Origin of the sequence: Butyrivibrio proteoclasticus B316 (assembly GCF_000145035.1) — a bacterium.
Classification (GTDB): Bacteria; Bacillota; Clostridia; order Lachnospirales; family Lachnospiraceae; genus Butyrivibrio; species Butyrivibrio proteoclasticus.
This window is the reverse complement of sequence record NC_014387.1, coordinates 1770687-1828357: the sequence shown is the minus strand read 5'-3', so window position 1 is coordinate 1828357 and position 57671 is coordinate 1770687. Positions and strand designations below refer to the sequence as shown.

The following is a 57671-nucleotide window of genomic DNA, read 5'->3' as shown; positions in this document are numbered from 1 at the left end:
GACTGATGAAGATGACAGCTATAGACATATTTTGGAAGAAAGAGTAAAAACAGAGGGAGTTCATGCTCTTCACGAGGAATTAAGGGCGGTTGACCCTGTTTCTGCTGATATGATCCATGAGAATAATTCAAAGAGAGTGATAAGAGCTTTGGAGTATTTTCATAAGACAGGAAGACCTATTTCAGAGCATAATGAGGAGCAGCACCAGCGCCTATCACCATACGATTTTAGATATTTTGTATTGACAGATGAGAGAAAAACGCTATACTCACGCATAGACAAAAGAGTAGATCAGATGATCGAAGATGGTCTTGTCGATGAGGTCAAATCACTTGAAAAGTACAATATTCCAAGAGCTGCTACTTCCATGCAGAGTCTTGGATACAGGGAAATATTGGGCTATCTGGACGGCGAATATGATCTTGAAAGAGCTATATATCTGATCAAGCTTAATACAAGGCATTTTGCAAAGAGACAGCTCACCTGGTTCAGACGAGAAAAAGATGTTATTTGGATCGACAAGAATGAGTTTGATCACAACGATGAATTAATTTTGAAAGAGATGATTAGGATTTATGAAGAAGGAAATGTATAAGGCAATTGGAATATCTGACGCTGTATTTGAGTATGGCGAGAGGATTCTTTCTGGTCTTGAAGAGAGATTTAAAAAGATTGATGAAAATGCTGAGTATAATCAGCTTAAGGTTTTGAAGGCAATGCAGGATAACAAGGTCAGTGAGGCATGCCTTCTTGGAACAACAGGATATGGATATAACGATATAGGTAGAGAGAAACTTGAGGCTGTATACGCTTCAGTTTTCCATACAGAGGATGCACTTGTGAGACCGCAGATCACATGTGGGACTCATGCGCTCGCTCTTGCACTGATGAGTAACCTTCGCCCGGGAGATATGCTTTTTTCACCGGTTGGAAAACCTTATGATACCCTTGAAGAGGTCATCGGTATCAGACCTTCAAAGGGTTCACTTGCTGAATATGGTGTCAGCTATACTCAGGTAGATCTTCTTGAGGATGGATCTTTTGATTTTGATAATATCAGAAAGACTTTACTTGAGAACTCTAATATCAAGCTTTGTACTATACAGAGATCTAAAGGATACCAGACAAGACCAACTCTTTCTGTAGTCAGAATCGGAGAGCTCATCTCTTTTATTAAATCAGTTAAAAAAGACGTCATATGTATGGTAGACAATTGCTATGGCGAATTTGTTGATATTAAAGAGCCGTCAGATGTTGGAGCCGACATGGTTGTTGGTTCACTTATCAAAAATCCGGGTGGCGGACTTGCTCCTATCGGCGGATATATTGCAGGAACAAAAGAATGTGTAGAAAATGCTGCATTCAGGCTTACTTCTCCAGGACTTGGAAAGGAAGTCGGAGCTTCACTTGGAATTCTCCCACAGTTTTATCAGGGATTTTTCCTCGCTCCTACAGTTACAGCATCGGCCCTTAAAGGAGCTATTTTTGCTGCAAATATCTATGAGAAGCTTGGCTTTGATGTTTGTCCTAATGCAACTGAAGACAGACATGATATTATTCAGGCTGTGACTTTTGGAAGAGCAGATGGCGTTATTGCTTTTTGTCAGGGCGTTCAGGCCGCTGCTCCTGTTGATTCCTTTGTTTCACCTGAACCTTGGGATATGCCTGGATATGATGCACAGGTTATTATGGCTGCCGGAGCTTTTGTATCAGGTTCTTCTATCGAGCTGTCAGCCGATGGACCTATTAAGGAGCCATATTCGGTATTTTTCCAGGGAGGTCTTACATGGCCTCATGCTAAACTCGGTATTCTCAAGACTCTTCAGAGTCTGGTTGATGCAGGAATAGTGTCAGAATCTTGTTTAAACTGATATTAGTATGTTAAAATATAAAGTGGTCTTTTTCTGATTGTCTGGAGTATTATATCGGAAGGAGATCAATGAGATCATTTAATGCATTACTTACAGAGAGTTCTGCGAACAGGGAATGTTTTCCCTATGAGAGGTTTCTGGCTTATGGGCCTGAAAGCCTTACTGATACAGAGCTTCTGGCTATTATTATCAGAACCGGCAGCAATTGTAATTCACCGGTAGATATAGCCGGGCAGATAATGGACTTGGGAATAGGCAAGGAGAAGGGCCTTAACTCCTTATTTTCCCTGACACTGGATGAACTTATGAGCATCCATGGTATTGGGCAGATCAAGGCAGTCAAGCTTAAATGTATAGCAGAAATTGCCAAGAGGATGTCTTCACAGACAAGAGGTGAGCTTTTAAATTGCAACAATCCTTCTGATGTGGCAGATTATTTTATGGAGAAACTAAGACATGAAGAGCAGGAGAAAACGATTCTTTTATGTCTTGATAATAAGCTTAATCTTATTGAGGAATGTCTATTATCGATAGGAACCGTTAATTCTGCAAGTTTATCGCCTAGAGATGTATTTATGCGTGCACTTAAGTGTGGGGCATCAAATATAATTCTTTTACACAATCATCCTACTGGAGATCCGTCTCCAAGCAAGGCTGATGTTATAGTAACCAACAAGATCAGTGAATCGGGTATTATGCTTGATATCAGATTACAAGATCATATCATAATAGGAGACAGGTCATATTGCAGTCTTAGGGAAAAAGACTTGCTATGGCAATAAGGAGGACGTTTTGGGTAATATTTTTGGAATCGATCTTGGTACCAGCAACATCAAGATTTACAACAGAGATGAGGATTCTCTTACAGTTGAGAAGAATATGATTGCTATTGAGAATAAGACTAATGTCTTTGCATATGGCAATTCAGCTTATGAAATGTATGAGAAGGCTCCTGATAAGATTAAGATTTCTTATCCTCTTAACAGTGGAGTAATTGCTGATATTGAACATATGGAGACACTTGTAAGACTCTTTTTGACAGATCAGATGAAGGGCTCTGTTAAGCCTTGTGAGGTTTATATTGCTGTTCCTAAGGATGTTACAGAAGTTGAGAGAAGAGCTTTCCATGATCTTATCAATGATGCCGGAATTAAGGCCAAGAAGATCATGATGGTCAAGAAGCCACTTGCAGACGGACTTGGAATGAATGTTGATGTTATGAATTCTCAGGGTGTTCTTGTTGTTAATGTTGGTTATGATACAACTGAGATTTCTATCTTGTCTCTTCGTGGAATAGTTGTCAGCAAGCTCATCAAGGTTGGTGGCAAAAAGTTTGACGAATCTATCAGAAACGTGATACGTAAGGAATTCGGCCTTCTTATTGGTGAGAAGACTTCAGAAGCTGTTAAGATTTCTCTTAAGGATCTTGAAAAAGAGGGCAAGGATGCTGTTGTGTACGGAAGAGATATCGTAACAGGACTTCCTGTTGAGCGTAAGATTCCTACAGATCTTCTTAATCAGGCTCTTATCGAGAACTTTGATGCTATTTTGGATAACATTAAAGCTGCGCTTGAGAAGACCCCGCCGGAACTTGCTGCTGATATTTTCAAGCATGGATTATATCTTACAGGTGGCGCTTCACAGGTTTGCCATCTCGCACAGAGACTTAGTAATGGTGTCGGACTTAACGTTAATATTGCTGAAAATCCAGTAGGATCAGGAGCACTTGGTCTTGCCAAGATCATTAAGGAAGACCAGTATAAAGCTCTTGCATATGGTATTGAAGAGGATAAATAATGAGTCCCATTGTCAAGAGAAGAGGAGAAGCGTTTACATTACCAAGTAAATATCTCCTCTTTATTTTAACTATATTGTGTACAGGTATGATCATCATCACCTTTAACACTAATCTTTTTACAGGCCCGCTTAATTCTTTTGCAGGCATTTTTGTTGTGCCATTTCAAAAAGGGATAACTACAGTCGGAACATATCTTCGTAATACTACAGATAAACTTTCGTCAATAACACAGCTTCTTGATGAAAATGAGAAGCTCAAAAACCAGATTGATGAACTTACAATTGCAAATACTACTCTTGAACAGGAAAAATACGAGCTCATTGAACTGCGCAACATGTATCAGCTTGATGATCCATATGAAAAATATGAGAAGATAGGCGCCCGTATCATCGCCAAGGATGCTGGCAACTGGTATCATTCTTTTGTAATTGACAAAGGTTCTGATGATGGTCTGGCTATTGATATGAATGTTATTGCCAATGGAGCTTTGGTAGGCCGCATAATTGACGTTGGTCCCGATTGGGCCAAGGTTCAGTCTATTATTGCTGATAATGCTTCTGTAAGTGGCATGGTTTTATCTTCATCAGATAATCTGATCGTATCAGGCGACCTTGAATTATACAGGCAGGGACTTATAAGGTTTTCCAAGCTTGTTGACGATGTAGACAAGGTCAGCATTGGAGATAAGATTGTAACTTCTAATATTAGTGATAAATATCTTCCTGGTATTTTGGTAGGGTATATATCAACTATAGATGATGACTCCAATAATCTTACTAAATCAGGTACTATGACACCTGCAGTAGATTTTGAGCATCTGAATATTGTTCTTGTTCTTCTCGAACTCAAGAAAAATGTAACGAATTAAGGATTATTAAATGAATATAAGGCGTTTTTTAACCAACTTTATATTGGTGCTTGTATCATTTATATTACAGACTACTGTTTTTCGGGCTCTGGATTTTGGAGATACTGCGCCAAATCTTTTAATGATTGTTGTAGCAGCCTCAGGCTTTATAAAAGGAGACAAATCCGGCCTTATCATGGGCTTTTTTAGCGGACTTTTGGTTGATATTTTCTTTGGTACTTACTTAGGCTTTTTTGCCCTTATCTATATGTATCTGGGATTTATTGTCGGTAAGTTTCATGAAGTATTTTTCTCTCAGAATATAGTCATTCCTATCGTTTTCATTACAGTAGCGGACTTTTTGTTTGGGTTTATATGCTATGTACTTATGTTCCTGTTTAGAACTAAATTTGATATTGGCTATTACATGCTGAATGTTATCTTACCTGAAATGGTATATACAGCAATTATAGCTATTTTCTTTTACCCATTTATTCTGTATCTGAACAACAGAATTGATGAAAGAGAGCAAAGGAGCGCCAAGAAATTTGTTTAATGAGATTAAAGAAGCTGTAATTAAGTTCATAACTTCAAGAGCAGTCATAATCTGTGGTGTTCTGATCTGTCTGGCTTCTATTATGGTTTACAGGCTTTTTTCTTTGCAGATCATTAATGGAGAGTATTATCTTGACACATTTAAACTCAGGATTAAGAAAGAAAAAAGTATTGCTGCTACCAGAGGAAATATATATGACAGAAATGGCAAGCTTCTTGCTTATAATGAGCTAGCAAACTCAGTTACCATAGAAGACGTTTATAAATCAGGCAGAGGTAAAAATAAGTCTATCAACACAACTCTTAACAGACTTATTGATATTATTGAAGATAATGGAGACTCTGTTGATCAGGACTTCAAAATAGTTCTTAATGAAAATAATGCTTATGAATATACTGTTGAAGGAAATGCTCTTTTAAGGTTCCTTGCAGATGTTTATGGCAGATCAAGCGTAAATGACCTCAAATACGAAGAAAAGACCAAGACAGCAACGGAAGTTGTAGATGATATGTGCAAGAGCTTTGGCATCGGGGATTATGAGGATCCGGATGATTCATCAACGTTTGTACCAAGAATGAACTATTCAAATGACAGGGCTCTTAAGGTACTTAATATCAGATACAACATGAGTACTAACAGTTATCAAAAATATATTGATACTACTGTAGCTTCTGATGTCAGCGATCAGACAGTTGCAGATGTAATGGAGAATGCTGATACACTCGACGGAGTTTCAATTGAAGAGAACACAGCTCGTAAATATGTTGATTCTGTATATTTTTCTCAGATTCTTGGTTATACAGGTAAAGTATCTGAGGATGAACTTTATGAACTTCAGCAGATTGACAGTAATTATGGAATAAATGACACTGTTGGTAAATCAGGTATTGAACAGGCTATGGAGAGCGTTCTTCAGGGAACAAAAGGTTCAGAGACCGTTTATGTTGATAATACCGGTCAGGTAATTGAAACCAGTAATTATGTCGATTCTGTAGCCGGAAATGATGTTTATCTTACTATTGACAAGGACCTGACAGAGGCCTGCTATAACATTATTGAGCAGTCCCTTGCCGGAATTCTTGTTTCTAAGATACAGAATATTAAAACGTATACATTTACTGAGACATCCAGCTCCAGTAATATTGTTATTCCAATTTACGATGTATATTATGCTGTTTTTGATAACAATATAGTTGATGTTAACCATTTTTCTGCGGATGATGCCGGTACTAATGAGAAAGCAGTATACAATTCGTTTATTTCCAAAAATGAATCTGTTATAGCTGAAATTAGGGCTGAGCTTGGTGAAAAGAAAACAAGCTATGACAAATTATCCAAGGAATACCAGTGGTATATGAGCCATATTGCAGCCAATCTCTACAACGCTGGAATTCTTGATTCATCCAAGGTTGACAGAGAAGATGCTACATACATAGCCTGGACAAATGACGAAACTATTTCACTGGCAGAGTATCTGAAATATGCAATTGCTATGAACTGGATTGATGTATCCAAGTTAAGTATTGATAATCAGTACGCTGATTCTGAAGAAATATTTAATCAGATAACTGAGTATATTGTTTCTTCTTTAGCCGATGATGCTGAGTTTAAGACAAGGCTTTACAAATATCTTTTACTGGATGGATATATATCAGGTTCACAGGTTTGCGATATTCTGATTGAACAGAATGCAATTCATGTTGACGAGGAAGAGCTTGAATTATGGCAAAGAGGTGGAGAGTCAGCTTATGCGTTTATGATAAATCGTATATCAAATCTTGACATTACACCTGCGCAGCTTGCACTTGACCCTTGTACCGGATCTATGGTCATTACGGACGTTAACACCGGAGATATACTTGCTCTTGTATCATATCCCGGATATGACAATAATATGATGGCTAATGGTGTAGATGCCGAGTATTATGCTAAACTTCGTCAGGATAATTCAAATCCGCTTTATAATTATGCTACGCAGCAGAAAACCGCTCCGGGATCTACATTTAAGATGGTTTCTTCTACGGCGGGCCTGATGGAAGGCGTTATAACTACGGATTCAGTAATTTATTGCGGTGGTATTTTTGATAAGACTGATAATCCTCCCAGATGTTGGATTTACCCAAGAGGACATGGAGGACTTAATGTTACCGGAGGAATCAGAAATTCCTGTAACTGTTTCTTTTACGAAGTGGGTTACAGACTAGGAATAGATGGTGAAAGCTATTCTCCTGATATTGGTCTTGAGAAACTAGCTAAATATGCTGATTTATATGGACTTTCTGAAAAATCAGGTATTGAAATTGCTGAATCTGAGCCTCAGGTTTCAGACATGGATGCTGTAAGATCTGCTATTGGACAGGGTACCAACTCATATACTACAGTTGGTCTTGCCAGGTATGTTACAACTGTTGCTAACAGCGGAACATGCTATAACCTGACTCTTATTGATAAAACCACTGATTCAAATGGCAACCTTCTTGAAGAATATTCTGCTCAGGTCAGAAATATTATTGATATGCCTCAGTCTTATTGGAATGCTATACATACCGGAATGAGACAGGTGGTTCAGGACAAGGCTTATTATTCTAATCTTGGTGTTGCTGTAGCTGGTAAGACCGGAACAGCTCAGGAATCCAAGAGTAAGCCAAACCATTCTCTTTTTGTATGTTATGCGCCTTATGAGAGGCCAGAGATTGCAATTGCTACCAGAATTGCTAATGGTTATACATCAAGTTATGCTGCTCAGATCACTAAAGATGCGCTTTCTTACTACTTTGAGCTTAGAGATGAGGATGAAATCATATCCGGAACAGCTCAGACTCTTCAGGATGGTGCAACTAATGCTGATTAAAGAGTTTGGAGAAATATTTAGATGATAAAAAAATATAAGATCATAGATTACGATTTCGCCCTTGTGATCATGGTCATGGCTCTTACAACAATAGGAATAATGGCTATTAATTCAGCAGATCCTTCTTCAAGGAACAAACAGATTGCCGGTTTTGCACTTGGAGTAGTAATGATGGTATTTATCTCGCTTCTTGATTACCTTCTGCTGGTTAAGCTTTATATCCTGTTTTATATAGGCAATGCTGTTTTGCTTGCGCTTGTTTTATCCCCCCTTGGTAGCAGCACAAATGGAGCTCAGAGATGGATCAATCTCTTTGGTATCACTTTTCAGCCTTCAGAGGCAGCTAAAATATTATTGATTTTATTTTATGCTCAGTTTATTATGAAATATAAGGACCGAATCAAATCCTTTGGTTTTGTTCTTATATGTCTTGCGCTTCTTGCATTGCCGCTAGCGCTGATTGCGATGCAGCCAGACCTATCAACCTGTATCATGGTTATGATGATTTTTTCTTCAATAATGTTTGTTGCAGGTATTAGCTGGAAGATTGTCGTTGCTGTTCTTTCAATAGCGATTCCATCCGCTTTGTTTGTTATTTATAATGCAGTACAGGGTGAGAGCAGTATTCTTCATGAGTACCAGCAGAGACGAATCCTTGCCTGGCTTCATCCGGAAGATTATGCCAATTCTGATGCTTATCAGACGCTTAATTCTATGATGGCAATTGGGTCCGGACAGTTATATGGCAAGGGATATAATACAAACGAGATCAGTTCAGTATTAAACGGAGGATTCATTTCCGAATCGCCTACAGACTTTATTTTTACAGTAATTGGTGAGGAATTTGGATTTGTCGGAGCGTGTATTGTTATAGTACTCATACTGGCAATTTCTATAGAGTGTTTTATGATCTCCATGAGAGCCAGAAACAGGGCCGGAGAGATTATTGCCGCAGGTGTTGGAGCCTGGATTGGTTTTCAAGGCTTTATCAATATCGGAGTTGCTACCGGAGTTATTCCTAATACCGGTATTCCGCTTCCGTTTGTAAGTTATGGTTTGACTTCACTTCTTAGTTCCTATATGGGAATAGGTTTTGTATTAAATGTAAGACTACAGAGTAACAAGTACTATTTGGGGAGGGTATAAGTTAGATGAATATAGCACTTATAGCACATGACGCCAAGAAGAAACTTATGCAGAATTTCTGTATAGCATACAGAGGAATCCTTAGTAAAAATGATTTATATGCCACAGGTACTACCGGCAGACTTATTGAGGAAGTTACAAATCTTTCTGTTCACAAATATCTGGCCGGACATCTTGGTGGCGCACAGCAGCTTGGAGCTGCAATTGAACACAATGAAATTGACCTTGTGATATTTTTGAGAGATCCTCTCACTGTTAAATCTCATGAGCCTGATGTTAATAATGTTATGACATTATGTGATATGCATAATATACCTGTAGCAACGAATCTTGCTTCAGCAGAATTATTGATCAAATCACTTGACAGAGGGGACCTTGAGTGGCGTGAAATGTACAAATAAAGCTATTGGAGTAATAGCTTCTCTATTAATTGTAATTTTAAATATAACGGGATGTGCGGGTGCTTCAACAGCAGCCGGATATTCCGTTAATTCTTTTTTATCTGATGACCAGATATCCATGAACTATCCTACTTATGCTTCAGATCTGTGTGTAGTTAATTCTGATATAGGAAACGATAATTCATCTATAACAGATTCTGTTAGCGCAGGACTTTTTGACTTGACTAACAGGGAAACTCTTTTTGCACAAAATGTTAATGATAGAGTAATGCCTGCAAGTCTTACCAAGGTTATGACTGCATATGTTGCTCTCAAGTATGGCAGTTTGGAACAAGTTCTTGTTGCAGGCTCAGATGTTTATGTCAATGAAAGCGGTGCTCAGAAGATTGGGCTTAAGGAAGGGGATAGAATGACTCTGGACCAGGCCTTGCATATTCTTTTGATATATTCGGCTAATGACGTAGCTAATCTTATCGCATCTAATATCAGTGGATCTATTGAGGAGTTTGTTAATACGATGAACGCTGAGGCATATGCTATAGGTGCAACTAAGACACATTTTGAAAATCCAAATGGCCTTACCAGTGATGAACACTATGTTACTGCCTATGATATGTATCTGATATTTAATGCTGCTATGCAATATGATACATTCAGTGAGATCATCAATATGAACAGCTATACAACATCCTATATCGACGCAACAGGAGCATCCAAGGATGTAGATATTTCCAATACTAATGGCTTTTTGACAGGTGCTAAACCGGTTCCTTCAGGCGTTACAGTTATTGGTGGTAAAACAGGTACTACTCAGGCTGCAGGCCATTGCCTTATTCTGCTTGCAAGAGATACAGCAGGAAATCCTTACATTGCAGTAATCATGCGTGATACAGACAGCGGTACACTTTATAATGATATGGCACAATTGTTGAATGAAATCGTTAATTAAGGTTGTCTTTTAATAACCAATAACATATAATTAATATATCAATAAATTCTTGCTTGCAGGAGGGTATGCCAATGGTTCAGTTAATTGTTGGGAAAAAGGGTAAAGGAAAGACCAAATGCTTATTGGATAAGGTTAATACTGAGGTTAAGAACGTTCTTGGTAGTATAGCCTTTCTTGATAAGAACACCAAGCACATGTATGAGCTTAATAACAAGATTCGTTTAATTGTTGTATCAGATTTTATGATCTCAAATGCCGATGAATTCATAGGCTTCGTAAGTGGTATTATTTCTCAAGACCATGATCTCCAGCAGATGTATTTTGATAGTTTCCTTAAGATTTCTTGCCTTGAAGGTAAGGATATTACTGAGACTATTGATAAACTTGATAAGCTTTCCGAGAAGTTTAATATTGATTTTGTACTCAGCCTTTCAATGGATGAGGCAGAGGTTCCAGAAGCCGTTAAATCAAAGATTGTTATTTCTCTTTGATAGTATTTTTGAATTGAGTATTGCGATAAGCCGCGGAAATCCGCGGCTTATCTTTTGCATGAGTTATCTTTTAAAATAAATTTTGCAATAAAAGGTTGGGGGAAGATGGCACAGGAGAAATATCCAAAAGTAACTAAATATCCCAAGAATCTGAATAATATAAATATTGGTGTTGTTTTCTTTGCTGTCATTGGCATTTACATCATTATCAGTGTTATTTCTTATTTCAGAAAAGAACATATTGTTGGTTATGAGGTTCAGGAAGGTTCTCTTTCTACCAATAATATTTACGAGGCAATAGCATTAAGAGATGAAGAAATAGTTGAGAGCGATACTGCTGGATATGTTAATTATTTTGCTGCAGAAGGGGGCAGAGTCGCTGTTGGAAACCTTGTTTATACAGTGGACGAATCTGGGCAGCTTCTCGAATTTCTCAAGTCTCAAGGTTCGGATGAAGTTTTTTTGAGTGATGAAGATCTGAGTGAATTGCGTTCTCAGATTGTTGACTTTAGTTCTTCTTTTGATGAGCATGATTTTTATACTGTCTATGATTTTAAAGTCGGCCTGGACGGTACTGTTCAGAAATTATCAAATAATTCTATTTTAAATAATATCAGTACTCTGAATTCCGGTAATTCTGCTTTGCAGTCTATTAATTACAAGTATGCGGGAGATACTGGAATTGTTATATATTCTACGGACGGATATGAGAGTCTTACACCTTCTGATCTTAAGGCAGAAATGTTTGATAGCAGTTCTTATTCTAAGAATCAGCTGATCAATAATGCTTTGGTTAAAGCCGGGGATCCTGTTTATAAGCTTTGTACAAATGAGGAATGGTCAATAGTTATCAGAGAAGATGATCCTGATAAAGTTCAGGAAATGGTTGACAGCGGGTATATAAAAGTCAGATTTCTCAAAAACCAGAATGAATCCTGGGGTAAGGTTTCTACAGTTAGTAATCCTGAAGGCGATACCTTTGTTGTTCTTACTTTTACCAATTCTATGATTACATTTTGCAGGGACAGAATTCTTAGCGTTGAACTGATTTCAGAAGATGAAAAAGGGCTAAAGATTCCAAACTCTGCTGTTTCAAATAAGAGTTTTTACCTAATACCTAAGGCTTATGTTATCAAGAATAATGATAATACAAGCGGAGTTTTACGTAACAAATTTGATGAACAGGGAAATGAGACATCTGAGTTTGTAAATATCACGATTTATAACGAAAATGATACGGAGTATTATGTAGATATGGATGAGCTTAGGTCAGGAGATACACTGATCATGCCTGATTCCAATGAAAGATTCGCTGTTGGCAAGCAGGATACGCTTGTAGGTGTTTATAATATCAATAAAGGTTATCCTGATTTTAGACAGATTCGAATATTGTATCAGAATGACGAATACTCTATTGTTAAGTCTAATACGATGTATGGGTTAAGTGTTTATGATTATATCGTTCTGGATGTAAATGCAGTAGATAATGCAGGAGAAGCTGATAGTCAATAAATTTGACATTTTATGTAATATTAAGTTAAAATAATAGTTGGTTTTTTGTTGGGAAAATTAGTCACGAGGAGTATATTAGTATGAGCGTAATGGATAAGTTTTTAAAGGCAATTCAGCTTAATGGGGATGATGATAGTGGTTACTATGACGACTACGATGATAGCTATGATAATGCCACTTCCAAGATAGAGTCTATTAACAGTTCTGCTCCAATCGGAAAAGACGATCCTAGTATAGAAATACCGGAAGAGAAGACCAAGAAGCTTTCTCCTAAGGTTATTCCTGCAAGATCCAAGAAATCAATGAGTTCAGCAGGTATGGAGGTTTGTGTTATCAAACCTACTTCAGTTGAGGATGGCAGAGAGATTACAGATACTTTGCTCGCTAATCGTACAGTAGTTCTTAATCTCGAAGGATTAGACGTAGACATTGCACAGAGGATCATTGACTTCACATCAGGCTCTACATATGCTATTTCAGGTAATCTTCAGAAGATTTCAAGATACATTTTTATAATTACTCCGGCTTCTGTTGATATTTCCGGTGATTTCCAGTCAATGCTCAATGGTGCATTTGGCGGTGGAGTTTCTGATGGGCCTCAGCAGATAAACTGATATTATCATGAATATTAGGCTGTTGACTTAAAGTAAATGGTCAACAGCCTCTTTTGTATTACAGCGCTGTCACTATGAGCTTTGTCAGGTGGGATGGCTGTGATTATATTATTTATATAGATTACGGAGACATTTATTGTGAGTGGATTATTGACAATTAATTATGATAAAAAACCTTGTTACAACATAGTTTTTGATACTTCTTTTGATGGGCTTTCAGATTCTGTAGCGGAGCTTGGTTTTAATGGCAGAAAGATAGCAGTTATTACAGATAGTAATGTTAAACCTCTCTATGGGGATGAGGTTGTAAGTATATTAAAGAGCGTTTCTGATAAGGTGTTTATATATGAAATACCTGCAGGAGAGAATAACAAGAACCTAAGTGAGATAAACAAAATATATAGTTTTCTTATTAAAAATCATTTTGACAGACACGACCTTTTGGTAGCGCTTGGAGGCGGAGTAGTTGGTGATATGACTGGTTTTACAGCTGCTACATATCTTAGAGGTATCTCTTTTATCCAGATACCTACTACACTTTTAGCTCAAACTGACAGCAGCATTGGTGGGAAAACCGGAGTTGACTTTGATGGTTACAAGAATATGATTGGTGCTTTCCATATGCCAAGTCTTGTTTATACCAATATTTCTACGCTTAATACATTAAGTGACAGACAATTTGCTTCAGGATTTGCTGAGGTTATGAAACACGGTCTTATCAAGGATCAGAATTTTTATACATGGCTTATTGAGAATATGTATGAGATCAGCGATAAGGATCAGGATGTAACTCTTGAGATGATAAGACGCAGCTGTGAGATCAAAAAGGCTGTTGTAGAAAAAGATCCTACTGAAAAAGGCGGCAGAGCTCTATTAAACTTTGGTCATACAATTGGACATGCCATTGAAAAAGCCAAGAATTTCGAACTTTTACATGGTGAATGTGTGGCTCTTGGTTGTGTTGCTGCTGCATTTATGTCCTGGAAAAAAGAGTTGATTTCTATGGAAGAATATTATGAAATCAGGGATATGTTTGTTCCATTTAATCTTCCTATATCCATTGAGGACATAGATCCTGAAGAGGTTATCAGGTTAACTAAGTCTGATAAGAAGTCTGACAGTAATAAAATTAGATTTATTCTCTTAAAGGGCATAGGAAAAGCTTTCATCACCACCGACATTACAGATGAAGATATGAAAAAGGCTCTTGATGAGATTATCTATATTGAGAATAATGATTAAGTAAAGGATATATTTGATGAATAAGATTTCAAAAAAGAAAAAGATTTTTTTGGCAGTTGATGCATTTTTGATACTTTTACTGGTTTTCCTTGACCAGTTTACCAAGCACCTGGCAGTAGTTCATTTACAGGATAAACCTGCATATAAAATTATTAGTGGTGTTCTTGAGCTTAATTTTCTCAAGAATTCCGGAGCAGCTTTTGGCATGCTTCAGAATCAGAAAGTATTCTTTGTATTGGTTGCAATAATTATTCTTTTGATCATTGGCTATGTATTATTTAGACTACCTGATGATAAGAAATATAATATTCTGCATATTCTTCTTGTTTTCATTGCGAGTGGAGCTGCAGGAAACATGATAGACAGGATCAAAAATGATTATGTAGTAGATTTCATTTACTTCGTGCTTATCAATTTCCCGATTTTTAATGTTGCTGATATATATGTTACCGTGGCAACTTTTGTATTTGTCTTTTTATTCCTTTTTTATTATAAGGAAAGTGATTTTAATTTCTTGAGCTTTAAACAGCACAACAAATTTAGGGAATTTAAGTAATGGAATCAAAAAGTGAATTTTTTGAGTTTATCGTAACAGATGAATATGATGGAATGAGAATTGACAAGCTTATAAGCGAGTTGATTGATTCACTTTCCAGAACTTATATCAAGAAGCTTATTGATGATAAAAAAGTAAGCTGTAATGGTAAAGTAGTTAAGGCCAGCTTCCATGTGTCTGAAAATGACGAGATAGTAATGGAGATTCCCCCTATTGAGATACCACAGATACTTCCTCAGGATATCCCACTTGATATTATATACGAGGATAACGATGTGGTTGTTGTAAATAAGCCCAAGGATATGGTGGTTCATCCTGCTGCCGGTCATTACAAAGATACTTTGGTAAATGCCATTATGTATCATTGTAAAGATAATCTTTCAGGTATTAATGGCGTTATGAGACCCGGAATAGTACATAGAATTGATAAGGATACAACCGGGTCAGTAATTATTTGTAAAAATGATAATGCACATCAGTCTATTGCTGAGCAGCTCAAAGAGCATTCCATAAATAGGGTGTATCATGCTATATGCTATGGAGTGATAAAAGAGGATGAAGGAGATGTAACAGCTCCTATAGGCCGTAGTGTTAACGACAGGAAAAAGATGGCTGTAGTTCCAGGCGGCAAATATGCGTCGACGCACTACAGAGTTTTGAAACGCTTTCCTGAAGATGGATTCACATATATAGAATGTAAACTGCAGACCGGAAGAACCCATCAGATAAGAGTTCACATGTCCCACATTGGTCATCCACTTTTGGGAGATGAGGTGTATGCATCGGGCAGACATTCTAAGTTTAAGACAAATGGTCAATGCCTTCATGCCAAAACACTTGGTTTTATACATCCTGTAAGTGGTGAATATATTGAAACAGATGCTCCGCTTCCGGAATATTTTAATCATTTGCTCAATGTTCTTAAATAAGATAAAATAATATTAGAAAAAGCGTCTATTATTGCTTAAAAGGGGTGAGTGTATGAATACAATTATTACGATTGGAAGACAGTTTGGTTCCGGCGGAAGAGAAATAGGTGAATTACTTGCCAAGAATTATGGTATTAACTGTTATGATAAAGAACTTCTTAGTAGAGCTGCTAAAGAGAGTGGCTTTTGTGAAGAAATGATTCAGAATCATGACGAGAGACCAACTAATTCATTCTTGTATAATCTTGTAATGGATACATATTCTTTTGGATATAACGCTTCAAGTTTTGTAGATATGCCTATTAGTCATAAGGTATTTCTTGCACAATTTGATACGATCAAAAAGATTGCTGAGGAAGGCCCGTGTGTTATAGTCGGACGTTGTGCTGATTATGCTCTTAGTGATTTTGACAATGTTCTAAACATTTTCATTCACGCTGATGAGGAGAGCAAGATCAAACGAATCAAGGAACGTTTTGCTGATGTCAAGACTGATGATCAGGCTAGAGATATGATGAATAAGAAGGATAAACAGCGTCAGAGCTATTACAATTATTATTCTTCCAAGAAGTGGGGCAGAGCTGATAGCTATGATCTCTCCATCAATTCGGGTATACTTGGAATTGATGGAACTGTTAAGTTCATTATGCAATATGTTGAGGACTATGAACTCCTTAAAAAGTAATCAGGTATTGGAATATTGAAATTTTACTTCCAGATAAAATTATTTATCTGGAAGTTTTTTTCGTTAAGTATTAAATTTAATATTTATTTAATTGTTATTGCGTAACACGAATGATAGTGTGAAGTTAAGTATAAGGATACTCTTAATGGGTTACTTTGTATTTATATTCTTTTCACTACACGTAGAATGGATTCTACGCGACTAATTCAAGGAGGAAAATATGGCTAATAGTGTAAGTAGTAACATTGGCAATTATGTACGCGATGTAGGCAATTCTCGCGGCGCTATTGCCGGAAACAAAGTCAGAGGACCTTCTGGAAAGGAAACTAACGAAAAAAAGGCAACCGGGATTTCCAATTTATTTGGAGATAGTGCTAAAGTGGAGTTTTCTCCGGAAGTCGAAATGTTTGGCAAAGTTGTAGATCTTTTACAAAAGAAATATGACAATGCAGACGTATTTGTTGCAGGTCCGGGCGATGATCTGTCACAAATTGGAGGAGATCTTGAATACAGTATCATCCTTTCGGAAGATGAGATGAAACTACTTTCTTCAGATGCTCCCCAGGATAAGGAAGCAAAAGATAAACTCCTTGGCCAGATTGATGATGCAATGAGTAAAATTTCAGATCTGGGCAAGAAAATTGGTGAAAACACCAATGAAAAAGATGAGGTTTCTAATTTTGGAATCAGTCTTGACAAAAATGGTAAATTGAATTTCTTTGCTGACATAAATGGTAAATCCTACGCAGATACATCAATGGATGCATTGGTTAAAAGTTTGGTATCTGACAAAACAGCTCAGAATTAATTTCCACAATATTTTTATATTCGTATAAAATCCTGAAAGCGTAAAAACTTTCAGGATTTTTTTATAATTACATATTCTTATAAATGTTATCATAATATAGTGAAGTTTTATTTCGATGAGGAGGAATAATAATGAAAAATAATTTCTTTGCGAGGGTGAATGCTATTGTTCTTGCTTTATGTCTCGTTATTTCTGCCGTTTCCACGATTCAACTCCATTATGTTTATGCTAAGGAAAATGAAGAAATAACTAATGACGATGAGGATACTTCTTTTGACGACTACGACATAGAAATAATGTCTGAGCCAGAGAATGATAATTATGATGTTACCTTTACCTCTGGTGATGGAAACCAGGATTACAGCTCTGATAATGAGCCATCAAATGAGGAAATTCAATATGACCCATTTGATTACGATCTTACATGCTATACTCCCAATCTGAATTATGGCATAGTTTATCAGAATGATTACATTGATATTCAGAAGTTTAGTATTGTTAATACAGGTGAAACTCCATTTCCTATTACTTGGGATGAGTATGATCCTTCAACAGCTTTTGACCTTGAAGTTGCACCTGGGGCAAGTCTTGATACAAATCCGGGATCGCAGATTCCTTTTTATATTGTCGCAGATACCAGCCTCCCTGCAGGCGATTATTGTGCTTATTATGTATTTTACTCTGCCAATGATATAAGGCAGCACCATAGAGTGCAGGTTACTGTAACGATGACAATAAAAAAGAATGAGCCATATGTTGAATCTGTTGAGATTATACCGGCTACAGTTTCATTGCCATGCGGTAAGTCCTATCAGTTTTCTGCAAAAGTAAAGGGCGGTAATGGCTATAACCAAGGAGTAAGCTGGTCTGTTACAGGCAATAATACAACTAAAACAACAATTAATTCTGACGGCGTTTTATCAGTATCTGCTGATGAGACATCTACAACCCTTGCTGTTATTGCAACATCCAAACAAGATACAAGATTTTATGATAGCTCAATTGTAAATCTTCAGCCTGTAGATCATATTGTAAGTGTTTCTGCTGATCCTGTTGGTGGAGGCGCTGTGGCAGGCGGAGGTGCTGTAAGAAATGGCGGATCTGTACGTATCTCAGCTTCTCCAAATAATAATTTTTCATTTTCCGGCTGGTATGAAGGCAGCAATCTTATATCAACTGCCCCAGCTTTTGACCTTACAAATATTACATCAGACAGAAAAGTAGTTGCGAAATTTACAAGAACAACTTGTTATATCAAAACCAGTGTAAATACAACTGACGGAGGAACTATTACTGACAGCTGCGTGATTCAAAGTGGCGGAAATATAACCATCACAGCTAAAGCTAAAGAGGGCTATGCCTTTAAGGAATTTGTTGAAAACAATAAAACTCTAAGTACTTCGAATTCTATTCAGCTAAATAATGTTACATCGGACAGAAATATAACAGCTGTATTTACTAGAAATAAGTATAATGTTTATGTATCTGTAACACCGCAGGATACCGGAACTTATGAGGGCGCAGGTAAATATGATAAAGGCAAAAAGGTTGTAATCAAGCAAAGAGCCTATGATGGATATGAGTTCGCCGGTTGGATTGTAAATGGACAGGTTGTTTCTTATAACACAGAATATGTAATTGATAAAATTGAAAATGATTTAAATATTACTGCAAGCTTTAGGAAAAGAGAAGTAAAAACATATAAGGTTGTTTCAGGTATTACAAATGAGGGTGGTTCAATAGTACCAAGTGGAGAGTATACTGTTCAGGAAGGTGGAAGTATAACTTATCAGATAGTTCCAAGTGCTAATTATACAGTTAAAAACGTAACTGTTGATGGTAAAAACATTGGCCCAGCTGCCAGTTATACATTCAATCAGGTAGGAAAGGCACATACTATTACAGCAACTTTTGAGAAAGTTCAGGCTGCACCTCAAAAAAATTCCTCATCTACGGGGCAACAGGCTGTTGCTCCACAAAAAAAGGAAACGAAAAAGACAGAGTATTCTACAGAAACTGCAAATCAGGGAGCTGTACCTGAGCAAAACATTGTAAAAGAGGAAACAAAACAGGAAGAAGGAGAACTCGATGGTGAGGACTATATAGAAGATACCTTTGTTCCTCTTGATGATACTCCTGCTAATAATGCTAATAATGAGCTAGCTTCTAACAACAGCATCATGGCTAAATACGGACTTGATGATGCTACAGTCAGAAGGCTGATAAACGATAACGCTGAGATGGCTCTTTTGAAAGAGGCTTATGAAACTGGCGTGCTTCAGGTTACTGTTAATAATTCTTTTGCTGCGTATACACAGGAAACATCACAAGGTCTGTATTTTGATAATCCTTCACTTATTAACTTTGAAACTGTTGTATCAGCTACACTTACGGAAGACGAAAAAGTATCAGTTTTAAGCGGAAATCCAATTTTGTTTAATGTCAGCATTACAGATAATTCTGCCACAGTTGATGCAGCTACCAAAAAGTTGATGCAAACAAAGATAGGCTATAAACCGCTTTGCTATTTTGATTTCTTTATTATGAAGTCTGAAAACGGATCTAGTGAAGTACTCACCAAAACAGGAAGTGAACTTCTTGTAGTGTTGCCTATTCCAGATGCCTATAAAAAGTCGGGAAGAAATTATTGTGTATTAAGAAATCATAATGGCGTAGTTGATATATTAAGAGACCTTGATGATGACCCTGACACAGTTACTTTCAGAACAGATAAATTTTCTGAGTATTCTATAGCCTATGAAGCTGTAAATGTTAATAAACTTGTATTGCAACTGATCATTGTTATATTGATTGCACTTGTTCTTGCCCTTATTTGCTATATCAATTTGTGGCGTTATAGAAGAATGCATCGTAAAACTAATAGAAAATAATAGAAAAAACAAATGAGATAATAATAAAGCCTACAGAATAAGAAATACGAGATAATAAAAGCCCGGGAAAATCTTATGATAATAATTCAATAAGATTTCTCGGGCTTTTTGTTATAAATAATTAAATTGCTTTTTTCTCCTCTTCAACCTTGCGCTGAGCGGTAGAGAGCATGAGCTTGATACGGTTAAGCTGGTTAACTTCTGATGCACCTGGATCATAGTCAATAGCTACAATGTTACAACCTGGGTACATATGTCGCATCTGCTTGATTACACCCTTACCAACAACGTGATTAGGAAGACATCCAAATGGCTGTGTACAAACAATATTTGTAGCGCCTTCCTTGATCAGTTCAACCATTTCACCTGTAAGGAACCATCCTTCACCAGTCTGGTTGCCGATAGAAACGATAGGCTTAGCATATTCAACGAGCTTATAAATACTTGTTGGTGGATCAAAATGCTTACTTCTCTCAAAGGCCTTTGTTGCACCACCTCTAAGCTTTTCGATAGCCCAAATAGCAAGCTTCATAAGGTTTGCTGTTTTCTTGGATGTTCCAAGTTCCTGAGCTTTGTAAATCTGGTTGTAGAAGCAATAGAGCATGAAGTCTATAAGATCCGGAACAACAGCTTCTGCGCCTTCAGCTTCGAGAAGTTCTACAAGGTGGTTATTAGCAGCAGGAGCGAATTTTACAAGAATTTCGCCTACAACACCAACTCTTGGTTTAACTTCATCTGTAATCTCTATTCTGTCAAAGTCTTCGATTATCTGTCTGCATAATCTCTGGAACTTTATAAAACTCATATGTTTGCTTGTAACAAATTCTTTTACAACTGGAAGCCATTTTTCGTGGCAGGCATTTACAGAACCTTCAACCTTTTCGTAAGGACGCATTCTGTATACACATCTCATGAATATGTCGCCAAAAACAGCACCATAGGCAGCTCTCTCAAGCATTTCAAAATTGATGTGGAATCCTGGATTGGATTCAAGCTTTGAAAGGTTCAGAGAAACTACAGGAATCTGCTCCATACCGGCTTTTTTAAGAGCTCGTCTGATAAAGCCGACATAGTTTGTTGCTCTGCACCCACCACCAGTCTGAGACATGATTACAGCAGTTCTGTTGAGGTCATATTTACCGGAATGAAGTTCATCCATAATCTGACCAACAACCCAAAGTGAAGGGTAGCAGGCATCGTTATTAACATATTTAAGCCCCATATCTATAGCGTGTCTGTTATCATTCTGCATTACAACAAAGTTATAACCGCAAGCTGCAAAGGCTGGCTCTAAGATATCGAAATGGATAGGAGACATCTGTGGGCACAAAAGAGTGTAGTTTTTGCGCATGTCTTCTGTAAACAGAACTCTGTGATTAGCAGTTTCGCGAATGGTTCTCTGTTTGTTCTTTTGCTTACGTACGCGTATTGCAGCAAGAAGAGAACGCACTCTGATACGGGCACTTCCAAGGTTGTTTACTTCATCAATCTTAAGGCATGTATAAATCTTATCAGAACCTGAAAGAATATCATTGACCTGATCGGTTGTTACTGCATCCAGACCACACCCGAAGGAGTTAAGCTGAATAAGATCGATATCATCTCTTGTTCTGACAAAACTTGCAGCGGCGTAAAGTCTTGAATGATACATCCACTGGTCTGATACGATAAGAGGTCTCTCAGGATGACCTAAATGAGATACACTGTCTTCTGTAAGGACGGCAACACCATAGGAACATATCATATCAGGAATTCCATGGTTGATCTCCGGATCGATGTGATAAGGACGACCGGCAAGTACAATACCATGCTTACCGTTTTCTTCAATCCATTTAAGTGTTTCTTCACCCTTCTTCTGTACATCTTTTCTGGCTCTATCCATTTCTTCCCAGCCATCCTTTGCTGCAGCAATCAGCTCTTCAGCAGGAATCTCGCTGAACTCTTTAACAAGAGCAGTAGTGACTGTCTCAAGAGATGTAAATGCCATAAATGGATTCCTGAGCTTAACATCACCATTTGTGATTGCCTCAACATTGTTCTTGATATTCTCAGAATAAGAAGTGACAATAGGGCAGTTATAGTGGTTTGTAGCTCCTTCTACTTCTTCACGTTCATAGAAAAGGCCAGGGTAAAAGATAAAATCAACATTCTGCTTGATCAGCCATTCAACATGACCATGGCTGATCTTGGCAGGATAACACTCTGATTCACTAGGAATAGACTCAATACCGAGTTCATAAATCTGATGAGTTGAACGAGGGGAGAGTACTACTCTGTATCCAAGCTTGGTAAAGAAAGTAAACCAGAATGGATAGTTTTCATAGAAATTAAGAACTCTTGGTATACCTACAGTTCCTCTGGTTGCCTTATCAGCAGAGAGTGGCTCATAACCAAATATTCTTTTGTATTTGTAATCGAACAGGTTAGGGATTCCAGCAGCATTTTTAACTTTGCCGATTCCTCTTTCACATCTGTTACCTGAAATGTGCTGACGACCACCTGTAAATTTATTGATCGTAAGTCTGCAGTGGTTTGTACATCCCTGACAAGTTGTCATGCTGGTTGTATATTCCAGATTATTGATCTGATCGATTGACAGCATAGTTGTCTGGTATCCATCAGTCTCTGCATAACGGTCTCTTGCAATAAGAGCAGCTCCAAAAGCACCCATGATACCGGCGATATCAGGACGAATTGCCTGAGCTCCGGATATGATCTCAAATGCCCTAAGAACAGCATCATTGTAGAAAGTACCGCCCTGTACAACTATGTGATTACCAAGATCCTTGGCATCGGAAACCTTGATTACCTTGAAAAGAGCATTTTTGATAACAGAATAAGCAAGACCTGAAGAAATATCAGCTACATCAGCTCCTTCTTTTTGAGCTTGCTTAACTCTGGAGTTCATGAATACAGTGCATCTGGTTCCAAGATCTACAGGAGACTTGGCATAAAGAGCTACTTTAGCAAAGTCCTGAACACTGTAATCAAGGGATTTAGCAAAAGTTTCTATGAAAGAACCGCATCCTGATGAACATGCTTCATTGAGCTGAACAGAATCTACTGACTGGTTCTTGATATGAATACATTTCATGTCCTGACCGCCAATATCAAGGATACAATCGACTTCAGGATCAAAGAATGCAGCAGCATTGTAATGGGCAATTGTCTCAACTTCGCCGTCATCCAAAAGAAGGGCTGACTTAAGAAGAGCTTCTCCATAACCTGTTGAGCATGCACGTGCAATACGGACACCTTCAGGCATAAGCTTATAAATCTCCTGGATAGAAGATATAGCAGTTTTGAGTGGGCTTCCGTTATTGCTGGAATAGAATGAATACAGGAGATCACCGTCTTCGCTTATAAGCGCACATTTTGTAGTTGTAGAACCAGCATCGATTCCAAGGAAAGCCTTGCCCTTATAGGTATCAAGTTTTCTAGTCTTAACCTTGTACTGGTCCTGTCTGTTTCTGAATGCTTTGTATTCTTCTTCATTTTTGAAAAGAGGATCAAGTCTTGATACTTCTGCATCCATGACAATCTTATGAGAAAGCTTTCCAACCATTTCATCCATGGTATAGAATGTTTCCTCTTTAGCATTAAGAGCAGAACCTATAGCTGCAAAAAGATGTGAATTATCTGTATCTATAGTGTGTTCCTCATCAAGCTTAAGGGTTCTGATAAACGAAGCTTTAAGCTGATCAAGGAAGTGGAGAGGACCTCCAAGGAACGCAACATGTCCTCTGATTGGTTTACCACATGCAAGACCTGAAATAGTCTGATTAACAACAGCCTGGAAAATGGAAGCAGCAAGGTCTTCCTTGGTTGCTCCTTCATTGATAAGAGGCTGTATATCAGATTTGGCAAATACACCGCACCTGGCAGCTATTGTGTATAGTGAATTATAATTTCTGGCATATTCATTAAGACCTGATGCATCTGTCTGTAAAAGAGCAGCCATCTGATCGATAAATGAACCGGTACCTCCGGCACAGATACCATTCATACGCTGTTCCACGTTGCCACCTTCAAAATAAATGATCTTGGCATCTTCACCGCCAAGCTCAATGGCAACATCAGTTTTGGGAGCAAGTTCTTTGAGGGAAGTAGATACAGCGATTACTTCCTGAACAAAAGGAACTTCCAGATGCTTGGCAAGAGTCAGACCGCCTGAACCTGTTATAACAGGATGAAGAGTGACATTGCCGCTAACCTTGACTGCTTCCTGTAATAAGTCGGAAAGAGTTTCCTGTATATTGGCAAAATGTCTCTTGTAATCTGAAAAAACAATATTATGCTCAGAGTCCAGAAGTGCAATCTTGACCGTAGTGGAACCAATATCAATACCAAGTGTGTAATCTTTGGAAATCATTATTGAAAATCACCTCATGAATAACATTTTGACTGCCTTTCTTCTAAATTAATGTTGTAAAAGACAATCTATATGATTATAATGCAGAGGTGCACAAAAATCAATCGAAAATATATTGTGCAAAATTTAATTCTATTATGAATTGAAATAAAATTTTACACAAGATAATGTGCTTTTATGCTATCATATAGGTATATATGTTTTATGGGGTGGTTCTTTTATGATTAGGAAAACAAGGTTTTTATTTCTGTTCATATTTATATCTATAATTTCTGGTCTGATTTTTTCCTCACAAACAGTTTATGCAAATACTGCATCAGAACCTGAAAAAGTTCGAGTAGGTTATTATGAAAACGAAGTATTTGAAGATGGCGCTTCGGAAAACGCCGTCAAGAATGGCTATGCATATGAGTATTATCGTAAGCTCACTGAGTATACTGGATGGGAGTATGATTATGTCTACGGAAGTTTTGTTGAAGTTTACGACATGCTCTTAAAAGGTGAAGTTGATGTTGTAGCGGGACTAGCTTATACCGATGATCGACAGGGATTGATCCTTTATCCTGACAGACCAATGGGAGCTGAGAATTACAGTCTTGTTAAGCATGAGTCTGACAATAATATTACTACCATGATGACAACTCTAAATGGTAAAAAAATTGGTGTTCTTGATAGTGCTATTCTTGACGCCCTTCGTGAGTACCTTAGCACCAATCACGTAGAAGCTAATGTTATTGTATTTAATGACTATGAAGCTTTGTTTTCAGCTTTTGATAAAAAAGAAATAGACCTGATGGCTGCTGAAACAGATGGTACCTATGGAAGAAATCATGCTGAAATTCTTACAGCTTTTGGATCTTCAGATTACTATCTGTGTGTAAACAAAGACAGGCCGGATTTATTAAGTGAACTTAACGATGCACAGGAACAGCTCTATATTGAAGACCCTAATTATGTGAGCCTTCTCAGAGAGAAGTATTTTGCCATGAGCTTATCAAGCAGGGCGTTTACACAAAGAGAGAAAGAATGGCTCCGTAATAACCATGAACTCAGAATAGGGTATCTTAATAATTATCTTCCATACAGCAATACAAATAAAGATGGAAATGTTGAAGGTATAGTAACTGATATAGTTCCTGAAATTCTCAATACTTTGGGGATAAACAGTCTTAATGTCTCATATATAGGATTTGATAGTTATGACGATATGACTCTGGCGCTAACTGACAATAACATTGATGTTGCATTTCCTGTTGGTGGCGGGCTCTTTTATTCAGAGGAAGATGGATTGAATTTGTCCAATCCTGTGTCGTCTTCGATTACAAACCTTATATATAGTGGTAAATATGTTAGTTCTTCTAATACAGATTTTGCTGTCAATGAGAACAACAGAATGCAGTATTACTACATTAAGCTTCACTATCCTGATGCTACAGTGTCTTTTTACCCTTCAACTGAAGCGTGTCTTAACGCTGTTGCAACCGGAAATGCTAAATGTACTACACTTAACGGTCTTAGGACAAATGATATACTCAAAAACAGAGCATACAGAAATCTGTCTTTCAGGCAGCTCAGTTACAGTGATAACAGGTGCTTTGGTGTGCGAATAGGTAATGAGGGGCTTCTAAAGCTGTTTAATCGTGGCATTGATATTGTGGGCCAGGATTTTGCGACTAACCTTGCATACCAATATTCGGTCAAACTATATCATTACTCGGTAATAGACGGAATTGTTGATAATCTATGGATTATCACTATTATGGCCACTATTATTGTAATACTGTTACTGATCCTGTTCCTAAGAGATAAAAACAGAGCAGCTTTGACAATCAGAGAAAAAGAGGCTGCAAGAAGCGTTATGGAAGATGCTAATAATTCCAAAACACATTTCCTGACTAAACTATCTGAGGATATGCATAATTCAGTTGAGGGAATTGTTTCAAATGTAAATATGGCATATCAGCATGTTGAAGAAGAAAATGCAGTTGCTTTTCTTGGAAGAGTAAATAAATCCTGCGAGCATTTACTGTGGCTGATTGATGATATAAACGATCTTAGTAATGTTGAAAATGGACGATTTTTGGGGCATAACCAGAATGTAAATTTCAGACAGTTTATTAATGACCTTAAAAATTCATCAGATAAAAACATAAATGACACAATTAACAGGTATAATTTTAAGGGTAGCAGAGTCTTGATTGTTGACAGGCTCAAAGATATCCAGGTTTCTGCTGCCAAAATAATGAAGAGAGTAGGTTTCGAAGTTCAGATAGCAACCGATGGAACGGAGGCTGTTGATATAATAAATGCAGCTCCGGCCGGATATTTTGATTGCGTTTTGATTGATATTCAGGCACCTAATACTGAAGGCTATGAAGTGTGCAGACAGATCCGCAATCTTGATGAATCAGATAAGGCCAGCATTCCAATTGTTGCTGTAACAGCTGATGTCTTCAGAAATCTTAACGAGGTATCAATCTGATGAATAAGTTAATAAATGACCTTGAGAGAAGATTTGGAAAGTACGCTATTCCAAATCTTTCCATGTATATTGTTGCTCTTTATGCAATTGGTTATGTACTTGTTGGATTTGCTCCCTCAAGTATGAATCTTACATATTATCTTTCGCTTAATCCTGAGAGGATTCTTCATGGACAGGTGTGGAGACTTTTTTCATGGCTTATTATTCCACCGACAGCTGTTAGTTTTTTGGTTATAATCACACTTATTTTCTACTACTTTGTCGGTTCCAATATGGAACGTACCATAGGGACATTTAGATATAATCTGTTCATTTTTAGCGGATTTATATTGATGATCATAGGTGCTTTTCTTGCTTATGGTATTTATTATGTTATCGCGCCTGATGAGGTTGCGCGTATTATGGCTGTCACCTCATCCTATTTTAATGTTTATTATATCCAGCAGGTAGTATTTCTTGCCTTTGCGATTCTTTATCCTGATGTGCAGGTTTTACTAATGTTTATAATACCTATCAAGGTTAAGTACATGGGTATTGCATATGGTGTTCTGCTTGTCTGGGAAGGAATCTCAGGTCTTAGAATTGCTAATTTTGGTATTTTCTTTGCTATTGGATCACAGCTTCTTAATTTACTTCTTTTCTATTTACAGCTTGGTAAGTTGACAAGATTTAAACCCAAGGAAGTAAAGAGAAGAGCTGATTTTCAAAGGAATGCAAGGATGACTCCAAAAGGAGTTACAAGACATAAATGTGCTGTATGTGGCAGGACAGAGGAGACTAATCCGAATCTTGAGTTCAGATTCTGTTCTAAGTGTAATGGCAACTACGAGTACTGTCAGGATCACCTTTTTACGCATCAGCATGTTAAATAAAGGAGTATCATGGGAAATATAGACAATAAAGAAAAAGAGTTTGCGGAAATACTCAAACTTGTTACAAGAACTGCCAGAGAAAACAAGAATATGATCACCAGTGAAGAAGTCAGATCTGCTTTTTCAGAGCTTGACCTTGATGATAAGCAGTTTGAAATGGTGTTTGATTATTTGAAGGAACACAAGATTGGCCTTGATGAAGAAGCTGTTTTTACTGATGAAGAATTAACGGATGAAGAGACCAATTATCTTAATGATTATTTGGAAAGCCTCAAAGAACTTCCTGAATATACTGATGGAGAGAAAAGAGCTATAGAGATGTCTGCAATATCCGGTGATAAAGAGGCTCAGAGTAAGTTGATCGAATGTTTTTTGCCTCTTGTTGTTGATGTAGCCAGAATGTACACAGAACAGGGAGTATATCTTGAAGACTTAATAGGAGAGGGAAATTTTGCTCTTACTAAAGGCGTGACTATGCTCGATGCTGTTGGAGAACCCGAGGAAGTTGAAGGTTTTTTGTACAAGCTGATGCTTGATGCGATGGAAGCAGTTATTGAGAGCAATCTTGCAGAAGATGCAGGAGAACAGAAAGTGCTTAAGCTTGTTCAGGAAGTTGCTGACAAGGCAAGTGAACTGGCGCAGGATCTTAGGAGAAAGGTTACTGTCAAGGAACTAATGGATGAAACCGGATGGGACGAAGACAAAATCAGAAGTGCCATCAAATTTAGCGGTGACAACATTGAAGATCTTGAAAGTGGCGAAAAAAAGAAAACACAGAATGAATAATATAGTTAATGAAGACGATTTTAAGTATTACATGCAGGATATAGAAAGGTATTATTTTGGAGCTTGCTATAATTATAACGAGCTCTTAAATAATGAAATGGTCCCTTTCAAATTCAAAACAATCATAACCAAGTACATAAAAGATGATGTTGATTATGATACTACGCTTGAGAGCCACTTATTCTATCTGGATACTCAAAAATATGATTACAGGATATATAAGCAGCTAAAAGCCAGAATTCGCGTATCTCAGTATAAAAAGCCGGAGGATCATAGCAGGGGATTTAAAGAAAAGGTTTATACCATTGAACAATTATCCAAGATTTCTCCGGAAGAGAAGATAAGACTTGGAATTATTGTGAGAGAACTGATCATATCTAAACTCGCGCTGTTTGCATTTACAGTATGATTAGTAAATGCGGAACAAATTCTTGTTGAACAACAAAAAACCACCTGATTACTCAGGTGGTAATTTTTGACTTCAGTTTAAACTCAAGCTCTTTCTACTTTGTTTGATCTAAGGCAGCTTGAACAAACGTGCATTCTCTTAGTAGAGCCATTAACCTTACAAGCAACGTGCTGAACGTTTGACTTCCAAACTCTATTAGATCTTCTATGAGAATGGCTTACGTTGTTTCCGAAATGAACGCCCTTGCCACAAATATCACATTTAGCCATTTTGACACCTCCTTATAAGCCATGTAATGTTTAAATCTAATACGTGCGCTGTATCCGCAACATTGATATATTAGCAGAAAGTAAATATAATTGCAAGCAAATATTTCAAAAAATATGGTGGTTTTTTTATAAAACTGCTATTATAATACTATATGTATGCGAAAAAATGGCATTATTAAGGAGGAATTATATGAAGGCTTCTATAGTGAATACGCATATGGGAAATATTTCTATTGATAATGAAGTTATTGCCCAGTACGCAGGCGCTGTTGCCATGGAGTGCTTTGGCATCGTTGGAATGGCTAATGTTAATGTCAAGGATGGACTTGTCAGCCTGCTCAAGCTTGATTCTATGACAAGAGGTATAAATGTTACTCTTGACGAGAGTAATAAGCTTAAGCTTGACTTCCATGTTATAGTAGCTTATGGAGTTAGTATTTCTGCTGTATCAGAAAATCTTATCAGTACAGTTAAATATAAAGTAGAGGAATTTACGGGGCTTGAAATCGAGAAGATCAACATCTACATTGAAGGCGTCCGTGTAATAGACTAATTCGATTGCAAGTTCTAGGAGGATTTTTATTTTGAGTAACAATGCTATTGACGCTAAGATGCTGTCAAAAATGTTTTTGACCGGTGCCAAGAACCTTGAGGCTAAAAAGGAATGGATCAATGAACTTAATGTATTCCCTGTTCCTGATGGAGATACCGGTACAAATATGACAATGACCATAATGTCTGCAGCCAAGGAAGTTAGTAATCTTGGTGATGCTGCCAATATGGAGGCAATTTGTAAAGCTATTTCTTCCGGCTCACTTAGAGGAGCAAGAGGTAACTCCGGAGTTATCTTGTCTCAGCTTCTCCGTGGATTTACCAAGGTTGTCAAGGCTCATGACGAAGTTGATGTCAAAATCCTTGCTGATGCCTTTGATAAGGCAGTAGAGACTGCATACAAGGCTGTTATGAAACCCAAGGAAGGAACAATTCTTACAGTAGCTAAGGGCGCAGCTGAGAAGGCGCGTGAGCTTTCTTCTGAAGGTGTTCAGGATATAGAGAAGTTTGCATCAGAAGTTATTAAGTATGCAGATGAGGTTCTTTCCAAGACTCCTGATATGCTTCCTGTGCTTAAACAGGCTGGAGTTGTTGACTCAGGCGGCCAGGGACTTATGCAGGTTCTCAAGGGAGCACTTGATGGCTTCCTTGGCAAAGAGATAGATCTTTCTATTTCTGAGGAACAAGTAACACCAGGTGCAAGAACTAAGGCAGAAGCCAAAGAGGAAGATATCAAGTTCGGCTATTGCACAGAGTTTATTGTTCTTCTCAATAAGCCACTTAATGTTAAACAGGAAATCGATTTCAAGGGATTCCTTGAATCCATTGGTGATAGTATTGTTTTAGTAGCAGATGATGAAATCTGTAAGGTTCATGTTCATTCTAATGACCCTGGTCTTGCTATTCAGAGAGCGCTTATGTATGGCCAGCTTTCCAATATGAAGATTGACAACATGAGAATGGAACATAGAGAGAAGCTCTTCCATGAGAATAATGATGGTTCATGGGCAGAGATCAAAACAGAGATCAATGGCGCTGCAGAACTTACACCTACATATTCCAAGGACGACGATATTCCTCTTGGAAAAACAGTTGATTTAGCTGGCAAGAAAGCTGCTCCTGCAGAACCTCGCAAAGAGATTGGATTTGTAACTGTATGTGCAGGTTCAGGTCTTGCAGAGATCTTTAGAGGTCTTGGAGTAGATTATGTAATTGAAGGTGGCCAGACTATGAACCCTAGTACTGCAGATATCCTTGATGCAGTAGATAAGGTTAATGCCGATACAGTTATTGTTCTTCCTAATAATAAGAACATAATCCTTGCAGCTAATCAGGCAGCTATTATGTCTGAGGACAACACAGATGGCAAGAAGATTGTAGTAGTACCTTCCAAGACTGTTCCTCAGGGAATTACAGCAATTATCAATTATGTTCCTGAAACTCCTGTTGAGGAAGTAGTAGCATCTATGACAGAGTCACTTTCGACTGTTAATACCGGTGAAGTAACATATGCTGTCAGAGACACCAAGATTGATGATGTAGAGATCAAGCAGGGTGATTACATGGGAATCGGTGATGCTGGAATCCTTGCTGTTGGCGGAGAAATTGCTGACGTAACCTTTGATATGCTTGGTAAGATGATGAATGATGATCTTGAGCTTATCAGCATTTATTACGGAAGCGATGTTGATGAGAAGGATGCTGACGAGCTTAGGAACAGAGTAAGCGAGAAGTTCCCTCAGTGTGACGTAGAGCTTCAGTTTGGTGGTCAGCCAATTTATTATTATATTGTTTCAGCTGAATAAAATATGCGATAATAAAGTCGGGTCTAGTTTTAGGCCCGATTTTTTCTTTTTAAGACTTATTATACAAACGACATATTTTTAGGAGTACTTATTTTGGGAAGCAGAGAACTGGACGAAAATGTCATAAACTTAAAAGGTATCGGAGAGAAAACCGCCAAGTTATTTGAAAAATGTGGTGTCAGGACAGTTGGAGATCTTTTATCTTATTATCCAAGGTGCTATGACGGTTATGAGATACCTGTAAGAGCATCAGATGTAAGACCTGGCCAGATCAATTCTGTTAAGCTTACAATAATCGGAAGCATTATTAAACGAAGAGTCAGAAACCTGTCAATCATAGCTTTTGAAGCTGCAGACCAGACTGGCAAAATTAAGATGACGTATTTTAATGCTCCTTATCTTGCATCTTCTCTAAAAAGCGGTACTACTCATATTTTTAGAGGAATGGTCCAGAAAAAAGGATCTTTTTATACCATGGATCAGCCCAAGATGTATTCTCAGGAAGAATATGCTTCTCTTGTAGGCAGACTTATGCCAAGATATCCGCTAGTAAAAGGTCTTACTAATAATATAGTGATCAAAGCAGTTGAACAGGCTTTTTTAAATATTGGTAAGCTTGAGGAATTTGTGCCTCAAACAATACTTGATAGACTGTCTCTTATAGGTTATTCAGAAGCTGCAAGGAGTATTCATTTTCCGGAAAATGATAAAAAGCTTGAAGAAGCCAGAAGAAGACTTGCTTATGATGAGTTTCTTTTATTTGTTCTTAAACTACGCCTCCTTAAGATGACGCAGGAAGAAATATCCAATTCTTTTCCGATGGTTGAAGTATCTGAGACAAAAAGGCTGTTAGAGGTTTTGCCATATAAACTTACAAATGCTCAGTCCCTTGCTTGGAAAGATATTCAAAATGATCTGCAGGGGCCTTCTGTTATGAACAGGCTTATCCAGGGGGATGTTGGATCCGGCAAAACGGTTATTGCCATGCTGGCTCTTTTAACAACTGCTGCTAACGGGTACCAGGGGGCTCTTATGGCTCCTACAGAAGTACTGGCAGCGCAACATTTTGAGAATTTCAAGGAACTTATAGACAAATATAACATACAGCATTTGAAGCCAATTCTTTTAACAGGAGCTCTTTCTGCCAAAGACAAAAAGGAAGCTCAAAGGCTTATAAGTGAAGGCGAAGCAAATTGCATAATAGGAACAAATGCGCTTATACAGGAAAAAGTGAGCTATAAAAATCTGGCACTTGTCGTAACAGATGAGCAACACAGATTTGGAGTCAGACAAAGAGAAGCACTTGCAGGTAAAGGACTAAATACACACGTGCTTGCAATGAGTGCAACACCGATTCCAAGGACTCTTGCTATCATTTTGTACGGTGATCTTCACATTTCTGTGATAAATGAACTTCCTGGTGGAAGGCTGCCTATCAAGAATTGTGTTGTTGGAACCGAATACAGGCCTACTGCCTACAAGTTTATTAAGGATCAGGTTGAAGCGGGAAGACAAGCCTATGTAATCTGTCCGATGATAGAAGAAGGCGAAATGGATGGCGTTACAAATGTTGTTGACTATACAGAGACTCTTAGGCAGAATCTTCCACCTGATATTAGTGTTGCTATGCTTCATGGCAAGATGAAACCTGCACAGAAGGATGAAATCATGGAGGCTTTTGCCAGAAAAGATATAGATGTTCTTGTTTCAACTACTGTAATTGAAGTTGGAATAAATGTTCCAAATGCAACAGTGATGATGATTGAAAATGCTGAAAGGTTTGGCCTTTCACAGCTTCACCAGCTAAGAGGAAGAGTAGGCAGAGGTAAATATCAGTCATATTGTATCTTTTTGAATACTTCAGAAAGTGATGATGCCAAAAAGCGTCTTGATATTATGAATAAGACAAATGACGGATTCAAGATTGCAGAGGAGGATTTGAGGCAGCGAGGGCCGGGGGATCTGTTTGGCGTCAGACAAAGTGGAGACCTTAATTTCAGACTTGGCGATATTTATCATGATTCTGACCTGGTAAAAGAATCAGCAATGGATGCTGATAGAATTCTATCAGAAGATCCCGAACTATTATCTACACAATATAGTGTACTTAGAGATAAAATAGCCACAAAATCTGCAAATTTGGTTGACTTTGCAACTTTATAAAAGTAAGATATTTTTAGTTGATTATGAAAATAGGAGTAGTATCGGCAATTTGCCGGGACAGGGGATAACATGTCTAAGATAGCAGTAGTAACTGACAGTAATAGTGGTATCACGCAGTCTCAAGGACAGGAACTGGGTATTTTTGTAGTTCCTATGCCTTTTACAATCAATAACGAGGATTTTTTTGAAGATATTAATTTATCTCAGGAGCAGTTTTATGACAAATTGGCTGAGGATGCAGGCGTTTCTACAAGCCAGCCTTCACCTGATTCGCTTATGACACTTTGGGATAAGGTGCTTGAAGAATATGACCAGATTATCTATATCCCAATGAGCAGCGGATTATCCGGTTCTTGTCAGAGTGCAATGATGATTGCTAATGAAGAATATGAAGGAAAAGTTTTTGTAGTAGATAATCAGCGTATCTCTGTTACTCAGAGACAGTCTGCTCTTGATGCCAAGGCTATGGCTGAGGCAGGATTGTCAGCTGAAGAAATCGTTCAGAAACTAATGGATAATAAATTTGAATCCAGTATTTATATTATGCTAGATACTCTGTACTACCTCAAAAAAGGCGGCAGAATAACTCCTGCTGCAGCAGCGCTTGGTACTCTTTTAAGGCTCAAGCCTGTTCTTCAAATTCAGGGTGAGAAGCTTGATGCTTTTGCCAAGGCCAGAACAAGCTCTCAGGGCAAGAACATTATGATAAATGCTATTAAGACAGATATAGAGAACAGATTTGGCGGCTGGGATAATAAAGACTTCTGGCTAGCTTGTGCTTATACCAAGGATCTTGATTCAGCTAATGCCTGGAAAAAAGAGCTTGAGGAAGCTTTCCCCGGTGTAGAAATACACATGGATCCGCTTTCTCTTTCTGTAGCATGTCACATCGGGCCAGGCGCTCTGGCTGTTACAGTTACTAAAAAAGTTCATTTCTGATGAACTGATAATTTGTATGTAAAAAGTTTTGAAAAAGGGGTTTTTAACATGGCTTCATTTGAACAATATGATGCTTCCAGTATTACCGTACTAGAAGGGCTCGAGGCAGTAAGAAAGCGTCCTGGTATGTACATTGGAAGTGTTACCACTCGTGGTCTCAACCATCTGGTTTATGAGATAGTTGATAATGCAGTGGATGAGCATCTTGCAGGTTTCTGCACACAAATCCATGTGACTCTTGAAGCTGATGGTTCAGCAACTGTAGAAGATAACGGTAGAGGTATTCCTGTAGGCATGCACGCTAAGGGTATTACAGCTGAGCGTGTTGTTCTGACTATGCTTCATGCCGGTGGTAAATTTGATAATAATGCTTATAAAACAAGTGGTGGATTGCATGGTGTTGGTTCATCAGTTGTTAATGCGCTTTCAACCAGGATGAATGTCCGCATCAAAAAAGATGGGTTTATATACGAGGATTCCTACGAGAGAGGAATACCTACAACCAAGCTTGTAAATGGACTTTTAACTCCGGTTGGCAGCACAAGAGAAACCGGTACTACTATTAATTTTTTACCGGATGATACGATCTTTGAGAAAACAAGATTTAAGGAAGATGACATTAAGTCAAGGCTTCACGAAACAGCTTATCTAAATCCTTCTCTTACAATTATTTTTCAGGATAAGAGACCGGGAGTTGAAGAATATATTGAATTCCATGAGCCTGATGGAATTACAGGATTTATCAAGGATATGAATAAATCCAAGGAAGCTGTACACGACGTTGTTTCTTTTAGCGGCGAGAGCGAAGGCGTAGAGGTAGAAGTTGCTTTCCAGTATGTCAATGAGTTCCATGAAGAAGTGCTTGGCTTTTGTAATAACATTTATAATGCCGAGGGAGGAACACATCTTACCGGCTTTAAGACTATGTTCACCAACATAATCAATCAGTATGCCAGAGAACTCAATATCCTCAAGGATAAAGATAATAACTTCACAGGTACAGATGTAAGAAATGGTATGACAGCTGTTATTTCTATCAAACATCCTGATCCAAGATTTGAAGGTCAGACCAAGACCAAGCTTGATAATCAGGATGCTGCCAAGGTTGTGTCTAAGATTACTAACGATGAGATGACCAGATTCTTTGACAGAAATCTGGAAACTCTTAAGGCTATAATCGGATGTGCAGAAAAAGCTGCCAAAATAAGGAAAACAGAAGAAAAAGCCAAAACTAACATGCTTACCAAACAGAAGTATTCTTTTGATTCAAATGGTAAGCTCGCAAACTGTATCAGTAAAGATGCTTCTAAGTGTGAAATATTCATAGTAGAGGGTGATTCTGCCGGTGGTAGTGCCAAGATGGCAAGAGACAGAAACTATCAGGCAATCCTTCCAATCAGAGGTAAGATTCTCAACGTTGAGAAGGCCAGTATTGATAAAGTTCTTGCCAATGCAGAGATCAAGACTATGATCAATGCTTTTGGATGCGGTTTTTCCGAAGGCTATGGTAACGATTTTGATATCAATAAATTGCGCTATGACAAAATCATAATCATGGCAGATGCCGACGTAGATGGTGAGCATATTTCCACTCTGTTGCTGACTCTGTTCTATAGATTTATGCCTGAGCTGATCTATCAGGGGCATGTGTATGTTGCTATGCCTCCTCTTTATAAGGCAATGCCTGCAAGAGGCAAAGAAGAATATCTGTATGATGATTCTGCACTTGCCAAGTATAGAGCTACTCATAAGGGCAACTTTACTCTTCAGAGATATAAAGGTCTTGGTGAAATGGATGCTCAGCAGCTTTGGGAGACCACTCTTGATCCTGAACGAAGAATGCTCAAGGCAGTTGAGATTGAAGATGCCAAGATGGCTTCACAGATAACAGAACTTCTCATGGGAGTAGATGTACCTCCGAGAAGAGAGTTTATCCATCAGCATGCAACAGATGCTGAGCTTGATATATAAGTTCTTTTAAGTCATATACAGCTTTCCTCAGGTAAGCGTTATATGACTTTAAAGACTGCACATATTTATTTATGGGGAAAGTAAATGGAAGATAGAATTATTAAAACCGAATACTCTGACATTATGCAGAAGTCTTTCATAGACTATGCCATGAGCGTTATTGTAGCTCGTGCTCTGCCTGATGTAAGAGATGGACTTAAGCCTGTTCAGCGTAGAACCTTATACGATATGTATGAGCTGGGACTTCGTTATGACAGACCATATAGAAAGAGTGCCAGAATCGTCGGCGATACCATGGGTAAATATCACCCTCATGGTGACAGCTCAATTTATGATTGTCTTGTTGTTATGACTCAGGATTTCAAGAAAATCCTGCCACTGGTAGACGGACATGGTAACTTTGGTAACATCGAAGGCGATTCACACGCTGCCATGCGATATACTGAGGCCAGACTTTCCAAGATAACTCAGGAGAATTTCCTGGAGGATCTTGATAAAAATGTAGTAGATTTTGTTCCGAACTTTGATGAGACTGAAAGAGAACCATCAGTTCTTCCTGTTAAGATTCCTAATTTTCTTATAAACGGATCAGAGGGAATTGCAGTAGGTATGGCAACCAGTACACCTCCACACAACCTTGCGGAGGTTATTGATGCTGAGATTGCATTTATGCAGGATGATACTCTTACTACCAAAGATCTCATGAAATATATAAAGGGACCTGATTTTCCTACAGGTGGAATAGTGATCAATAAGGATGAGCTTCTTGAGATATATGAGACCGGAGTAGGTAAGATCAGGATCCGTGGTAAGGTTGAGACAGAGAAGGGCAAGAACGGACATATCAATCTTGTCATTACCGAAATACCTTATACTATGATCGGTATGGGAATAGGCAAGTTCATGTCAGATGTAGCAGAGCTTGCTGAGAAGAAGATAACTAATGATATTATAGATATTTCCAACCAGTCATCCAAGGAAGGCATACGTATTGTCATCGAGCTCAAAAAGGACACCAATGTAGAGAACTTTACTAATCTTCTCTACAAGAAGACCAAACTTGAAGATACATTTGGTGTCAACATGCTTGCCATAGATAATGGAAGACCTGAAACCATGTCTCTTAGAGAAATAATGAGAGCATGCGCTGACTTCCAGTTCGAGACCGCAACCAGAAAGTATACGACACTTCTTAAGAAGGAACAGGACAAGAAAGAGATTCAGGAAGGTCTTATCAAGGCTTGCAATGTAATTGACCTTGTCATTGAGATACTTCGCGGATCCAAAGATAGAGCCATGGCCAAGAATTGCCTTGTTAACGGAGAGACCGAAGGCATCAATTTCAAGTCCAGAGAATCTAAGGCTATGGCAGCCCAGCTTCTTTTCACAGAAGCTCAGGCTGATGCAATACTTGAAATGCGACTTTATAAACTTATTGGTCTTGAACTTGAAGCCCTTGTTAAGGAACATGAGCAGACAGTTGCCAATATTTACAAATATGAGGATATTCTTGAAAACCATGACTCTATGGCTATGGTTATTCAGAGTGACCTGAACAAGATCAAAAAAGAATTTAAGGCTGACAGAAAGACTGTTATAGATAACAGAGAAACTGCAGTTTATGAAGAAAAGCCTGTTGAAGAAATGGATGTTGCATTTATTATGGACAGATTTGGCTATGCCAAGACAATTGATGCATCAACCTATGAGAAGAATAAAGAAACTATTCAGGCAGAGTTTAAGTACTCCTTTATCATGAAGAATACCGGTAAGGTATGTTTCTTTACTAATACAGGAAATCTCCATACAGTCAAGGCTATGGATCTTCCTCAGGGCAAGATGAGAGATAAAGGCATTCCTATTGACAATGTCAGCAATTTTGACACAGCCAAGGAAACAATAATTATGGCTGCCAGTCAGTCAGACCTTAATCTGTACAGGATTTTGTTTACTACAAAGATGTCTATGATGAAGATAGTTGATGGCGGTGAATTTGATGTTTCCAAGAGAACTGTTGCTGCCACCAAGCTTGCGGATGGTGATGAAGTAGTAAATGTTGAGATTCTCCACGAACAGAAGACGGTAATACTTAGATCTAATGATGGCTTCTTCCTAAGATTTTATGTAGATACAATTCCGGAGAAAAAGAAAGCAGCTGTCGGTGTAAGAGGTATGAGACTTGGCAAAAATGATTTTATAAGAGATGTCTTTTACCTGAATGATATGGAAGAAAAAGCTATTGAGCATAACGATAAGACTTTGGAACTTGGACATCTGAAAGTTACAAGTCGAGATACAAAGGGTACAAAGGTGAGATTATGAGAGTAATTGCAGGAAGCGCACGAAGGCTTAAACTTGTCACTCCTGAAGGTAATGATACAAGACCTACACAGGACAGGATCAAAGAGACACTATTTAATATGATCCAGCTCCAGGTTCCAGGTTCTGTATTCATTGACCTGTATGCAGGAAGCGGCGGAATAGGAATCGAGGCTTTATCAAGAGGAGCTAAAAAGGCGTATTTTATTGATAATGCCATGAGCAGTTATAAATGCATCATGACTAATCTTAAGACCACACATTTTGAAGATGTCTCAACTGTCCTCAAGCAGGATGTAGTTATAGGCCTTAGGAATATTCATGAGGAAGAGGCTGATATTATATTCATCGATCCTCCATATCATGAGGATCTCTATGAACGTACGCTTTCACAGCTCTCGTCACTTAATTTTGTAACTGAGAATACCATGATCATTATCGAAAGTCCTTTGGAAATGGATTTTTCTTTTGTTTCTGATCTTGGATTTGAAGTTAGAAGAGAAAAAGAATACAAATCAAACAAACATGTTTTTGTTTATAGAAAGGCTTGAAAATGAAGACTGCAGTATATCCTGGAAGCTTTGATCCAGTAACATACGGTCATTTGGACATTATAAGGCGCGCATCCCGTATGTTTGATACGGTTATCGTTGCAGTAATGTGCAATTCCGCGAAAACTCCATTGTTTACGCTTGATGAACGTGTTAAAATGATAAGAGAGTCTGTTAAAGACCTTGATAACGTGGTTATTGAGTCTTTTGATGGTCTTCTTATTAACTATTGTAAAGAGAAAAATATACATATTGTCGTAAGAGGACTTCGTGCTATAACTGATTTTGAATATGAACTTCAGATAGCCCAGACCAATAGAGAGTTATCACATAATGAAGTAGATACAGTCTTTTTGACTACAAATCTTAAGTATTCGTATCTTAGCAGTTCTGTTGTAAAAGAGATAGCAAGTTATAATGGGGATATTACTCCTTGCGTTCCAGATTTTGTGGCAGAAGAGTTATACAACAAATACGGACATGACAGAACCAAATAAGCGATAGTAGGGGGATAAATAAATGACAAGTAGGATTGAGCAGCTTATTGATGAAATTGAGACATATATTGATAACTGCAAGCCTCAGCCACTTTCACAGACTAAGATCATTGTCAACAAGGAAGAAATTGATGAACTTTTAAGGGAACTTCGCAGTAAGACTCCCGAAGAAATCAAGAGATATCAGAAGATTATCAGTAATAAAGAGGCTATTTTAAATGATGCCAGGCAGAAAGCTCAGAACCTGATTGATGAAGCTACTGCTCATACTAATGAGCTTATCAATGAACATGAGATCATGCAGCAGGCCTATGCTCAGGCTAATGAAGTGGTTTCTCAGGCTGCAGCTCAGGCCAAGGAAATACTGGACAGAGCAATGCTCGAAGCCAATGATATGAAGGCTGCTGCTGTACAGTATACAGATCAGCTTCTTGCTGGAGTTGAGGATATTATTTCACAGTCTATTGATGCAACCAGCAAGAATAATGATGATATAATCGCATCAGTTAAACAGAATACAGAAAATATCATAAGTTCAGTTAATCAGAGTAATGATAGTATTCTTTCTGCTCTTACACAATATAGCGAGGTTATCAGATCAAACAGATCAGATTTAAAACCACCTGAAGTTATCAGGACTGAAGCACCAGCTACAGGCGGAGTAACTGAAGCTACAAGTGAAGTGCCTGAGCAGGCTGCTTTGAATTTGGATATGCTCAACTAACAGATTTTAGGCTGTCGCTTATGCGGCAGCTTTACTTTTTAATTGATTGGGGATTTGTATGAAAAGAGTATTAGCTTGTTTTATAACCTTTATCATGGCTGCATGTATGTCTCTTGAAATGTCAGATATTACAGGCTTTGCAGCCAGCAAACAGACAGTTGTAGTTATTGATCCCGGACACGGCGGAACAGGTGATAGAAACCTGGGAGCTATATATAATGGCTTTGTAGAGAAAGATCTTACTCTTCAGGTCGCCAATGCCATGAAAACAGAACTTGAAAAGTATGATAATGTTACTGTTTATCTGACAAGAACCAAGGATGCTGTTAACAGTCTTGAAGATAGAGCAAAGTTTGCTCAGAGTGTAAATGCAGATTTTGTATTTAGTATTCATTTTAACGCTTCCAGTGAGCATGATTTCTACGGCTCAGAAGTCTGGACTTCGGCATTTGGTAACTTTTATCAGAAAGGTCAGACCTTTGGACTTTTGGAGAGCGCAGAACTTGCAGAGCTTGGTTTATATCAAAAAGGCGTTAAGTCCAAAATAGGAAGTACAGGCAAGGACTACTATGGAATCATAAGACATTGTGTTTCAAGGGGAATTCCGTGTGATATCATTGAACACTGCTATCTTGATCATGCTTATGACGTTCAATACCTAAAAGGACAGGATTTCATTAATAGTCTTGGCGTAGCGGATGCTACAGCTGTTGCCAAATATTTCAAATTAAAATCTTCTGTAAATGGCAATGATTTTAGTAATCTGACTTATAATACAGTGTCTAAGCCTTCAAAAAGAGTACATCAGGATATCACTGATCCTGAAGTTTGTGATATAAAAGTTCTTGCCTTTGACTCAGAGAGCAGAAACGCTTTGGTTGAAATGTCCGCTTATGACTCTCAGAGTCCTGTGATTTATTTTTCATACAGCTATGATGGTGGCAAAACCTTCAGCACACTTCAGATGTGGGACAGCAGCAAAAAGACACAGTCTTTTAATGTTAAGATTCCTACATCAAGCAGATTATCGAATATTGTCTGCAGAGCCTATAATAATTATGAATTATACAAACAGAGTAATGAGGTAGCTATTGAGACTAGATAAATTTCTGGGACTGTTTGATATCGGTACCCGCAAGCAAATAAAAGAATATTTAAAAAATGGAAGATGTAGTGTTAACGGAGAGGTTGTAACCAGGCCTGACATACATGTTGATGAGAATAATGACGAGATTTCTTTTGACGGCAAAACTCTCAGATACAGTAAATATCACTACTACATGTTATATAAGCCTCAGGGAGTAGTATCTGCTACAACAGACGGCAGAAATACTACTGTTCTTGATCTTTTGCAGGAAGAAAATGTAAAAGGATTAAGCCCTGCCGGAAGACTTGATATAGATACAGAAGGACTTTTGCTCTTAACAGATGATGGTGGTCTTATACATAGACTTTTATCACCAAAAAAGCATGTTGATAAAGTATATGAAGTACATCTGCGAAAAGATTTATCTGACAAGGATATCGAAAGTCTTGAAAAGGGCGTGAATATTGGTGATACCAAAGATAATGGTGAGATTGATTACACACTGCCTGCAAGAGTTGTTCGTATGGATGAGGATGATGAGAATAGACCTGTTGTTCACCTGATCATTCATGAAGGTAGATTTCATCAGGTTAAGCGTATGATGGAAGCAGTAGGGAATGAGGTTTTGTTTTTAAAGAGACTGTCCATGGGGCCGCTAATTTTGGACGAGACGCTAGAACCTGGTGAGTACAGACAGTTAACCCAGGAAGAACTTAAGCAGTTAGGAGTTTGATTTAATTTATGAAAAGAGTTTACAAGGGAGATTTTGGTTATATCAGACATGGCAGAAAGGTTGCGATCATCAGAACAGCTATTTGCCTTGCGATAACTGTTGGAATCTTTTTGACAGGTCTTTTGATACACCATTCTCAGAAAAGTGTATTTAGTATAATTGCTGCGCTTGGATGCCTTCCGACAGGATGGAGCGCAGTTAATATGATAATGCTTATTAAGGCAAAAGAATGCAGTGAAAGAGATCATCAAAGAATAATGGAGCATGCTTGCGGTCTTCTTATTCACTACGATCATATCATTACCTCTTATGATAAGAATTTTTATGTAAATGCATCTACAGTTCTTGATAAGAATATTTGTTGTTATAGTGCTGATCAGAATCTGGATACACTTGACTGTGAGAAGCACATCAAAAAGATGGTAGCTCAAAGCGGATATGCAAGCTATAGTATCAAAGTCTTTGATGATATTGATAAATACTGTGACAGACTTGACCAGCTTGAACAGCTGCGTGCCAATAAAGGAATTGATCCTTTCAAAATAGAAGATGACTGGGTTCCCGGTACGGTTCAGACTCCGGCATCAGTTCTTTTATCCATTTCTCTGTAATTGGTGGTTATATGAAGGAAATAGTAATTGGTAATAATGAATCAGATAAGCGCTTGGATGGATTTTTGAAATCATATTTGCCTAATGCTTCCATGGGTTTTATCTATAAAATGCTCAGAAAAAAGAATATAACTCTTAACGGCAAAAAAGCTTCCGGCACGGAGAAACTTGCATCCAATGATGTTATATGCATTTTCTTTGCCGATGAAACTCTTGAAAAATTCAGGGGAATTTCTACAGACAGCACACAGTCAGGAAATAACAGCAATTCACGTTCAGATATACAGGATTATTGCAAAAGAGAAATTTCAAGCTACAAGAAGATAGGTGAACTTAAGGTTATTTACGAAAATAAACATGTTATATTTGTAGATAAACCGGCAGGTCTTCTTTCTCAAAAATCCAAGGATACCGATGATAGCTTAAACGATTGGCTTATCGGATACATGCTTACTAACAATTTAATAACACCTTCTGAACTTGAGACATATAAGCCGTCAATTTGCAATAGGCTTGATAGAAATACAAGTGGTCTTGTCATATGTGCCAAATCATTGCTGGGCGCAAGAACTATGAACAATATGCTCAAAGACAGGACCTTACATAAGTACTATCGTACAATAGTCACAGGACAAATCTCGGAATCTTCTGAGCTTAAGGGTTTTCTTTATAAAGATGAAAAGAAGAACAAGGTGTTTATTAAAACATCGGATCCGGGTGATGACAGGTACTCATACATTGAGACCGAATATAAGCCTGTAAGGTACTATTATGACCTTGATATGACACTTTTGGAAGTAAAACTGATAACAGGAAAGCCTCATCAGATCAGAGCTCATCTTCAGAGTATCGGTCATCCTATAATTGGTGATGTCAAATATGGTGGAAGTCCTGTTAAAGGGCTTAAATATCAGCTTCTTCACAGTTACAGGCTGGTTCTTCCCAAAGATTTAAATGATGTATTTTGCGATATCGCAGGAAAAGAATTTATTGCTGAGCTTCCTGATACTTTTGGAAGTATTATCGGAAAGGGGTAATATGCCTACTTGGAAATCAAGAGGTCTGCGTGGTTCCACTTTAGAGGAACTTATAAATCGTTCTAATGAGAGATATCAGGAATTGGGACTTGCTCTTATACAGAAAATCCCAACTCCTATTACTCCCATCAATATTGAAAAAGAAACAAGGCACATAACACTTGCTTACTTCGACCAGAAAAGTACCGTTGACTATATTGGAGCGGTACAGGGAATTCCTGTTTGTTTTGATGCCAAGGAATGTGCTTATACAACTTTTACTCTCGAAAATATCCATCCTCATCAGGTGCGTTTCATGTCTGATTTTGAACGCCAGGATGGAATCGCTTTTTTTCTTATTTATTTTACCTCACTTAATGAATTTTATTATTTACCTTTCAGGAGACTTAAGGAATTCTGGGAAAGAGCTGAAAACGGTGGCAGAAAGAGCTTTAGAAGAGATGAACTTTCCGATGATTACATCATAAGATCACCGGGAGATTCCGGAATTCTTATCCCATATCTGGATCTCATTCAAAGAGATTTGGATGACAGGTAATTTTTTGTTGTTGACATGAATATTTTTATAGGTTATTCTTTTTACTATGATAACAGATTAGCATAGTAGCACTGCACAGTAATAAAGCGTTTTGATTTAAAGAGGTGTTTATGAGCAAAATCCTATTACATACTCCGGATGGAGTAAGAGATATTTATGGTAAGGAATGTAGTGACAGGAAATACATTATAAATAAGATTCATGACAAGATGGAGAGCTTTGGCTATTCATCAATAGAAACTCCAACTTTTGAGTTCTTTGACGTATTTGCAGAGGAAATAAACGCTTCTGATACCAAGGAACTATACAAATTCTTTGATAAGGAAGGTAATACTCTTGTTTTAAGACCTGACTTTACTCCCTCAATAGCAAGATGTGCATCCAAGGTCATGCTTGAGAACGGTAATCCAGTCAGAGTCTGTTATGAAGGTAATTCTTTCCTAAACGTATCAAATCTTCAGGGAAAGCTTAAAGAAAACTGCAACATTGGTGTTGAGCTTATGAATGATTCCTCTGTCTATGCAGATGCGGAAACGATAGCTCTTTTAATAGAGTCTTTGAAGAGTAGCGGACTCCAGGATTTTCAGGTCAGTGTCGGAGATGCTGATTATTATAAAGGGTTGTGTGCAGAAGCAGGAATCACTCCAGAAACCGAGGAAGAAATCCGTGAACAGATCATAGGTAAAAACTATTTTGCTGCTGAAGCTATCATGAGGGAAAAAAATATACCTGATAAGTATAGTGAGCTTATAGTCAAGGTTTCTGAGTTTATAGGTTCTGATGATGCTCTCGAAAAAGCCGCAAGTCAGGTTCAGAATGAGAGATCTCTTGCTGCGATAAAAAGGCTCAAAGACCTGTATAAGGTACTTACCTATTATGGAGTTGAGAAATACATATCGTTTGATCTTGGCATCCTTAGCCGATTTAATTACTATACAGGTGTTATTTTTAGCGCATATACCTATGGTGTAGGTGATGCTATAGCCAAAGGCGGCCGATATGACAATCTTCTGGGCAAATATGGCACAGATGCACCGGCGATAGGCTTTTCTATTATAGTTGATGACCTTATGTCTGCTTTGTACAGACAGGGCATAAAGGTTGAAAACAATACTGAAATCGAAACAATTACCTATACACAGGAAACTTTTGAATCAGCACTTAATAAAGCTAATGCACTTAGAAATCAAGGCAGAAACGTTGTACTTAAGGCTGAGTAACGGAGGATTTATGCGATATTTGACATTTGCTCTTGGCAAAGGAAGACTTGTTGATTCCACAATGGAATTATTAAATAAATGTGGTATTTCCTGCGAAGAGATACTTGATAAGAAGACCAGAAAACTTATTTTTACAAATGAAGAGCTTAAGCTCAAATTCTTTTTGGCGAAAGGCCCTGATGTTCCCACATACGTAGAATATGGCGCTGCGGATATCGGTATTGTAGGCGCAGATACTATTTTAGAGGAAAACAGAAGGGTATATGAAGTCCTTGATCTTGGCTTTGGAAAATGCAGGATGTGCGTTTGCGGACCTCATGATGCCAAAGAGCTTTTGGCCCATAGAGAGATGATCAGAGTTGCAAGCAAGTATCCTAATATTGCAAAGGATTACTTTTTTAACAAAAAACATCAGACGGTCGATATTATTAAGCTAAATGGATCAGTAGAGCTTGGCCCTATAGTTAATCTTTCTGATGTAATCGTAGATATAGTTGAGACAGGTTCTACACTTAGAGAAAATGGCCTTGAAGTGCTTGAAGAAATATGTCCTTTATCAGCACGAATGATTGTAAACCAGGTCAGCATGCAGATGGAAACCGAGAGAATCAGAAAACTTATTAATGACATGAAGGAGAATTTATCATAAATGAAGACTTTGCAGTTAAATTCCAAGACAAAACAGGAGTTACTTGGAAATCTATTAAACAGAAATCCCGGAAGCTATACGCAGTATGAACAAACTGTTAATGAGATAATTGAAAACGTCAGAATTAACGGAGATAAGGCTTTATTTGATTACACGCTTAAGTTTGATAAATGTGAGCTTGACGCATCTAAAGTTACGGTTACCAGACAGGAGATAGAAGATGCCTACGCAAAGCTTTCACCTGATTTTATTGAGGTGATGAAAAAAAGCGCTGATAACATCAGGGTATTTCACGAAAAACAAAAGCGTAATTCCTGGATAGAAACAAAAGAAGATGGAAGTATTTTAGGGCAGAGAATCCTGCCGATAGAAATATCCGGAGTTTATGTTCCCGGTGGTAAAGCTGCTTACCCATCAAGTGTTCTTATGAATGTTGTTCCGGCCAAGGTTGCAGGAGTTGAACGTATTATAATGTGTACTCCGCCTCAGGCAGATGGCTCAGTTAACCCTGGAACACTTGTAGCTGCTGATATAGCAGGAGTTGATGAAGTATACAAAGTTGGCGGAGCTCAGGCAATAGCTGCAATGGCATTTGGAACTGAGAGTATTCCAAAAGTAGATAAGATCACTGGTCCAGGTAATATTTTTGTTGCTCTTGCTAAAAAGGCTTGTTTTGGACATGTTTCAATTGACTCAATAGCTGGCCCAAGTGAGATTCTTGTACTTGCAGATGATACAGCAAGGGCAAGATATGTAGCTGCAGATTTGCTTTCTCAAGCTGAACACGATGAGCTTGCCAGTGCAATTCTCGTAACTACTTCCCAAAAGCTTGCTGACGAGGTTTCAAACGAAATTGAGGAATTATTAAAGACCTTATCAAGAGCAGATATAATCCGCAAATCTCTTGAAAACTACGGTTATATATTTGTCGCAGACACTATGGAAGATGCTATAGATGCTGCTAACGCAGTTGCTTCTGAGCACCTGGAGATAATAACTTCTAATCCTTTTGAGGTCATGACCAAGATTAAAAATGCAGGAGCTATTTTCCTTGGAGAATATTCTTCAGAGCCCCTTGGAGACTACTTTGCGGGCCCTAATCACATTCTTCCTACAAATAGAACTGCTAGATTTTTCTCACCGCTTAACGTTGACGACTTTATGAAAAAGAGCAGTATTATTGCCTATTCAAGAGAGGCACTTGAAAAGGTTCACAAGGATATTGAACTGTTTGCAAAAGAAGAAAGCCTTACAGCTCACGCTAATTCCATAGCAGTGAGATTTGAAAAATAATTTGCTTAAAGAAAACTATAATAAGTCAAAATTTAGTTAATTTTTACTGACTGATATGGTGAATAATTAAAACACAACACGTGATATTTTAATTAAACGTTTGATATTGCAAGTTAACTTTCTAAAACGAATATAAACTGCAAGTTATTTTATTTTAATAAGTTAAATTAACAATATTTTGTTGAATTAATTTAAGGGGACACTATCTATGGAGAAACGTGTATCAACAGTTGCAAGAAAGACCAAGGAAACGGATATTTCTATTTCACTTAATATTGATGGTTCGGGAATTAGCAACATAGAAACAGGTAATGGATTTTTTGATCATATGCTTGATGGATTTACCAGGCACGGTTTATTTGATCTAACTGTCAAGGCTAAGGGAGATCTTAATGTTGATTGTCATCACACAGTAGAAGATACCGGAATTGTACTTGGACAAGCTATTGCACAGGCTGTAGGAGATAAAAAGGGCATAAAGCGCTATGGAAGCATGATCCTTCCTATGGATGAGACGCTTGTAATGTGCGCAATAGACTTAAGCGGACGTCCTTACTTTGTTATGGATGGAGAGTTTTCATCCCCTATGGTTGGTGATTTTGATACTCAGATGGTCAGAGAGTTTTTCTATGCAGTGTCTTATTCGGCAGGTATGAATCTTCACCTTAGGATCATTACAGGCCACAATGATCACCACAAAATAGAAGCCTTGTTTAAAGCTTTTTCCAAGGCACTTGATGAAGCAACTACAATAGACCTTAGAATTACCGATGTTCTCAGTACAAAAGGAGCACTTTGATGTCAGATTACAAGAAAAGATTCTTAGCTTCAATTTTTTTAAAGGATGAAAAGGCTGTAAGATCATTTAGTGATCCAACAGTTATTAACAATGATCCTGCGATTCTTGCACAGGAATATTCAAATTCAAATGTCGACGGAATAATTGTTTTTGATCTCTCGGCTGCAGGAGATGACAGGGCTCATGAAAAAGCACTTGATATTATAAAAGATATTTGCAAAGCTTCAGATGTTCCTGTAATTGGGGCCGGTAATGTGAAGCGAATGGAAGATATCAAGAAACTTCTCTATGCCGGATGCAAGAAAGCCTGTCTAAATTTTAGCAAAACAGGCAATATTGAAATCCTGACAGAGGTTTCTGAAAAGTTTGGCAAAGATAAAATCATCGCATGTTTTAGTGATCCAAGACAAATTGATTTAAGTAAAGAAGATGTCCTAAAGTTTGTAAGCGAGCTTATTTATGTGGGCTTTAATGCAGATAATAAGGCTTTTCCTGAATGCGAAATGCCAATTACTGTTATTACAGATGACAGCTCTTTTGCCCAGAAGCCTTATAAACTTTTTGTGATGGAAACAAGGATCAGTGGTATATCAGGAAATGTTATTAACGATAATGCCTTGAATATCTCAGAATATAAAGAAGTCTGCCTTGAGAATGGAATTGACATTTTAAGGCTTGAACCAAAGTTTAGCTTTGCTGATCTTAAAAAGAATTCAGATGGCATGGTTCCTGTAATTGTTCAGGATTACAGAACAGATCAGGTTCTGATGTTGGCATATATGAACGAAGAGGCTTATAATAAAACTCTAAGTACAGGTAAGATGACATATTTTAGTCGCAGCAGAAACAAACTGTGGCTAAAGGGTGAGACAAGTTCGCATTTTCAGTATGTTATGTCACTAACAGCCGACTGCGATCTTGATACTATTCTTGCCAAGGTTAAACAGATTGGCGCAGCATGTCACACAGGCAGTTATTCCTGCTTCTTTAATGAGATAGCCTCCAAAGACTACTCAGAGAAGAATCCTCAGAAAGTCCTTGACAGCGTATTTGATGTTATTAAGGACAGAAAGGTCAACCCTAGAGAAGGCTCTTATACCAATTATCTTTTTGATAAAGGACTTGATAAGATCCTTAAGAAGGTCGGTGAAGAAGCTACCGAGATGGTCATAGCTGCCAAGAACGAAGGCTCCAATGAAATAGTTTACGAAATGTCTGATTTCCTGTATCATATGATGGTCCTCATGGCTGAGAAAAATGTCAGCTGGGAGGAAATAACTGATGAACTGTCTAGACGATAAGGAAAAAATATGAATTATAATTTAGCTCTTTCAGATGAGACACTCCTAAGTATTGAGAAACCGGAGAGATACATTGGCAATGAGGTCAACAGCGTTTACAAGGATAAAGACGCTGTCGACATCCGATTTGCCATGTGTTTTCCTGATGTTTACGAGATAGGAATGTCTCATCTTGGCATTCAGATCCTTTATGGATTATTTAACTCTTTTGACGATGTTTGGTGTGAAAGAGTTTATTCACCATGGACTGATATGGATAAGGTTTTAAGAGAAAAAGACATACCTCTTTTTGCTCTTGAATCTCAGGAACCTGTTAAAAACTTTGATTTCCTGGGCTTTACTATCCAGTATGAGATGTGTTACACAAATATCCTTCAGGTCCTTGACCTGTCTAAGATTCCACTTCTTGCTGCTGACAGAACCTGGGATGATCCTATTGTAGTGGGCGGAGGTCCTTGTACCTATAATCCAGAGCCTATAACTGACTTTTTTGACTTTTTCTATATCGGTGAAGGCGAGACCAGATATAGAGAAATATTTGATATGTACAAACAGGCCAGAAAAGATGGTATTTCAAGGCAGGAGTTTCTGCGTAAGCTCAGCCATGTTCCTGGAATGTACGTGCCATCACTTTACAATGTCGAATATAATGAGGACTGCACTATAAAGTCCATGAAACCTATATACGACGACGTTCCTGCAACTGTTAACAAAGAGATGTGCACAGATCTTTCATCTGAGTTTTATCCTACCAAACCTGTTGTGCCATATATCAAGATAACTCAGGACAGAGTTGTGCTTGAGGTCATGAGAGGATGTATCAGAGGTTGCAGATTCTGTCAGGCAGGCCAGCTCTATAAGCCCCTTAGGGAAAAGAATATTGAATATCTTAAGCAGCATGCGCTTGAATCCTTAAAAAATACCGGCTACGAAGAAATTTCTTTAAGTTCACTTAGCTCCAGTGATTATTCACAGCTTCCTGAACTCTTGGATTTCCTGATAAAAGAGTGTAATGACAAGAAGGTTAACATTTCCCTTCCTTCACTTCGTATTGATGCTTTTTCTCTTGATGTAATGAGCAAGGTTCAGGACGTAAAAAAGAGCTCACTTACTTTTGCGCCTGAAGCAGGAACTCAGCGTATGAGAGACGTCATAAATAAAGGTCTTACTGAGGAAGATATACTTAGAGGCTCTCACGAGGCTTTCCTTGGTGGATGGAATAAGGTTAAGCTTTATTTCATGCTGGGACTTCCTACTGAGACTGATGAAGATATTCTCGGCATAGGAGATATTGCCAATAAAGTTGCCGTAGAATACTTTGAAACTATGCCTAAGGAAAAGAGAAACGGCAGGACAATTGATATTGTTGCAAGTACATCCTTCTTTGTGCCCAAGCCATTTACACCTTTCCAATGGGCTCCTATGAATACCAAAGAAGAGTTCCTTGAAAAAGCTAATAAAACGCGTAAAGGAATCATGTCTCAGCTCAATCAGAAGCATATTAAATATAACTGGCATGAAGCTGATGCAAGTATGATGGAAGGCATTCTTGCAAGAGGCGACAGAAGGCTTAACAAGGTCATACTCAAGGCTTACGAGAATGGCTGTATTTATGATGCCTGGGGAGAATACTTCCATTTTGATGTATGGATGAAGATATTTGAAGAATGCGGAATTGATCCTTTCTTCTATACAACCAGAGAACGAGGCGATGATGAGATATTCCCTTGGGATATATTGAACTGCGGTGTAACTAAGGCATTTCTTTTAAGAGAATGGAAAAACGCACTTGCCGGTCAAAAATCCAGCAATTGCAGACTTGGATGTCTTGGCTGCGGAGCTGCCTCCTATGGAGTAGGTGTATGTAAGGAGGGCAAGAATAATGCATAAACTTCGTTTGAAATTTTCCAAGAATGGTCCTATCAAATTTATCGGCCATCTTGATGTTATGAGATATTTTCAAAAAGCTATCAGAAGAGCTGAACTTGATATCAAATATTCAGAGGGTTTTAGCCCTCACCAGGTTATTTCTTTTGCCCAACCCCTGAGCGTTGGTGCAACAAGTGATGGCGAATACATGGATATGACTCTTAACTCTATGATCAGCACTGAAGATGTCAAAAATAAGCTCAATGAAGTCATGAATGAGGGCATAGAAATTTTGGCTGTAACAGAACTTGGCGAAAAAGACGACAAAGCCATGACTTTAGCTTATGCGGCCAAATATACAATCAAGTTCAGAGAATCCTTAAAGCCTGATTTTGACTGGATATCTGAGTTTAAAAAATATCTGGATAATGATACACTTCCGGCTATGAAGAAGACTAAGAGCGGTGAAAAAGAAATTGATATGAAGCCAATGATATTTGACTACAGCTTTGATGAAGAAAATGAGTCAGTTACGCTTCTTCTTAGCATGAGTTCACTTGCAACCCTTAAACCGGCGCTTTTATTTGGCGGCTTCATGAAATCCAAGGGAATTGAATTAAACAATAATGCTCTTGATATCCACAGAATCGATATTTACAAGTTATGCGACGGCGATAAGCCTTATATTGAGCCTTTCATTACAGATGATATTACTACGAGGTTTTACTTAAATGTCTGAAGGTCAGATTATTCTTGCAAATTACAAAGGCAGTGATGTTATTACAGGTTTTATCGATGGCAGAATGGAATTTCTTTCTTTTGAAAGAGATAACCATATAAACGACATTTATATAGGCAAGGTTGATCATATAGTCAAAAACCTTAATGCTGCTTTTATAAAATATGATAGCGAAAACATAGGATATTTGCCTCTGGATAAAATATCATGTGCTTGCGTTACGAACAGAACATTTACAGAAAATGATACTTTAAAAAATGGCGATGAAATAATAGTTCAGATAGATTCAGAGGCCATTAAGACCAAAAAGGCCAAGCTTACTACAGCTCTTTCTGTATCAGGCAAGTACTCAGTAATTACTGTTGGGAGAAGCGGAGTTGGTGCGTCTGTCAAACTATCTGATGAAGTCAGAAGGCATTTAGTAGATAGCACCAGAAACATATTTAATAATATCAGAGATGAATATTGCGACCGCTTATATGGATCTGATATAGGACTTATCATCAGAACAAATGCCGGCGAAATTCCTGAGGAAGCATTTGAAGCAGAGATATCGGATGATATCAAAAACTGCGCAGAAAGAGTAGCAACAATTCTTTCAGAGGGCCGCAGCCGAACAATCTATACCTGCCTTTATCATGCGGGAGTAAATAACCTTGATAGGGCAAAGAGTTTTATGAAAAATGCAGGTATCATTGATTGCCGGGTAATTGAAGACAATGGCATCCATGGAATAAGATCCAAAATTGATGAGCTTCGCCAGAATAGAATATGGCTAAAAAGCGGAGCTTTTATAATAATTGAGCAGCTAGAAAGCTTTAATGCGATAGATGTTAATACCGGTAAGGCTATAAAAGGCAAGAGCAATATCTCCCTGGAAGTTAATCTTGAAGCTGCAAATGAAATAATGAGACAAGTAAGGCTGCGTAATCTTACCGGCATGATCCTGATCGACTTCATCAATATGAAGCAGGATGAAGACTATGAAAAACTTATAGCACATATGAAAAAATTATGCAGGCAGGATCAGATTCATACTAATTACGTAGATATTACTGGACTTGGCATAATGGAATTAACAAGAAATAAAAACGATAAATCATTAAAAGAAATTTTGCATGAAGTTGAAAATGCTGTTGACAACAGATAAATTCAATGTTATAGTACTATGGTATGCCGCTTAACTAGGCATAAGTGAGATTTTTATCTCCGCCAAAGTTAGCGAGTTTTTTGAAGAAGGAGGTAACTTATGTACGCAATTATTGTAACTGGTGGTAAGCAGTACAAAGTTTCCGAGGGCGACGAAATCAGAGTAGAGAAGCTCGATATCGAGTCTGGAAAAGAAGTAACATTTGATAATGTTATCGCAGTAAACGACGGAAAGGCACTTAAGGTTGCTGGCGATGTTAGCTCAGCAAAGGTTAGCGCTACAGTTGTAGAGCAGGGCCGTGCTAAGAAGGTTGTTGTTTACAAGTACAAGAGAAAGACTGGCTATCACAAAAAGAATGGCCACAGACAGCCTTTCACACTTGTTAAGATTGACAAGATCACACTGTAATTACAAGTCGGAATAAAATGACTACTATAACTATTACAAAAACATCTGATGACAGATACAAGATCATAGAGTGCAGTGGACATGCAGGATTCGCTGAATACGGTGAGGATATCGTTTGTGCTGCTGTTTCAGTTCTCAGTATCAATCTTATTAACTCATTGGATCAGTTCACTGAAGATAAGATTTCTATTGAACAGGATGAAGACCTTGGACTTATCAGATTGAGATTTGATGATGATCCATCTCATGATGCAGATTTATTTGTTAAATCTTTTGAATTAGGTGTAGATAGTATATTCAGACAGTATGGAAAGAAATTTTTGAACATTAAATTTAGGAGGGAATAAGTCATGATGAATATGAACCTTCAATTTTTTGCTCATAAAAAGGGTGTTGGATCAACAAAGAATGGTAGAGATTCTGAATCCAAGAGACTCGGAGCAAAAAGAGCTGACGGACAATTCGTAAAGGCCGGTAATATTTTATACAGACAGCGTGGAACACACATTCATCCTGGTGTAAATGTAGGCATCGGTAGCGATGATACATTATTTGCACTTGTTGATGGTGTTCTTAGATTTGAGCGCAAGGGCAGAGATAAAAAGCAGGCTAGCGTTCATCCTGTAGAGAATAAGTAATTTATTTTTGTCAAATCGGGCTTCAAACAATTTCGTTTGAAGCCCTTTTTCAAACTTTAGCGATTGCTAAAAAAGGAGTAATATGCCTGTATTCGTAGATAAAGCGAAAATCTTTATACAGAGTGGAAAAGGTGGCGATGGCCATATTTCCTTTAGAAGAGAGAAATTTGTAAATAATGGTGGCCCGGATGGTGGCGATGGCGGAAAAGGCGGCGATGTCATTTTCAAAGTCGATGAGGGTATCAATACTCTCGCTGATTTCCATTACGGCGGTAAATACAAAGCAGAAAACGGTCAGGATGGCAATAAAAGACGTTGCCACGGTAAGAATGGATCTGACCTTATCATAAAGGTTCCGGAAGGAACTGTAATTAAGGAAGCAGCCAGCGGACAGGTTATTGCAGATATGAGCGGCGATAACAAAGAAGCTGTTATATTAAAAGGCGGACGAGGCGGTAACGGAAACATGCATTATGCTACATCAACAATGCAGGCTCCCAAATATGCGCAGCCTGGTCAGCCTGCTATAGAGTTGGAAGTTCTTCTGGAGCTTAAGGTTATTGCAGATGTTGGACTTGTAGGATTCCCAAATGTAGGTAAATCCACATTCCTTTCCAAGGTTTCCAATGCCAAGCCTAAGATTGCTAATTATCATTTCACGACTTTATCACCTATGCTTGGTGTAGTTGATCTCAAGGATGCCAGAGGATTCGTAGTTGCAGATATTCCTGGCCTAATAGAAGGAGCATCTGAGGGTGCAGGACTTGGACATGAATTTCTGCGTCATATTGAGAGAACACGTGTTATGATCCATGTTGTTGATGCTGCTTCTACAGAAGGACGTGATCCTTTTGAAGATATTGAAGCTATCAACAATGAGCTTAAGACATATAATGCAGATATTACACAAAAGCCTCAGGTAATTGCTGCCAATAAGATTGATATGCTTCCTGATGGTGAAAATTCAGAAGTGATCCAGAAGATCAGGGATAAGTATGAGCCTCTTGGAGTTAAGGTTTTTGCTACATCTACCTTAACTGGTCAAGGCATACAGGAACTGTTATACTATATTAGTAAGGTATTGTCTGAAATTAATGAGAAGCCTGTTATATTTGAACAGGAATTTTTCCCTGAGACAATGGCTAAACAGGCTGATGAAGCATTTACTGTCGAGTATGATGAAGACGAAAAAGAATACGTAGTAGAAGGCCCTAAGATTGAAAAAATGCTTGGATATACAAATCTTGAATCAGAAAAAGGATTTGCATTCTTCCAGAAATTTATGGCTGATAATGGTATTCTTGATGAACTTGAAAAGCTTCACATTCAGGAAGGCGACACTGTTCGCATGTATGGATTTAGTTTTGAGTACTATAGAAATGCTGACACAGTACCCGGAAATTTTGAAGAGGATGAAGAAGAATGACATTTACTAGTAAGCAGAGAGCATATTTAAAAAGTTTGGCAGCTGATCTTGAGCCTGTTTTTCAGATTGGTAAATCAAGCGTCAGCCCGGAAGTTATCAGTGCTATCTCAGAATCTTTTAATACACATGAACTTATCAAGATAACTGTCCTCAAGAACTGTCTTGATGATGTCAAGGAAGTAGCTATAACTGTTTCAGAGCGTACACGTTCTGATCTTGTACAGGTTATAGGTAGAAAATTTGTATTATATAAACCTTTTAAGGATGATCCCAAGATCATATTACCTAAGGCTGGCAAGAAGGCTTAAATGAACTGTTAACTTGTTTATACCATTAGGAGGCTCAATATGGAATGCAGAAAGATTGGTATACTGGGAGGAACATTTGATCCTATTCACAACGCTCATCTGTTACTGGGTGAGTCCGCAAGAGAACAATTTGGACTGGACAGAGTAATCTATATTCCTAATAATCTTGCGCATATGCCACATCGCACAGAAGTTTCCGGTGCAGAAGAGAGATATCAGATGGTCAAAATGGCCATTAATGATAACCCTTATTTTACATGTTCCAGACTTGAAATAGACAAGCCTGATGGTAGTTACACAATTGACACCATTACTGATCTTAAAAATATGTATCCGGGTGATGAACTGTATCTTATACTTGGAGCTGATTCAGTTCTTGGTATCGATTCATGGTACAGAGCAAGTGATCTTCTTAAATCATGCATTATTATTGCTGCAACAAGGTATGATGATGATGTAGCGGCCCTAGACAAGAAGAGACGAGAACTCCAGAGTATTTACGGCGCTGATATTAGAATTCTCAATTTCAACAGAATTGATATTTCAGCTACGGATATCAGAGAACGAATAAAAAAGGGAAGATCTGTAAGATATATGCTTCCTGATGGATGTATCGAATTTATCTGTATTAAGGGGTTGTATAAATGAGGACTATAGAAATTACTCAAAAGCTCCGCAAAGAGCTGCAAAAAGAGCTTAAGCCCGATAGATTTGACCATACCCTTGGTGTGGCCTATACAGCTGCAAATATGGCCTTTGTACATGGTGCAGATGTGGAAAAAGCTCTGATTGCCGGTATGCTCCATGACTGTGCGAAATGCCTTTCACACGAAGAACAGATCAAGATATGTGAGAAGAATAAGATAGATATTACAGATGTTGAGAGAAGAAATCATTCTCTTTTGCATGCTAAGGTTGGAGTGTATCTTGCCAGAACCAAATATGATGTTTATGATACAGAAGTCTTAAATGCAATACGCTGGCATACAACAGGCAAGGAAGACATG

General features: G+C 38.0%; 54 protein-coding genes (2 of these 54 cut by a window edge). 52 read left to right on the top strand and 2 right to left on the bottom strand.

Annotation, left to right across the window (positions count from 1 at the left end; all coding sequences use genetic code 11):
• The 19 genes from miaA to BPR_RS07480 form a co-directional block, all read left to right on the top strand.
• Positions 1-595, top strand: partial view of a tRNA (adenosine(37)-N6)-dimethylallyltransferase MiaA gene (miaA, locus tag BPR_RS07570; protein ID WP_013280880.1) — the 3' portion only. The gene continues 344 nt to the left of window position 1, outside the view; the window shows 595 of its 939 coding nt (coding positions 345-939); the start codon falls outside the window, past its left edge; the stop codon is at positions 593-595.
• Positions 576-1871 (top strand): methionine gamma-lyase family protein, encoded by a 1296-nt coding sequence (locus tag BPR_RS07565; protein WP_013280879.1) that lies wholly within the window; start codon positions 576-578, stop codon positions 1869-1871. The genes miaA and BPR_RS07565 overlap by 20 nt, the downstream gene beginning before the upstream one ends.
• 68 nt (positions 1872-1939) lie before the next feature.
• The gene (gene radC, locus BPR_RS07560; protein ID WP_013280878.1) at positions 1940-2653 is read left to right on the top strand and encodes a RadC family protein; all 714 of its coding nucleotides are present in this window, start codon (positions 1940-1942) and stop codon (positions 2651-2653) included.
• A 10-nt stretch (positions 2654-2663) separates the two neighbouring features.
• A complete protein-coding gene (locus BPR_RS07555; RefSeq protein ID WP_013280877.1) occupies positions 2664-3668 on the top strand; it encodes a rod shape-determining protein in 1005 nt (334 codons plus the stop codon).
• Positions 3668-4537, top strand: a complete 870-nt coding sequence (gene mreC / locus BPR_RS07550; RefSeq protein WP_013280876.1) for a rod shape-determining protein MreC — start codon at positions 3668-3670, stop codon at positions 4535-4537. Before BPR_RS07555 ends, mreC begins: the two co-directional genes overlap by 1 nt.
• Positions 4538-4547: 10 nt before the next feature.
• On the top strand, positions 4548-5072 hold the full coding sequence (gene mreD, locus BPR_RS07545; protein WP_013280875.1) for a rod shape-determining protein MreD: 525 nt from the start codon (positions 4548-4550) through the stop codon (positions 5070-5072).
• Positions 5065-7923 carry a penicillin-binding transpeptidase domain-containing protein gene (locus BPR_RS07540; RefSeq protein ID WP_013280874.1) on the top strand — a complete coding sequence of 953 codons (2859 nt, stop codon included), beginning with the start codon at positions 5065-5067 and terminating at the stop codon, positions 7921-7923. The genes mreD and BPR_RS07540 overlap by 8 nt, the downstream gene beginning before the upstream one ends.
• Before the next feature lie 21 nt (positions 7924-7944).
• Positions 7945-9069 (top strand): FtsW/RodA/SpoVE family cell cycle protein, encoded by a 1125-nt coding sequence (locus BPR_RS07535; protein ID WP_013280873.1) that lies wholly within the window; start codon positions 7945-7947, stop codon positions 9067-9069.
• 5 nt (positions 9070-9074) lie between these two features.
• Complete coding sequence (gene mgsA, locus BPR_RS07530) at positions 9075-9470, top strand: methylglyoxal synthase (protein ID WP_013280872.1); 396 nt, start codon at positions 9075-9077, stop codon at positions 9468-9470.
• Entirely contained in the window at positions 9454-10419 is a 966-nt protein-coding gene (locus BPR_RS07525) for a D-alanyl-D-alanine carboxypeptidase family protein (RefSeq protein ID WP_143754274.1), read from the top strand. Before mgsA ends, BPR_RS07525 begins: the two co-directional genes overlap by 17 nt.
• A gap of 71 nt (positions 10420-10490) precedes the next feature.
• Positions 10491-10910, top strand: a complete 420-nt coding sequence (locus tag BPR_RS07520) for a hypothetical protein (RefSeq protein WP_013280870.1) — start codon at positions 10491-10493, stop codon at positions 10908-10910.
• Positions 10911-11015: 105 nt separating this feature from the next.
• Positions 11016-12422: an HlyD family efflux transporter periplasmic adaptor subunit gene (locus BPR_RS07515; RefSeq protein ID WP_013280869.1), complete on the top strand. Its 1407-nt coding sequence runs from the start codon at positions 11016-11018 to the stop codon at positions 12420-12422.
• Positions 12423-12502: 80 nt separating this feature from the next.
• Positions 12503-13036: a cell division protein SepF gene (locus BPR_RS07510; protein WP_013280868.1), complete on the top strand. Its 534-nt coding sequence runs from the start codon at positions 12503-12505 to the stop codon at positions 13034-13036.
• A gap of 138 nt (positions 13037-13174) precedes the next feature.
• Positions 13175-14278: a 3-dehydroquinate synthase gene (gene aroB, locus BPR_RS07505; protein ID WP_013280867.1), complete on the top strand. Its 1104-nt coding sequence runs from the start codon at positions 13175-13177 to the stop codon at positions 14276-14278.
• A 16-nt stretch (positions 14279-14294) separates the two neighbouring features.
• Positions 14295-14834 carry a signal peptidase II gene (gene lspA, locus BPR_RS07500; protein WP_013280866.1) on the top strand — a complete coding sequence of 180 codons (540 nt, stop codon included), beginning with the start codon at positions 14295-14297 and terminating at the stop codon, positions 14832-14834.
• Positions 14834-15763 (top strand): RluA family pseudouridine synthase, encoded by a 930-nt coding sequence (locus BPR_RS07495; protein ID WP_013280865.1) that lies wholly within the window; start codon positions 14834-14836, stop codon positions 15761-15763. Before lspA ends, BPR_RS07495 begins: the two co-directional genes overlap by 1 nt.
• Positions 15764-15815: 52 nt before the next feature.
• The gene (locus BPR_RS07490) at positions 15816-16448 is read left to right on the top strand and encodes a cytidylate kinase-like family protein (RefSeq protein WP_013280864.1); all 633 of its coding nucleotides are present in this window, start codon (positions 15816-15818) and stop codon (positions 16446-16448) included.
• A gap of 220 nt (positions 16449-16668) precedes the next feature.
• The gene (locus BPR_RS07485) at positions 16669-17256 is read left to right on the top strand and encodes a DUF6033 family protein (protein WP_013280863.1); all 588 of its coding nucleotides are present in this window, start codon (positions 16669-16671) and stop codon (positions 17254-17256) included.
• Between the two features lie 131 nt (positions 17257-17387).
• On the top strand, positions 17388-20147 hold the full coding sequence (locus BPR_RS07480) for an InlB B-repeat-containing protein (RefSeq protein ID WP_013280862.1): 2760 nt from the start codon (positions 17388-17390) through the stop codon (positions 20145-20147).
• Between the two features lie 121 nt (positions 20148-20268).
• Here the strand turns inward: BPR_RS07480 and BPR_RS07475 are convergent, their stop codons facing one another.
• The gene (locus tag BPR_RS07475; RefSeq protein WP_013280861.1) at positions 20269-24519 is read right to left on the bottom strand and encodes a 2-hydroxyacyl-CoA dehydratase; all 4251 of its coding nucleotides are present in this window, start codon (positions 24517-24519) and stop codon (positions 20269-20271) included.
• Between the two features lie 220 nt (positions 24520-24739).
• On the opposite strand from BPR_RS07475, the gene BPR_RS07470 reads away from it, so the two are divergent.
• Genes BPR_RS07470 through BPR_RS07455 form a run of 4 tightly spaced genes read left to right on the top strand, consistent with a single transcriptional unit; the run spans position 24740 to position 29068 of the window.
• Entirely contained in the window at positions 24740-27001 is a 2262-nt protein-coding gene (locus BPR_RS07470; protein ID WP_013280860.1) for a transporter substrate-binding domain-containing protein, read from the top strand.
• A complete protein-coding gene (locus BPR_RS07465) occupies positions 27001-27873 on the top strand; it encodes a hypothetical protein (protein WP_013280859.1) in 873 nt (290 codons plus the stop codon). Before BPR_RS07470 ends, BPR_RS07465 begins: the two co-directional genes overlap by 1 nt.
• A gap of 9 nt (positions 27874-27882) precedes the next feature.
• Complete coding sequence (locus BPR_RS07460) at positions 27883-28659, top strand: DNA-directed RNA polymerase sigma-70 factor (protein ID WP_013280858.1); 777 nt, start codon at positions 27883-27885, stop codon at positions 28657-28659.
• The gene (locus BPR_RS07455; protein ID WP_042256747.1) at positions 28652-29068 is read left to right on the top strand and encodes a hypothetical protein; all 417 of its coding nucleotides are present in this window, start codon (positions 28652-28654) and stop codon (positions 29066-29068) included. Before BPR_RS07460 ends, BPR_RS07455 begins: the two co-directional genes overlap by 8 nt.
• An 83-nt stretch (positions 29069-29151) precedes the next feature.
• On the opposite strand, the gene rpmB is transcribed toward BPR_RS07455, so the two are convergent.
• A complete protein-coding gene (gene rpmB, locus BPR_RS07450; RefSeq protein ID WP_013280857.1) occupies positions 29152-29337 on the bottom strand; it encodes a 50S ribosomal protein L28 in 186 nt (61 codons plus the stop codon).
• A gap of 190 nt (positions 29338-29527) precedes the next feature.
• On the opposite strand from rpmB, the gene BPR_RS07445 reads away from it, so the two are divergent.
• The 29 genes from BPR_RS07445 to yqeK form a co-directional block, all read left to right on the top strand.
• On the top strand, positions 29528-29890 hold the full coding sequence (locus BPR_RS07445) for an Asp23/Gls24 family envelope stress response protein (RefSeq protein ID WP_013280856.1): 363 nt from the start codon (positions 29528-29530) through the stop codon (positions 29888-29890).
• 31 nt (positions 29891-29921) lie between these two features.
• Positions 29922-31694, top strand: a complete 1773-nt coding sequence (locus tag BPR_RS07440) for a DAK2 domain-containing protein (RefSeq protein WP_013280855.1) — start codon at positions 29922-29924, stop codon at positions 31692-31694.
• Between the two features lie 93 nt (positions 31695-31787).
• Positions 31788-33857 (top strand): ATP-dependent DNA helicase RecG, encoded by a 2070-nt coding sequence (gene recG, locus BPR_RS07435; protein WP_013280854.1) that lies wholly within the window; start codon positions 31788-31790, stop codon positions 33855-33857.
• A gap of 69 nt (positions 33858-33926) precedes the next feature.
• The gene (locus tag BPR_RS07430; protein WP_013280853.1) at positions 33927-34796 is read left to right on the top strand and encodes a DegV family protein; all 870 of its coding nucleotides are present in this window, start codon (positions 33927-33929) and stop codon (positions 34794-34796) included.
• Positions 34797-34844: 48 nt separating this feature from the next.
• The gene (locus BPR_RS07425) at positions 34845-36767 is read left to right on the top strand and encodes a DNA gyrase/topoisomerase IV subunit B (protein WP_013280852.1); all 1923 of its coding nucleotides are present in this window, start codon (positions 34845-34847) and stop codon (positions 36765-36767) included.
• 84 nt (positions 36768-36851) lie between these two features.
• Positions 36852-39089 carry a DNA gyrase/topoisomerase IV subunit A gene (locus BPR_RS07420; RefSeq protein ID WP_013280851.1) on the top strand — a complete coding sequence of 746 codons (2238 nt, stop codon included), beginning with the start codon at positions 36852-36854 and terminating at the stop codon, positions 39087-39089.
• Complete coding sequence (rsmD, locus tag BPR_RS07415) at positions 39086-39637, top strand: 16S rRNA (guanine(966)-N(2))-methyltransferase RsmD (RefSeq protein WP_013280850.1); 552 nt, start codon at positions 39086-39088, stop codon at positions 39635-39637. The genes BPR_RS07420 and rsmD overlap by 4 nt, the downstream gene beginning before the upstream one ends.
• A gap of 2 nt (positions 39638-39639) precedes the next feature.
• Entirely contained in the window at positions 39640-40134 is a 495-nt protein-coding gene (gene coaD, locus BPR_RS07410) for a pantetheine-phosphate adenylyltransferase (RefSeq protein ID WP_013280849.1), read from the top strand.
• A gap of 22 nt (positions 40135-40156) precedes the next feature.
• Positions 40157-40858, top strand: coding sequence for a hypothetical protein (locus BPR_RS07405; protein WP_013280848.1), 702 nt, complete (start codon positions 40157-40159; stop codon positions 40856-40858).
• A 58-nt stretch (positions 40859-40916) separates the two neighbouring features.
• Positions 40917-41963: an N-acetylmuramoyl-L-alanine amidase family protein gene (locus BPR_RS19770; RefSeq protein WP_052301810.1), complete on the top strand. Its 1047-nt coding sequence runs from the start codon at positions 40917-40919 to the stop codon at positions 41961-41963.
• On the top strand, positions 41950-42678 hold the full coding sequence (locus tag BPR_RS07395) for a pseudouridine synthase (RefSeq protein WP_013280846.1): 729 nt from the start codon (positions 41950-41952) through the stop codon (positions 42676-42678). Before BPR_RS19770 ends, BPR_RS07395 begins: the two co-directional genes overlap by 14 nt.
• An 8-nt stretch (positions 42679-42686) precedes the next feature.
• On the top strand, positions 42687-43289 hold the full coding sequence (locus BPR_RS07390) for a hypothetical protein (protein ID WP_013280845.1): 603 nt from the start codon (positions 42687-42689) through the stop codon (positions 43287-43289).
• Between the two features lie 11 nt (positions 43290-43300).
• Positions 43301-44326 carry an RluA family pseudouridine synthase gene (locus BPR_RS07385; protein WP_013280844.1) on the top strand — a complete coding sequence of 342 codons (1026 nt, stop codon included), beginning with the start codon at positions 43301-43303 and terminating at the stop codon, positions 44324-44326.
• Between the two features lies 1 nt (position 44327).
• Positions 44328-44864: a Holliday junction resolvase RecU gene (locus BPR_RS07380; protein WP_013280843.1), complete on the top strand. Its 537-nt coding sequence runs from the start codon at positions 44328-44330 to the stop codon at positions 44862-44864.
• Positions 44865-44974: 110 nt separating this feature from the next.
• Positions 44975-46084 (top strand): ATP phosphoribosyltransferase regulatory subunit, encoded by a 1110-nt coding sequence (hisZ, locus tag BPR_RS07375; protein ID WP_013280842.1) that lies wholly within the window; start codon positions 44975-44977, stop codon positions 46082-46084.
• A gap of 10 nt (positions 46085-46094) precedes the next feature.
• The gene (gene hisG, locus BPR_RS07370; protein ID WP_013280841.1) at positions 46095-46733 is read left to right on the top strand and encodes an ATP phosphoribosyltransferase; all 639 of its coding nucleotides are present in this window, start codon (positions 46095-46097) and stop codon (positions 46731-46733) included.
• Positions 46734-48026, top strand: a complete 1293-nt coding sequence (hisD, locus tag BPR_RS07365; RefSeq protein ID WP_013280840.1) for a histidinol dehydrogenase — start codon at positions 46734-46736, stop codon at positions 48024-48026. It begins immediately after the preceding gene.
• 208 nt (positions 48027-48234) lie between these two features.
• On the top strand, positions 48235-48825 hold the full coding sequence (gene hisB, locus BPR_RS07360; RefSeq protein WP_013280839.1) for an imidazoleglycerol-phosphate dehydratase HisB: 591 nt from the start codon (positions 48235-48237) through the stop codon (positions 48823-48825).
• Entirely contained in the window at positions 48825-50126 is a 1302-nt protein-coding gene (hisIE, locus tag BPR_RS20375) for a bifunctional phosphoribosyl-AMP cyclohydrolase/phosphoribosyl-ATP diphosphatase HisIE (protein WP_013280838.1), read from the top strand. The genes hisB and hisIE overlap by 1 nt, the downstream gene beginning before the upstream one ends.
• A 9-nt stretch (positions 50127-50135) precedes the next feature.
• The gene (locus BPR_RS07350; RefSeq protein ID WP_013280837.1) at positions 50136-52016 is read left to right on the top strand and encodes a TIGR03960 family B12-binding radical SAM protein; all 1881 of its coding nucleotides are present in this window, start codon (positions 50136-50138) and stop codon (positions 52014-52016) included.
• Positions 52009-52734, top strand: coding sequence for a TIGR03936 family radical SAM-associated protein (locus tag BPR_RS07345; protein ID WP_013280836.1), 726 nt, complete (start codon positions 52009-52011; stop codon positions 52732-52734). Before BPR_RS07350 ends, BPR_RS07345 begins: the two co-directional genes overlap by 8 nt.
• On the top strand, positions 52727-53884 hold the full coding sequence (locus BPR_RS07340) for a ribonuclease E/G (protein WP_013280835.1): 1158 nt from the start codon (positions 52727-52729) through the stop codon (positions 53882-53884). The genes BPR_RS07345 and BPR_RS07340 overlap by 8 nt, the downstream gene beginning before the upstream one ends.
• A gap of 99 nt (positions 53885-53983) precedes the next feature.
• Positions 53984-54292, top strand: a complete 309-nt coding sequence (gene rplU, locus BPR_RS07335; RefSeq protein ID WP_013280834.1) for a 50S ribosomal protein L21 — start codon at positions 53984-53986, stop codon at positions 54290-54292.
• A 17-nt stretch (positions 54293-54309) separates the two neighbouring features.
• Positions 54310-54639, top strand: a complete 330-nt coding sequence (locus BPR_RS07330) for a ribosomal-processing cysteine protease Prp (RefSeq protein WP_013280833.1) — start codon at positions 54310-54312, stop codon at positions 54637-54639.
• A gap of 3 nt (positions 54640-54642) precedes the next feature.
• On the top strand, positions 54643-54930 hold the full coding sequence (rpmA, locus tag BPR_RS07325) for a 50S ribosomal protein L27 (RefSeq protein WP_013280832.1): 288 nt from the start codon (positions 54643-54645) through the stop codon (positions 54928-54930).
• Between the two features lie 82 nt (positions 54931-55012).
• Positions 55013-56356, top strand: coding sequence for a GTPase ObgE (gene obgE, locus BPR_RS07320; RefSeq protein ID WP_013280831.1), 1344 nt, complete (start codon positions 55013-55015; stop codon positions 56354-56356).
• Positions 56353-56664, top strand: a complete 312-nt coding sequence (yhbY, locus tag BPR_RS07315; RefSeq protein ID WP_013280830.1) for a ribosome assembly RNA-binding protein YhbY — start codon at positions 56353-56355, stop codon at positions 56662-56664. The genes obgE and yhbY overlap by 4 nt, the downstream gene beginning before the upstream one ends.
• 39 nt (positions 56665-56703) lie before the next feature.
• Positions 56704-57312 (top strand): nicotinate-nucleotide adenylyltransferase, encoded by a 609-nt coding sequence (gene nadD, locus BPR_RS07310; protein ID WP_013280829.1) that lies wholly within the window; start codon positions 56704-56706, stop codon positions 57310-57312.
• A protein-coding gene (gene yqeK, locus BPR_RS07305) for a bis(5'-nucleosyl)-tetraphosphatase (symmetrical) YqeK (RefSeq protein ID WP_013280828.1) crosses the window boundary here: on the top strand, positions 57309-57671 show its 5' portion. It continues 219 nt past the right edge of the window; only the first 363 of its 582 coding nucleotides appear in the window; its start codon is at positions 57309-57311; the stop codon falls past the right edge of the window. The genes nadD and yqeK overlap by 4 nt, the downstream gene beginning before the upstream one ends.

Bases quoted from the DNA above. Each gene is read 5' to 3' on its own strand.
- BPR_RS07565 (WP_013280879.1), top strand. From the start codon at position 576: ATGAAGAAGGAAATGTATAAGGCAATTGGAATATCTGACGCTGTATTT.
- radC (WP_013280878.1), top strand. From the start codon at position 1,940: ATGAGATCATTTAATGCATTACTTACAGAGAGTTCTGCGAACAGGGAA.
- mreC (WP_013280876.1), top strand. From the start codon at position 3,668: ATGAGTCCCATTGTCAAGAGAAGAGGAGAAGCGTTTACATTACCAAGT.
- mreD (WP_013280875.1), top strand. From the start codon at position 4,548: ATGAATATAAGGCGTTTTTTAACCAACTTTATATTGGTGCTTGTATCA.
- BPR_RS07535 (WP_013280873.1), top strand. From the start codon at position 7,945: ATGATAAAAAAATATAAGATCATAGATTACGATTTCGCCCTTGTGATC.
- mgsA (WP_013280872.1), top strand. From the start codon at position 9,075: ATGAATATAGCACTTATAGCACATGACGCCAAGAAGAAACTTATGCAG.
- BPR_RS07520 (WP_013280870.1), top strand. From the start codon at position 10,491: ATGGTTCAGTTAATTGTTGGGAAAAAGGGTAAAGGAAAGACCAAATGC.
- BPR_RS07515 (WP_013280869.1), top strand. From the start codon at position 11,016: ATGGCACAGGAGAAATATCCAAAAGTAACTAAATATCCCAAGAATCTG.
- BPR_RS07510 (WP_013280868.1), top strand. From the start codon at position 12,503: ATGAGCGTAATGGATAAGTTTTTAAAGGCAATTCAGCTTAATGGGGAT.
- lspA (WP_013280866.1), top strand. From the start codon at position 14,295: ATGAATAAGATTTCAAAAAAGAAAAAGATTTTTTTGGCAGTTGATGCA.
- BPR_RS07495 (WP_013280865.1), top strand. From the start codon at position 14,834: ATGGAATCAAAAAGTGAATTTTTTGAGTTTATCGTAACAGATGAATAT.
- BPR_RS07490 (WP_013280864.1), top strand. From the start codon at position 15,816: ATGAATACAATTATTACGATTGGAAGACAGTTTGGTTCCGGCGGAAGA.
- BPR_RS07485 (WP_013280863.1), top strand. From the start codon at position 16,669: ATGGCTAATAGTGTAAGTAGTAACATTGGCAATTATGTACGCGATGTA.
- BPR_RS07480 (WP_013280862.1), top strand. From the start codon at position 17,388: ATGAAAAATAATTTCTTTGCGAGGGTGAATGCTATTGTTCTTGCTTTA.
- BPR_RS07475 (WP_013280861.1), bottom strand. From the start codon at position 24,519: ATGATTTCCAAAGATTACACACTTGGTATTGATATTGGTTCCACTACG.
- BPR_RS07470 (WP_013280860.1), top strand. From the start codon at position 24,740: ATGATTAGGAAAACAAGGTTTTTATTTCTGTTCATATTTATATCTATA.
- BPR_RS07465 (WP_013280859.1), top strand. From the start codon at position 27,001: ATGAATAAGTTAATAAATGACCTTGAGAGAAGATTTGGAAAGTACGCT.
- BPR_RS07460 (WP_013280858.1), top strand. From the start codon at position 27,883: ATGGGAAATATAGACAATAAAGAAAAAGAGTTTGCGGAAATACTCAAA.
- BPR_RS07455 (WP_042256747.1), top strand. From the start codon at position 28,652: ATGAATAATATAGTTAATGAAGACGATTTTAAGTATTACATGCAGGAT.
- rpmB (WP_013280857.1), bottom strand. From the start codon at position 29,337: ATGGCTAAATGTGATATTTGTGGCAAGGGCGTTCATTTCGGAAACAAC.
- BPR_RS07445 (WP_013280856.1), top strand. From the start codon at position 29,528: ATGAAGGCTTCTATAGTGAATACGCATATGGGAAATATTTCTATTGAT.
- BPR_RS07430 (WP_013280853.1), top strand. From the start codon at position 33,927: ATGTCTAAGATAGCAGTAGTAACTGACAGTAATAGTGGTATCACGCAG.
- BPR_RS07425 (WP_013280852.1), top strand. From the start codon at position 34,845: ATGGCTTCATTTGAACAATATGATGCTTCCAGTATTACCGTACTAGAA.
- BPR_RS07420 (WP_013280851.1), top strand. From the start codon at position 36,852: ATGGAAGATAGAATTATTAAAACCGAATACTCTGACATTATGCAGAAG.
- rsmD (WP_013280850.1), top strand. From the start codon at position 39,086: ATGAGAGTAATTGCAGGAAGCGCACGAAGGCTTAAACTTGTCACTCCT.
- coaD (WP_013280849.1), top strand. From the start codon at position 39,640: ATGAAGACTGCAGTATATCCTGGAAGCTTTGATCCAGTAACATACGGT.
- BPR_RS07405 (WP_013280848.1), top strand. From the start codon at position 40,157: ATGACAAGTAGGATTGAGCAGCTTATTGATGAAATTGAGACATATATT.
- BPR_RS19770 (WP_052301810.1), top strand. From the start codon at position 40,917: ATGAAAAGAGTATTAGCTTGTTTTATAACCTTTATCATGGCTGCATGT.
- BPR_RS07390 (WP_013280845.1), top strand. From the start codon at position 42,687: ATGAAAAGAGTTTACAAGGGAGATTTTGGTTATATCAGACATGGCAGA.
- BPR_RS07385 (WP_013280844.1), top strand. From the start codon at position 43,301: ATGAAGGAAATAGTAATTGGTAATAATGAATCAGATAAGCGCTTGGAT.
- BPR_RS07380 (WP_013280843.1), top strand. From the start codon at position 44,328: ATGCCTACTTGGAAATCAAGAGGTCTGCGTGGTTCCACTTTAGAGGAA.
- hisZ (WP_013280842.1), top strand. From the start codon at position 44,975: ATGAGCAAAATCCTATTACATACTCCGGATGGAGTAAGAGATATTTAT.
- hisG (WP_013280841.1), top strand. From the start codon at position 46,095: ATGCGATATTTGACATTTGCTCTTGGCAAAGGAAGACTTGTTGATTCC.
- hisD (WP_013280840.1), top strand. From the start codon at position 46,734: ATGAAGACTTTGCAGTTAAATTCCAAGACAAAACAGGAGTTACTTGGA.
- hisB (WP_013280839.1), top strand. From the start codon at position 48,235: ATGGAGAAACGTGTATCAACAGTTGCAAGAAAGACCAAGGAAACGGAT.
- hisIE (WP_013280838.1), top strand. From the start codon at position 48,825: ATGTCAGATTACAAGAAAAGATTCTTAGCTTCAATTTTTTTAAAGGAT.
- BPR_RS07350 (WP_013280837.1), top strand. From the start codon at position 50,136: ATGAATTATAATTTAGCTCTTTCAGATGAGACACTCCTAAGTATTGAG.
- BPR_RS07345 (WP_013280836.1), top strand. From the start codon at position 52,009: ATGCATAAACTTCGTTTGAAATTTTCCAAGAATGGTCCTATCAAATTT.
- BPR_RS07340 (WP_013280835.1), top strand. From the start codon at position 52,727: ATGTCTGAAGGTCAGATTATTCTTGCAAATTACAAAGGCAGTGATGTT.
- rplU (WP_013280834.1), top strand. From the start codon at position 53,984: ATGTACGCAATTATTGTAACTGGTGGTAAGCAGTACAAAGTTTCCGAG.
- BPR_RS07330 (WP_013280833.1), top strand. From the start codon at position 54,310: ATGACTACTATAACTATTACAAAAACATCTGATGACAGATACAAGATC.
- rpmA (WP_013280832.1), top strand. From the start codon at position 54,643: ATGATGAATATGAACCTTCAATTTTTTGCTCATAAAAAGGGTGTTGGA.
- obgE (WP_013280831.1), top strand. From the start codon at position 55,013: ATGCCTGTATTCGTAGATAAAGCGAAAATCTTTATACAGAGTGGAAAA.
- yhbY (WP_013280830.1), top strand. From the start codon at position 56,353: ATGACATTTACTAGTAAGCAGAGAGCATATTTAAAAAGTTTGGCAGCT.
- nadD (WP_013280829.1), top strand. From the start codon at position 56,704: ATGGAATGCAGAAAGATTGGTATACTGGGAGGAACATTTGATCCTATT.